The sequence below is a fragment of the Actinoplanes sp. NPDC048967 genome (assembly GCF_040649415.1).
Taxonomy (GTDB): domain Bacteria; phylum Actinomycetota; class Actinomycetes; order Mycobacteriales; family Micromonosporaceae; genus Actinoplanes.
The window spans coordinates 1225638-1281770 of record NZ_JBEZFL010000001.1 but is presented as its reverse complement, the minus strand read 5'-3'; the positions used below and the strand labels follow the sequence as shown (position 1 = coordinate 1281770).

General features: G+C 72.6%; 52 protein-coding genes and 1 pseudogene (2 of these 53 running past the window's edge). 24 read left to right on the top strand and 29 right to left on the bottom strand.

Features of this window, described 5'->3' with window-relative positions; all coding sequences use genetic code 11:
• The 13 genes from AB0C12_RS05935 to AB0C12_RS05875 form a co-directional block, all read right to left on the bottom strand.
• On the bottom strand, positions 1–960 hold the 5' portion of the coding sequence (locus tag AB0C12_RS05935; RefSeq protein WP_360544612.1) for a VgrG-related protein. Its footprint begins 783 nt before the window's first position; only the first 960 of its 1743 coding nucleotides appear in the window; it begins with the start codon at positions 958–960; its stop codon lies beyond the left edge, outside the window.
• Positions 953–1723 (bottom strand): LysM peptidoglycan-binding domain-containing protein, encoded by a 771-nt coding sequence (locus tag AB0C12_RS05930; protein WP_360544610.1) that lies wholly within the window; start codon positions 1721–1723, stop codon positions 953–955. Before AB0C12_RS05930 ends, AB0C12_RS05935 begins: the two co-directional genes overlap by 8 nt.
• Positions 1724–1734: 11 nt before the next feature.
• Complete coding sequence (locus AB0C12_RS05925; RefSeq protein WP_360544608.1) at positions 1735–2172, bottom strand: phage tail protein; 438 nt, start codon at positions 2170–2172, stop codon at positions 1735–1737.
• A 25-nt stretch (positions 2173–2197) separates the two neighbouring features.
• Positions 2198–2632: a hypothetical protein gene (locus AB0C12_RS05920; RefSeq protein ID WP_360544606.1), complete on the bottom strand. Its 435-nt coding sequence runs from the start codon at positions 2630–2632 to the stop codon at positions 2198–2200.
• A gap of 2112 nt (positions 2633–4744) precedes the next feature.
• Positions 4745–4954: a DUF6760 family protein gene (locus AB0C12_RS05915; RefSeq protein ID WP_360544604.1), complete on the bottom strand. Its 210-nt coding sequence runs from the start codon at positions 4952–4954 to the stop codon at positions 4745–4747.
• Entirely contained in the window at positions 4900–5340 is a 441-nt protein-coding gene (locus AB0C12_RS05910) for a hypothetical protein (RefSeq protein WP_360544602.1), read from the bottom strand. Before AB0C12_RS05910 ends, AB0C12_RS05915 begins: the two co-directional genes overlap by 55 nt.
• A gap of 2 nt (positions 5341–5342) precedes the next feature.
• Positions 5343–5780, bottom strand: coding sequence for a phage tail protein (locus AB0C12_RS05905; protein ID WP_360544600.1), 438 nt, complete (start codon positions 5778–5780; stop codon positions 5343–5345).
• Positions 5781–5812: 32 nt separating this feature from the next.
• The gene (locus tag AB0C12_RS05900) at positions 5813–7363 is read right to left on the bottom strand and encodes a phage tail sheath family protein (RefSeq protein WP_360544598.1); all 1551 of its coding nucleotides are present in this window, start codon (positions 7361–7363) and stop codon (positions 5813–5815) included.
• 111 nt (positions 7364–7474) lie between these two features.
• Positions 7475–9439, bottom strand: a complete 1965-nt coding sequence (locus tag AB0C12_RS05895; RefSeq protein ID WP_360544597.1) for a hypothetical protein — start codon at positions 9437–9439, stop codon at positions 7475–7477.
• 112 nt (positions 9440–9551) lie between these two features.
• The gene (locus tag AB0C12_RS05890; protein ID WP_360544595.1) at positions 9552–10241 is read right to left on the bottom strand and encodes a DUF4157 domain-containing protein; all 690 of its coding nucleotides are present in this window, start codon (positions 10239–10241) and stop codon (positions 9552–9554) included.
• A gap of 90 nt (positions 10242–10331) precedes the next feature.
• Positions 10332–12323, bottom strand: coding sequence for an ATP-binding protein (locus tag AB0C12_RS05885; protein ID WP_360544593.1), 1992 nt, complete (start codon positions 12321–12323; stop codon positions 10332–10334).
• On the bottom strand, positions 12320–12979 hold the full coding sequence (locus AB0C12_RS05880; protein ID WP_360544591.1) for a DUF4255 domain-containing protein: 660 nt from the start codon (positions 12977–12979) through the stop codon (positions 12320–12322). The genes AB0C12_RS05885 and AB0C12_RS05880 overlap by 4 nt, the downstream gene beginning before the upstream one ends.
• A gap of 12 nt (positions 12980–12991) precedes the next feature.
• Positions 12992–13615: a response regulator transcription factor gene (locus tag AB0C12_RS05875; protein WP_360544589.1), complete on the bottom strand. Its 624-nt coding sequence runs from the start codon at positions 13613–13615 to the stop codon at positions 12992–12994.
• A 224-nt stretch (positions 13616–13839) separates the two neighbouring features.
• On the opposite strand from AB0C12_RS05875, the gene AB0C12_RS05870 reads away from it, so the two are divergent.
• The 3 genes from AB0C12_RS05870 (at position 13840) to AB0C12_RS05860 (ending at position 17730) form a co-directional block, all read left to right on the top strand.
• Positions 13840–15636, top strand: a complete 1797-nt coding sequence (locus tag AB0C12_RS05870; protein WP_360544587.1) for a dynamin family protein — start codon at positions 13840–13842, stop codon at positions 15634–15636.
• Positions 15633–17120, top strand: a complete 1488-nt coding sequence (locus AB0C12_RS05865; protein WP_360544585.1) for a dynamin family protein — start codon at positions 15633–15635, stop codon at positions 17118–17120. The genes AB0C12_RS05870 and AB0C12_RS05865 overlap by 4 nt, the downstream gene beginning before the upstream one ends.
• Positions 17121–17220: 100 nt before the next feature.
• Positions 17221–17730, top strand: coding sequence for a hypothetical protein (locus tag AB0C12_RS05860; RefSeq protein WP_360544583.1), 510 nt, complete (start codon positions 17221–17223; stop codon positions 17728–17730).
• A 26-nt stretch (positions 17731–17756) separates the two neighbouring features.
• Here the strand turns inward: AB0C12_RS05860 and AB0C12_RS05855 are convergent, their stop codons facing one another.
• The 3 genes from AB0C12_RS05855 to AB0C12_RS05845 form a co-directional block, all read right to left on the bottom strand.
• Positions 17757–20315, bottom strand: a complete 2559-nt coding sequence (locus tag AB0C12_RS05855) for a hsp70 family protein (RefSeq protein WP_360544581.1) — start codon at positions 20313–20315, stop codon at positions 17757–17759.
• 114 nt (positions 20316–20429) lie between these two features.
• A complete protein-coding gene (locus tag AB0C12_RS05850; RefSeq protein WP_360544580.1) occupies positions 20430–21494 on the bottom strand; it encodes a hypothetical protein in 1065 nt (354 codons plus the stop codon).
• 4 nt (positions 21495–21498) lie between these two features.
• The gene (locus AB0C12_RS05845; protein ID WP_360544578.1) at positions 21499–22965 is read right to left on the bottom strand and encodes an NlpC/P60 family protein; all 1467 of its coding nucleotides are present in this window, start codon (positions 22963–22965) and stop codon (positions 21499–21501) included.
• 245 nt (positions 22966–23210) lie between these two features.
• Between AB0C12_RS05845 and AB0C12_RS05840 the strand changes: the two genes are divergently transcribed.
• The 6 genes from AB0C12_RS05840 to AB0C12_RS05815 all read left to right on the top strand — a co-directional run bounded on the left by AB0C12_RS05840 (position 23211) and on the right by AB0C12_RS05815 (position 29676).
• Positions 23211–24020, top strand: coding sequence for an SAM-dependent methyltransferase (locus tag AB0C12_RS05840; RefSeq protein ID WP_360544576.1), 810 nt, complete (start codon positions 23211–23213; stop codon positions 24018–24020).
• Between the two features lie 5 nt (positions 24021–24025).
• Complete coding sequence (locus AB0C12_RS05835) at positions 24026–26128, top strand: EAL domain-containing protein (protein WP_360544574.1); 2103 nt, start codon at positions 24026–24028, stop codon at positions 26126–26128.
• Between the two features lie 222 nt (positions 26129–26350).
• On the top strand, positions 26351–27535 hold the full coding sequence (locus tag AB0C12_RS05830) for a DUF4157 domain-containing protein (protein ID WP_360544572.1): 1185 nt from the start codon (positions 26351–26353) through the stop codon (positions 27533–27535).
• Positions 27532–27801 carry a hypothetical protein gene (locus tag AB0C12_RS05825; RefSeq protein ID WP_360544570.1) on the top strand — a complete coding sequence of 90 codons (270 nt, stop codon included), beginning with the start codon at positions 27532–27534 and terminating at the stop codon, positions 27799–27801. Before AB0C12_RS05830 ends, AB0C12_RS05825 begins: the two co-directional genes overlap by 4 nt.
• A gap of 55 nt (positions 27802–27856) precedes the next feature.
• On the top strand, positions 27857–28570 hold the full coding sequence (locus AB0C12_RS05820; protein WP_360544568.1) for a hypothetical protein: 714 nt from the start codon (positions 27857–27859) through the stop codon (positions 28568–28570).
• 56 nt (positions 28571–28626) lie between these two features.
• Positions 28627–29676 (top strand): M14 family zinc carboxypeptidase, encoded by a 1050-nt coding sequence (locus tag AB0C12_RS05815; RefSeq protein ID WP_360544566.1) that lies wholly within the window; start codon positions 28627–28629, stop codon positions 29674–29676.
• A gap of 196 nt (positions 29677–29872) precedes the next feature.
• On the opposite strand, the gene AB0C12_RS05810 is transcribed toward AB0C12_RS05815, so the two are convergent.
• Positions 29873–30322 (bottom strand): MaoC family dehydratase, encoded by a 450-nt coding sequence (locus tag AB0C12_RS05810; RefSeq protein ID WP_360544564.1) that lies wholly within the window; start codon positions 30320–30322, stop codon positions 29873–29875.
• Between the two features lie 687 nt (positions 30323–31009).
• Here AB0C12_RS05810 and AB0C12_RS05805 point away from each other — a divergent pair.
• The 12 genes from AB0C12_RS05805 (at position 31010) to AB0C12_RS05750 (ending at position 44128) form a co-directional block, all read left to right on the top strand.
• Positions 31010–33151, top strand: coding sequence for a hypothetical protein (locus tag AB0C12_RS05805; RefSeq protein ID WP_360544562.1), 2142 nt, complete (start codon positions 31010–31012; stop codon positions 33149–33151).
• A 27-nt stretch (positions 33152–33178) separates the two neighbouring features.
• A complete protein-coding gene (gene pelF / locus AB0C12_RS05800) occupies positions 33179–34741 on the top strand; it encodes a GT4 family glycosyltransferase PelF (RefSeq protein ID WP_360544560.1) in 1563 nt (520 codons plus the stop codon).
• Positions 34738–36261, top strand: a complete 1524-nt coding sequence (locus AB0C12_RS05795; RefSeq protein ID WP_360544558.1) for a hypothetical protein — start codon at positions 34738–34740, stop codon at positions 36259–36261. Before pelF ends, AB0C12_RS05795 begins: the two co-directional genes overlap by 4 nt.
• Before the next feature lie 28 nt (positions 36262–36289).
• Positions 36290–37015, top strand: a complete 726-nt coding sequence (locus AB0C12_RS05790) for a sugar phosphate nucleotidyltransferase (protein ID WP_360544556.1) — start codon at positions 36290–36292, stop codon at positions 37013–37015.
• A complete protein-coding gene (locus AB0C12_RS05785; protein ID WP_360544554.1) occupies positions 37012–37911 on the top strand; it encodes an NAD(P)-dependent oxidoreductase in 900 nt (299 codons plus the stop codon). Before AB0C12_RS05790 ends, AB0C12_RS05785 begins: the two co-directional genes overlap by 4 nt.
• A complete protein-coding gene (locus AB0C12_RS05780) occupies positions 37908–38951 on the top strand; it encodes an endo alpha-1,4 polygalactosaminidase (protein WP_360544552.1) in 1044 nt (347 codons plus the stop codon). Before AB0C12_RS05785 ends, AB0C12_RS05780 begins: the two co-directional genes overlap by 4 nt.
• 23 nt (positions 38952–38974) lie before the next feature.
• Entirely contained in the window at positions 38975–40294 is a 1320-nt protein-coding gene (locus AB0C12_RS05775; protein ID WP_360544550.1) for a nucleotide sugar dehydrogenase, read from the top strand.
• Positions 40291–41259, top strand: coding sequence for an NAD-dependent epimerase/dehydratase family protein (locus tag AB0C12_RS05770; protein ID WP_360544548.1), 969 nt, complete (start codon positions 40291–40293; stop codon positions 41257–41259). The genes AB0C12_RS05775 and AB0C12_RS05770 overlap by 4 nt, the downstream gene beginning before the upstream one ends.
• Complete coding sequence (locus tag AB0C12_RS05765; protein ID WP_360544546.1) at positions 41256–41951, top strand: hypothetical protein; 696 nt, start codon at positions 41256–41258, stop codon at positions 41949–41951. Before AB0C12_RS05770 ends, AB0C12_RS05765 begins: the two co-directional genes overlap by 4 nt.
• Before the next feature lie 84 nt (positions 41952–42035).
• The gene (locus AB0C12_RS05760; RefSeq protein ID WP_360544544.1) at positions 42036–42437 is read left to right on the top strand and encodes a hypothetical protein; all 402 of its coding nucleotides are present in this window, start codon (positions 42036–42038) and stop codon (positions 42435–42437) included.
• Between the two features lie 60 nt (positions 42438–42497).
• Entirely contained in the window at positions 42498–43745 is a 1248-nt protein-coding gene (locus tag AB0C12_RS05755; protein WP_360544542.1) for a hypothetical protein, read from the top strand.
• Positions 43742–44128 (top strand): hypothetical protein, encoded by a 387-nt coding sequence (locus AB0C12_RS05750; protein WP_360544540.1) that lies wholly within the window; start codon positions 43742–43744, stop codon positions 44126–44128. The genes AB0C12_RS05755 and AB0C12_RS05750 overlap by 4 nt, the downstream gene beginning before the upstream one ends.
• 7 nt (positions 44129–44135) lie before the next feature.
• Here the strand turns inward: AB0C12_RS05750 and AB0C12_RS05745 are convergent, their stop codons facing one another.
• From AB0C12_RS05745 to AB0C12_RS05725, 5 genes are all read right to left on the bottom strand, one after another.
• Entirely contained in the window at positions 44136–45380 is a 1245-nt protein-coding gene (locus tag AB0C12_RS05745) for a hypothetical protein (protein WP_360544538.1), read from the bottom strand.
• Entirely contained in the window at positions 45377–45742 is a 366-nt protein-coding gene (locus AB0C12_RS05740; protein ID WP_360544536.1) for a hypothetical protein, read from the bottom strand. The genes AB0C12_RS05745 and AB0C12_RS05740 overlap by 4 nt, the downstream gene beginning before the upstream one ends.
• Complete coding sequence (locus tag AB0C12_RS05735) at positions 45739–46503, bottom strand: hypothetical protein (protein WP_360544534.1); 765 nt, start codon at positions 46501–46503, stop codon at positions 45739–45741. Before AB0C12_RS05735 ends, AB0C12_RS05740 begins: the two co-directional genes overlap by 4 nt.
• Before the next feature lie 125 nt (positions 46504–46628).
• Positions 46629–47837: a hypothetical protein gene (locus AB0C12_RS05730; protein ID WP_360544532.1), complete on the bottom strand. Its 1209-nt coding sequence runs from the start codon at positions 47835–47837 to the stop codon at positions 46629–46631.
• On the bottom strand, positions 47834–48151 hold the full coding sequence (locus AB0C12_RS05725; RefSeq protein ID WP_360544530.1) for a chorismate mutase: 318 nt from the start codon (positions 48149–48151) through the stop codon (positions 47834–47836). Before AB0C12_RS05725 ends, AB0C12_RS05730 begins: the two co-directional genes overlap by 4 nt.
• Positions 48152–48952: 801 nt before the next feature.
• On the opposite strand from AB0C12_RS05725, the gene AB0C12_RS05720 reads away from it, so the two are divergent.
• Positions 48953–49306: a hypothetical protein gene (locus tag AB0C12_RS05720; protein ID WP_360544528.1), complete on the top strand. Its 354-nt coding sequence runs from the start codon at positions 48953–48955 to the stop codon at positions 49304–49306.
• Here AB0C12_RS05720 and AB0C12_RS05715 read toward each other — a convergent pair.
• Entirely contained in the window at positions 49272–49949 is a 678-nt protein-coding gene (locus tag AB0C12_RS05715) for a hypothetical protein (RefSeq protein WP_360544526.1), read from the bottom strand. The two genes, AB0C12_RS05720 and AB0C12_RS05715, sit on opposite strands and share 35 nt — an antisense overlap.
• A gap of 61 nt (positions 49950–50010) precedes the next feature.
• On the opposite strand from AB0C12_RS05715, the gene AB0C12_RS05710 reads away from it, so the two are divergent.
• Complete coding sequence (locus AB0C12_RS05710) at positions 50011–50886, top strand: transglutaminase-like domain-containing protein (protein WP_360544524.1); 876 nt, start codon at positions 50011–50013, stop codon at positions 50884–50886.
• On the opposite strand, the gene AB0C12_RS05705 is transcribed toward AB0C12_RS05710, so the two are convergent.
• The 4 genes and pseudogenes from AB0C12_RS05705 to AB0C12_RS05690 form a co-directional block, all read right to left on the bottom strand.
• Positions 50883–51446, bottom strand: coding sequence for a DUF5709 domain-containing protein (locus AB0C12_RS05705; RefSeq protein WP_360544522.1), 564 nt, complete (start codon positions 51444–51446; stop codon positions 50883–50885). The two genes, AB0C12_RS05710 and AB0C12_RS05705, sit on opposite strands and share 4 nt — an antisense overlap.
• A gap of 181 nt (positions 51447–51627) precedes the next feature.
• Positions 51628–52083, bottom strand: a pseudogene (locus tag AB0C12_RS05700) (PP2C family protein-serine/threonine phosphatase); the annotation flags it as partial.
• 550 nt (positions 52084–52633) lie between these two features.
• The gene (locus tag AB0C12_RS05695) at positions 52634–53533 is read right to left on the bottom strand and encodes an SDR family oxidoreductase (RefSeq protein WP_360544520.1); all 900 of its coding nucleotides are present in this window, start codon (positions 53531–53533) and stop codon (positions 52634–52636) included.
• Between the two features lie 53 nt (positions 53534–53586).
• Positions 53587–53838 (bottom strand): hypothetical protein, encoded by a 252-nt coding sequence (locus AB0C12_RS05690; protein WP_360544518.1) that lies wholly within the window; start codon positions 53836–53838, stop codon positions 53587–53589.
• A gap of 148 nt (positions 53839–53986) precedes the next feature.
• On the opposite strand from AB0C12_RS05690, the gene AB0C12_RS05685 reads away from it, so the two are divergent.
• Entirely contained in the window at positions 53987–54997 is a 1011-nt protein-coding gene (locus AB0C12_RS05685) for an SDR family oxidoreductase (protein WP_360544516.1), read from the top strand.
• Positions 54998–55002: 5 nt separating this feature from the next.
• On the opposite strand, the gene AB0C12_RS05680 is transcribed toward AB0C12_RS05685, so the two are convergent.
• Both AB0C12_RS05680 and AB0C12_RS05675 read right to left on the bottom strand, forming a co-directional pair.
• Entirely contained in the window at positions 55003–55470 is a 468-nt protein-coding gene (locus AB0C12_RS05680) for a hypothetical protein (protein ID WP_360544514.1), read from the bottom strand.
• A 94-nt stretch (positions 55471–55564) separates the two neighbouring features.
• Positions 55565–56133, bottom strand: the 3' portion of a protein-coding gene (locus AB0C12_RS05675) for an alpha/beta fold hydrolase (RefSeq protein WP_360544513.1). Its footprint extends 550 nt past the window's final position; only the last 569 of its 1119 coding nucleotides appear in the window; its start codon lies off the right edge, out of view — the gene reads right to left on this strand; the stop codon is at positions 55565–55567.

Genomic DNA, 56133 nt, shown 5'->3' with positions numbered 1-56133 from the left:
CGTACCGGCGCGCAGCCTCGGGTTGCCCTTGGCCACACCGTCCAGCTCGGCGCAGGCACCACCGACCTGATCGGCGAGGGCCTGCGCGGCCGCCTTCACCTCACCATGATTGTGGTAAGCCGCACCTGAGGCCAGCAGCGGCGGGCTGCCGAAGGTCCGCGCCATCGCCACCGGGTCCAGGCCCGCCACCTCCGTACCCGGGACGCGGGGAACGGCGGTCGCGGTGAGCTCCTGCTTCTGATCGGCGTTCCACCCTCGCGCCTCCACCTCGGGCACCTGCTCGGCCGCGCTCAGGCAGGCCCGCAACGACACGAGGTTCCGGTTCACCTCAAGCACCAGTGGATCCCGGGTGGCGGCCACGGTGGTCGGCGGCGCCCCGGTGGGCGGATCCGGTACGCGGAAGTCCAGCGTGCTGTCGACGACGGTGAGCCGGGCCCCGACCAGGTAGGCCAGCCGGCTCAGGAACTCCCAGTCGCTGACGTTGTCCTGACTCAGCTGGGCGTCGGACTGCCCGCCGGCCCCGGAACCGGCCTCGATCCGGCCGGCCTTGAGACCGGCCCGGTCGGTGACCTTGCGGACCACGTCCGGGATGGTCATGTTCGGGTACGCCGCCACTCGCCGGCCCCGGAACAGCCGATGCGCCCGGTCCAGCGCGCGCACCTCGGTGAACGTCCCGCCCGGGTCGATGTCGACCTCCAGGGCGGTCACCTCACCGATCATGAGCGGCTGCGGCGGCCCCGGCTCGGCGGTCTGCACCTTCACCGTCAGCACCGAACCGATCTTGACCTTGGCCTTGGCCAGAACGAGCTGCTCCGGGTCCCGGAACCGCAGTACGCAGAGATCCGGCAGGTGCACGCTGTCGTCCACGTAGGCCTGGGTGAGCAGCGACATCACGTCGGCCGCCAGGGCGGAACCGTCGAGCTCGACGATCAGCGTGTTGGCGAAGCTCTCGTTAGCCATGGCTGAACCCCTCGGCCACCAGCTCGTCCAGGGCGGGCAGCAGGAGCCGGGTGCCAGCGCGGAGCCGCATCGGGTCGTCGATCCCGTTGGCCTCGGCGACGGCCCGCCACAGGTTCGGGTCGCCGTACGCGTGGAACGCCACCGACGGCAGGGTGTCGCCGGCCACCACCACGTGCCCGTCCCGGGCCGCCAGCGCACCGGAGGTCGGGTTCTGACCGCCCCGCTCACCGGAAATCTCCTCCAGCGTCACGGTGCACACCGCCCGTACCGGATTGCCGCTCGGGGTGAAGAGCGTGTACTTCGCGGTGACGCTGCTGACGAAGCCCGGGAAGCCGGTCATCCCGCCCCAGCGGAAGATGACCCACGGCGGCGACGCCTTCTTCGCCTGCCGGCTCTTGTCCGTCGGCACGCAGCAGGCGAAGAGCTGATCGACGATCTTCGGCACCCGGTCGTCCATGGTGTCGGTGGCGTCGAAGAACATCTCCAGGGTCAGCTTGCTCGGATCGGAGCCGGTGAACTGGACCGGCCCGCTCTTCGGCGCGCTGCGCTGGTTCTCCCGCGACCACTTGGCGTTCTTGGTCAGGCTCAGCTCCTTCGGATTGAACTGGAAGTCGATCCGGCCGAGCCGTACCCCGCTGGGCGCGGCGGTGCTGCCGTCCGAGGGCGGCTCCCGCAGCTCGAGGTACGCATGCTGCAGGTTGGCCGGCGCCCCGGTCGCCGACGGTGCGGCGCCGGCGGCGGTGAACGTCACGGGAGAGGTCATCGCGGCCCGCCTCAGGCCCCGGCGCCGGGCGCCAGGAAGCCGTGGTGGGCCAGCTCGAGGGTCTCGGTGGCCACCTTCGGCGAGTCGGCGCTCAACTGCGGCCCGGTCCACCGCACCGGAATCACCCCGGTCAGCGCCCACCGGGCGATGACCGTGCCCTCCTGGGTACGCGCCTCGATGGTCGCGGTCCGGCGCTTGACGCCAGTGGTCATCTCGGTGAAGTACCGCAGAATCCCGGCGCTGGCACTGGTCACCGGCCGGGACAGCTTGACGTTCGAGTACTTCATCCGGGTCGGCAGCTGCCAGACGACGCCGTTGCTGCCGCCCTCCTCCCGCTGCTCCATGACGACCTCACAGCCCAGACCGTCACAACTGTTGAAGGAGCCGAGGTTGTCGTCGTCGATGCTGACGACAAAGCAGACGGCCACCGCCTCATCGTTGTCGGTCATGGTGGCACTCCCTCTCTCGGACGCCTCAGCGCCGCAGGTCGGTGATCAGGCCGCGACGGTCCCGGTCCTTGCGCAGCTCGGCCCGGAGCCGCCGGTAGAGCGGGTCGAACAGAGTTTTGAGCAGCTCTTCCGGCGAGGGCGGGGCGGGTGGCGGCTGCGGGGGTGGGGTGGCGGTTATCGGTGGGCCCTCGGCCGGGAGCGGGACCTCGGTCGACGCGGCGGCTGCCGGCTCGGCGGTCGCCTGGATCACCTGTACGGCCCGTTGGACGGTCTCCGGGGTCGGAAGCGGCGGCGAGTCGTCAGGCCACGAGACGATCGTCGGCATCCCGGGGGAGGTGACGGGACGGGGTGGGGTGAGCTGGGTTGTCGCTCGGCCGGGTCGTGAGGCGGTCGGCATGGCGATGGCGGTGGTGCGTTGCGCGGAGACGAGCGGGGGGTGGTCGGGGAGCAGGCTGGCCATCGGGGGTGGTTCTTCGATCGCCCGGGCGAGGGGGAGCACGGGTTGCGGCTGTGACGGGGTCGGCTCGTTGTGGGGACCGGGCGTTGCGTGCTCGGTGTCCGGGAGGCGAGTCGTCGGGGCCGAGTCTCGGGTTGAGGTCAGCATCTCCAGGGTGTCCTGAGCTTCAGCTCCGGCGGTCGGCCGGGTCCCGATCCGTTGCAGGGTCGAGGATGTGGTGAGGGGCGGACCGATGGCGCGGGTAGGCCCGGCCGGTCGATCGGGCAGCGTGGGGCGTGGGGGCGCCGGGAGTACGATCGGCGCGCCGAGGCCCAGCCGGCGCGGGGGCGGTGCGTCGCCGAGCGTGGTGCGCTGGGTTGTGGCCGGCGGCTCTCGTCCTGGGGTGAGCGACCTCATGGAGACGTCAACCTCACGCTGGACAGCTGAAGGTAAGGGCAGATCCACCGGTTGCGGAGATCCATGATGGGTGGTTGGCGGCTGGTCGATGGGGTGATGGATCGGCGCGGAGGGTCCGACGTTGTGCTCGACAGGCGGCTGGGTGAGGGACCGGACCGGCAGCGGTGGAGCTGCGGCGAGCTGGATCGCCTGCGGTGGGTCGGTGAAAGGCTGGATCGCTTGCGGTAGGTCGGTGGAGGCCTGGACCGTTTGCGGTGGGTCGGTGGTGGGCTGGATCGCTTGCGGTGGGTCGGTGGAGGGTTGGATCGCTTGCGGTGGGTCGGTGGAGGGTTGGACCTTTCGCGGTGGCTCGGTGGAGAGCTTGACCGTGTGCGGTGGCGGGGTGAGGTGCTGGACCGGTAGCGGAGGTTCGCTGGAGGCCAGTGGCGGCGGCTCGGCGCTCTGCTTGGACCTGGGGAGCGGGTCGGATGCTTTCGTTTCTACCGGCGGCGGCTCGAAGGCACGTTGAGCGACTGGTAGCGGTGGTGAGCCTGCTTGGTCTGGCGGCGGCAGAAGAGCCGCATTGCGGCTCACCTCAGGTTCCGGTGAAGGCTGGCTTGGCGGCACATCCACCGCGCGGCGGTCCGGCGGCAGCTGGTCCACCGCGCGCTGGGCGGGAGATGTCGGACTCGCCGCAGGCTGACGCGGTTGGGGCGGGTCTACTGCATGCTGGGCCTGCGGTACCGGGCCGGCTGCGTGCCTGGCCGGCGGCACCGGGCCTACCGCCCGCTGTGCCTGCGCCGCCGGGTTGACCGCCCGCTGCGCCTGCAGTGTCGGGCCAGCTGCGTGCTGGGTCGGTGGTAGCGGGTCGACCGCGCGTTGGGCTTCCAACGCTGGGCCAGCTGCGTGCTGGGTCGGTGGTAGCGGGTCGACCGCGCGCTGGGCCTCCGACGCCGGGCCAGCCGCGCGCCGGGCGGGCGGCAGTTGACCTATTGCATGCTCGGCGGGCGACTTCGGGTTGGCGTCAGGCTGATGTGGCGGGGGCGAGCCCATCGCGCGCTGGACGTGGGGCATCAGGTCCGTTGCCGGCTCGATCAGCGGGAGCGGGTCTGCCGCGCGTTCGGTCGGCGACTCCGGGCTTGCGGAGAGGTGAATCGGCGCCGACGGGTTCACTACCCGCTGCATCTGCAGCACCGAGATCGCCGCACGCGGAGCCGGCGGACTCTCTGTGGGTGAGGTCTGCCTGTTCATGGAAGGGTGAACTGCAGCTGCCGACGGATTCGTCACCTGCGGAACCAGGACCGGCGACCCCGCACCGGGCGTATCGGTCGCAGCAACCGCATCCCGCGCGGGTGTGTCGTCCCCGATATTCATCGTGGCTTCATCCACTGTGGCCGGACGCTTGGCCGTCCACCGCTGGACGAATGCACTCAACCGCCCGCCACCACTTGACGGTCGCTCCGGTTCCGCCGCCACCGGCGGCGCCGGCGTCATCGGGACCGCCTCGACCACTCCGGACGGCTCCTCGGGCGTGACCACATGACCCAGCGGCGCCAGGAATCCGGGGCTCTGCCACGACGCCAGCTCTCCGGCGAACCGGCCCGGCGGGTCGATCAGCGGATGCTCCCCGATGACCCGCTGCACCGGCGGTAGATCCGCCCACTCCCGCCGCCTCGCCACGACCGGAGGCGGTACGGTCGCCTCGCGCTCGGCGGTCCGCCGCCACGGCCACATCTGCGCTCACCGTCCCTCGCTGATCCGCGTGTTGAGCTTGGCTATCTCGCCGACGAAGCGGCGGCGTTCGGCGTGTTCCAGGTCGAGGATGTCGTCCAGCGGCCAGTGGAAGTGGTACGCGACGTACGCGACCTCCTCGTAGAGGCGGCCGGCCGCGTACGTCAGGATTCCCCCAGGCGCCCACCGGCCAGGTCTATCGCGAAGCGGTGGCCGCATTCCGGGCAGGCGACCGCCGCCCGGGTGTGGCCCTCGCTGTTGATCCGCCGGTAGAGGTCCTGCAGGAAGGCCAGGTCGCCGGCGAAGAGCTGTTCCATGATGCCCGCGTGCACGTCGGTGATCGGGCCGATCCGGGTGACGACCCGGGCCAGCAGCACCACGGTCAGGTACGCCGGGTTCTCCCGTACGCGGTCGTCGCGCAGCGGGACCAGTTCGTCGCGGGCGGTGGCCAGGCGCATCGAGCCTGACCGATGCACCGTTCCTGATCCGTCGACGTAGCCGCGGGGCAGCTCGAAGGCGAACTCGGTGCGCAGCGGCTCCGGGCGCGCCTCCTGCTGCTCGGGCCGGGACTCGGGCTGTTCGACCGTGGCGATCGTGCGCCGCATGGCTACTCGACTTCCATGCGCTCGTACGTGATGACGATCTTCTCCGTGAGCACGCTGGTGTCGCCCGCCTTGAGGGCGCCGATCTCCAGGCTCTTCGGCCACGCGTTGGTCAGCTTGTAGCGTTTGATCGCCGTGCCCTCGTAGTCGTACACGATGATCGCGCCGCCTTTGCGGGCGTCGGCCATCTTGCCGAACTGGGCCGCCTGGACCCATTTCTCGAAGCTGTTGTCACCGGTCAGGCCGCGGGTCAGTGTCACCTCGCCCGCCTTGGGCCGGCCCGGCAGCTTCTTGATGACGTACTTGCCGTCGCTGGTGTTCTGCTTGAGCTCGATGACGTCCTGCTCCATCTTGAGGCCGCTGACCTCGTTGATCTGCTTGATGACGACGCCGTCCACCTCGAGGCCGAACGCGTGGCCTACCGCTTTGTCGAGTTCGTCCATGGCTGGGTCTCCTCCTCCGACGAGAGTGACGACTACTCGCTGACCAGGCTGTTGCCGCCGGACATCTGGGCCAGGCGGAAGATGACGAACTCGGCCGGCTTCACCGGGGCGACGCCGATCTCGCAGATGACCTGGCCGGCGTCGATGCTCTCGGCGGGATTGGTCTCCCGGTCGCACTTGACGAAGAACGCCTCGGTCGGGGTCAGGCCGAACAGTGCGCCGCTGTTCCACTGCAGCACCAGGAAGGCGCTGATGGTGCGGCGTACCTTGGCCCACAGCGCGTCGTCGTTGGGCTCGAACACGACCCACTGGGTGCCGTTGAGGATCGACTCCTCCAGGAAGTTGAAGAGCCGCCGCACGTTGAGGTAGCGCCATTCCGGGTCACTGGAGAGGGTGCGGGCACCCCAGACCCGTACGCCGCGGCCCGGGAACGCGCGGATGCAGTTGACCCCGTTCGGGTTCAGCAGCTCCTGCTCGCCGCGGGTCAGGTGCGTCTCCAGGGCGATGGCGCCGCGGATGACCTCGTTCGCCGGCGCCTTGTGCACGCCGCGGGTGGCGTCGTTACGGGCCCACACCCCGGCCACGTGCCCGCTCGGCGGGACGAAGACGTTGGTGCCGGTGGCCGGGTCGAAGACCTTGACCCATGGGTAGTACAGGGCGCCGTAGGCGGTGTCGTAGCCGGCCAGATCGGTGCGCCACTCCCGCATCTGCTGCGCGGACAGCGACGGCGGCGGGTCGAGGATCGCCATCCGGTCGCCCATCTGCTCGCAGTGGGCGATCATGGCGAGTTGGACCGCCTTGACCGACTCCAGGTCGACGATGCCGCGGTGGTACGCCCCCATCAGGTCGGGCGCCGACACCATGGTGATCTCGTCGATGGCCTCCAGGCCGCCGACCCCGGTGCGTTCACTGGCGTCGCCGACGTAGTCCTCCGTACCCATCTGGCGGGGCGTCGCCGGTGCCGCGGGCGCCTCCCGCAGCGCAACCGTGCCCCGCGGCGGCGTGGTCACGCTGTCCGCGGCCGCGGACGGCTCCTCCAGCGTGATGAGCTTCGACCGCTCACGGACGGCGGTCACGACGTTCTCCTTGCCGCGCTTGACCGTGACGCCGTCGTACGTCTCCACGACCCGCCCGCCGCGCTTGACCACCAGGTTGAAACGGTCCTCGGCGGGCGGCTGACCCTCGGCGGGCGGCGGCGGATCGGTCACCTCGACGGAGATCTCGGCCGGCGAGCGGCCCGAGCGGGTCTCCTTGGCGACCACCCGGTACGGCCCGAGCATCGCCTGCGGCACGTCGGACTTGCCGTTGCCCTGGTCGCGGGCGCCGCCGAGCCGGACCACATAACAGTTGCCACCGCCGTTGAGGAAGTAGCCGTACACGGCGTGGGCCAGGTAGCAGCCTTCGACGAAGTCGCCGAACTGCTCGGTGAACTGGCTCCAGTTGGAAACCAGGGTCGGCGAGTTGAACGGGCCTTGCGACGCGAACCCGATGAAGCCGGCGACGGCCGTGCCGACCCCTTCGATCGGCCGCGAGCCGGAGCTGACCTCCTCGACGTACACGCCGGGGGACAGGTAGGTGGGCATGGCGCCTCCAGGTCTGGGCTGGTTCTCTCGATGGTTTCGCCGAATCCGGGGCCGCGGCATGGCCGTCGGGCCGCCCGTGAGTGCACATGCGGTGCCCGTTGGGGCAGGCGGTCAGCACACGACCTGAAGGTGGAACGGGGCGTCGGCGAGCGTGGGGACTCCCGTGCCGGGGTCGAGCTTGCGGGTGTGGATCTGCACGCTGGTCGGGCGTGATCCGCTCGCCGCGTAGACCACTCCGCCGAGGTCGGCCGGGCTGCCGTCGGCGTCGCCGAGCGAGGCCGCGTAGGAGCACTTCGACACGTCGCGGTTGAAGTTGACCTCCCACACACCTGGCTCACCTCGGCCTACCTCGTCGACCTCGGAGTCCCGCACCGTCCGGCCGTCGGCGTCGACGATGACGAAGAGCCCCGAGCACCGCGTCTGCAGGTGGAACGGCAGGTCGACGCCGGCGCCGTTGCCGCCGCGGGTGCCGACCAGGATGGCGGCCTCGTCCTGCTGCCCGGTGCCGACGTTGATGAGTCCGGCCGGCGGCTCCTGGGCGCCGGCCCCGCCGATCGTGGCGACGAACGAGCAGCGGCGGATGCTGCGGTCGAAGCGGAGCTCGTACTGCCCGTCGGCGGTGCGCCGGACCCGCGGGCCGTCGGTGCCGCGGACCACCCGGTCGCCGGCGACCACCGCGGTGTCGCCGACGGAACAGCGAATCTGCAGGTGGAACGGGTGGGCGGCGGCCGCGCCGTCGATGTTGCGGGTCTGCACAAGCACGCTGTTGCGATTGCTCCCGCTCGCGGTGAAGACCAGACCGCTTTCCGGTACGGGCTGACCACCGGACGCCGCCACAGTGCCCAGGAAGACGCAGTCGTCGACAGCCCGGTCGAAAGTGACCTCGAACCGCCCGGTGCCCAGCGGCGTGACGGTCGTGGCGCCTTTGGTGGACACCAGCGCGCCGGTGCCGTCGACGACAGCCCACGGTGTGTCGTTCTTCTTCGCCGGCGCCGAGGTGGCCGGCTGTGACTTCGGCTGCGCAGGCTCGGATCCACCGCCCGGCGGGACCTGAGGTGCACTGGCCTTGCCCGGGGTGGCGGGCACCGAAACGCCGGGTGGAGGCGCCGAGGCTTCTCCACCCGCGAGGTCGTCAGGGGCGAAGGGGTCGGTCGCCAGGATGAACGCTGCGGCGGCGATGCCCAGCGCCAGCAGCCCGGTGGCCACCTTGGGGATCCAGCCGGCGATCAGCGGCACGACCTCCCGGGTGCCGTCGAGCCGTACCGGGGTTACCGGCGGCCGTGGCGTTCCGATCACCTGGAACGGCAGGCCGGCCGGCCGGCCGAAGAAGCGCCACGGCGGCCGGACCGACATGTCGATGCTCTGCGAACCCGGAGGCACCGGCAGCTCACCGGCGGGCAGCGAGAACTTGATCCGCCCGGCCGGGTCCGTCGCCTTGAGCTGCACGGGCTCGACGACGTTGCCCTCGTTGGTGAGCTGGATCCGGTGGCTGGTCTGCCACCGGCCGGAGGTCGTCTGCGGGGTCAGCGTGGCCGTCAGGGCCCGGAACTCGGCGACGTCCAGCACGCCGGTCGCGTGCACCTGCAACCCGCGGTGCAGGATCGACGCGGCCCGGACGGTGAACGGGGCCCGGCCCGCTGCGGTGCTCGCCTGCCGCGGTGGCGACCAGCGGATCACGGCCTCGGCGCGGGCATCGGGGTAGACCGCGAGCACCGCCGGCTCGATCTCGGCCCAGCCGGCCGTCGGGCCGAGGACCGTGATGGCGAACTGCTCGACCTGACCGCCGCCGTTGTGCACCGACACTGTGGTGCTGGCCGTCTCGCCGGGCACGACGGCCAGGGTCGCGTCGGTCAGCGTCATGCTGGCGGCCACGTCGCTGTGGCCGTCGACGCTCGCTCCCCAGCGGGTGGCGTCACCCTGCCGGGGCAGCGGCCGGGCCGGTTCCGGGCGCGGTGGCCGGGCCGGCGGTCCGGCGTTCGGGTCGGTCCAGGCCAGGAAGGCCCCGCAGTCGCGGTTGGTGCAGAAGCGCGAGCCGTCCGGGTTCCGGTGCCCGCACTGAGCGCAGATGATTGCCATGGTCAACTCCCGCCACGCAGTTCACGGACCACGCTGTCCCGGGCGGGACCGGCCCGGCAGGGCGGACCATGCCCTCGGGCAGGCAGTCGACGGTGCCCCATCGGGCAACGGGCTACGGCGCCTGGTCCTCCTGCTCCTCCTCCGCACGCTGGACGAAGGTCTGCGCCGGCCCTTCCTCCTCTTCCGGCGGCGCCTCGTCGCGCTGGACGGTCGCCGTGCCGGCCGGGGTGTCCGAGATGCGCTGGGCCGTGGGCGCTGCGGGCTGGGCCATGGCCCGTTCCGCGTTGGCCACCGCCGCGCGTTCGAAGCGGTCGGACGGGTCGCTCACCCGTACGCCTGTGCCCGTGTCGGTGCCGTCCACCGGTCCGCTGCGCTGCTGCACCACGTGGGTCAGCTCGTGCGCGAGCATGAGGCGGCCGTCGGCCGACGAGGGGTCGTAGCGGTCGCGCTGGAACACCACACTCGAGCCGACCGTGTACGCCTGGGCGTTCATGGCCCGCGCCGAGTCGTGCGCCGCCTGGTCGGTGTGCACCCGCACGTCACCGAAGTCGGCGCCGAGCCGGCCCTCCATGTCGGCGCGGGTGTCGGCGTCCAGCGGGCTGCCCCCACCGGATCCGACGACCGCGCCGACGCCGGCGTTGCCCACGGTCCGTTGCAGATCCAGCAGCCCGCCGGTCCCCAGCGCCTCGGTACGGCCGGCCGCCGCGGCTCGGTAGGTCAGATCCTCGTGGCCCGGGCCCACCCGGTCGCCCCGGGGCCGCAGGCCGGCATCGGTGTCGCTCTCGTGGTCGTGCGCGCGCATGACCGCCCCCTTCCGGACAGCTCCAGGGTCGCGGTGCCGGCCCGGGCCGGGAAGCATCGCGGGCACCGCCGTGAGTGCAGAACTGCTGCCCTATCGGGCATGCGTGAGGTACGGCCCGAACTCCCGTTCCAGGCAGAGCCGGCCCAGTTTGCGGTACTCACTGGCCACGGCCGCGACGACGTCGGCCATGGTCACCGTCCGCTCGCCGTCGGCCGCCCGGTAGGCCGCGGTGACCGCCGCCGACCGGATGTGGCCGCCGGACAGCTCGAAGGCCGCCGCGAGGAAGCCGAGGTCGACGTCCCGGTCGCGTGGCAGGAGCCGGCCCAGACAGCGGTCCCAGAGTGTACGGCGCAGCGCCTCGTCCGGCGTGGGGAAGTCCACCACGGTGTCGAGCCGGCGGGTGAACGCCTCGTCCAGGTTGGCCCGCAGGTTGGTGGCGAGGATGGCCAGCCCGTCGAAGGTCTCCATCCGCTGCAACAGGTACGCGCTCTCGATGTTGGCGTACCGGTCGTGGGCGTCGCGCACCTCGGAGCGTTTGCCGAAGATGGCGTCCGCCTCGTCGAACAGCAGCACCCCGTTGACCCCGGCGGCCTCGGCGAAGATCCGTTCGAGGTTCTTCTCGGTCTCGCCGACGTACTTGTCCACCACGGTGGCCAGGTTGACCGTGTAGAGGTCGAGACCGAGCTCGGCCGCGATCACCTCGGCCGACATGGTCTTGCCGGTGCCGGAGTCCCCGGCGAACAGCCCGGTGATGCCGCGTCCCCGGCCGCCGCCCGGCCGCATCCGCCAGTCGTCGAGCACCAGGTGCCGGTGCCGGGCCCGCGCCGCGAACTCCCGCAGCTGCCCGAGTACGGCCGGCGGGAGTACCAGGTCGGGCCAGTCGACGCCGGGCTGGATCCGGCGGGCGAGTCGTTCCAGTCCGGCCGCGTTCTGGCTGCGCGCGCCGCGGCGCAGGTGGGCGGCGCTGATCGTGCCACCGTCGGAGAGCGCGTCCAGCGCCGCGGCGTCGGCGGCCCGGCGCACCTGCACGGGGTCCAGGACGAAGTGGGCGGTGACCGCAGCCGCGTCGGTGGTCACCGCGGGCCGGCCGGCAAGGGCGGCCTGCCACAGCGCAGCGCGTTGTCCGGCAGCCATCGGTACGGCGTCGAGCAGCAGGGCGGGCCGCCGGCTCCACGACGGGTCCCAGCCGGCCGCGCCGAACAGCACGACCGAGGGCACCTCGGCGAGCGCGTCCAGCCAGGCGCCCGGCCCGTCCGCGCCTACCGGGCCGAGCACCAGGCCGGCGCCGGTCAGCACCGCCTCGCGGACCAGCGCGCGGGCCAGCTCGGCCCGCTCGGTGGCGGCGGCGAAGCGGGTGGCGTCCACTCCCAGCGCGGGCCGGTCGAGCAGGGTCAGGCCGGCCAGCCCGGTGGCCAGCCCGCCGGCGCCGGGCTGCTCCCGCAGGTAGAGCAGCTCGGCTCCGGCGCCGAGCGCCCGGGCCAGGCGGTCGGCGCCGGGCGGGACCGGCATGCCGGTGAGGTCCGGCCGGGCGAGGATCTCCGCCAGCGCCGGGTCGGGCCGGTCGTCGCCGAGCAGATGGGCCACCACCCGATCCGGTACGCGCAACGTGCGGGACAGCAACGGCCGGTCCGGCCGCTCCACAGTGACCAGGCAGCACCGGACCAGCGGGGCCGCGGCGTCCAGCCGGGCCCGCCCGCCCGCGGAGGCCTCGGCGACACCGCACAGTCGTAGCGCCAGGCTCACGGTCGCGCGCCGCCGCGTCACGTCGTCGTTGAGGTAGCCGTAGAACTGCTCGAAGCGCCCGTCGACATCCGGCGCGAGGGCGACCAGCAGGAGTTCCTCGTCCAGTGGCGTGAGCCGGGCGGCCCGCGCCAGCGCTCCGAGCCGGGAGCCGCCGGTGGGCGCGGCAAACGGCGTACGCCGCTCGTCCAGCAGTGCCGCGATCGCCTCGTCGGAGAGGTAGAGCCCGCGGAACGGGTCGTCCGGGTTCGGATCGAGCGCCCGCCGGTCGGCGACCGCGGTCCGGATCCGCCCCTCCAGCGCGGCCAGCCCGTCCAGGACGGCCGCCAGCGGGCTCGTCACGTCCGGGGCTCCGCGACGCGGCGGATGCTCACCCGGGACGGCCCGGCCGGCGCCCCGGCGGCGTCCACGTGGTGCGCCACCGCCGCGTCGTCGCCGACGGTGATGCGCATGCCCTCGGTCGCGGGTGGCCCGGCCGGGAAGCGGCGGCCGGCGTCGACCGGTGCGCAGACCACGACGTCCAGCGACGGCTTCAGCTCCCCGCCGAGTGCGGTCCACACGTCGGCGAAGGCCCGGTCCTCCGGCGGTGGCAGCGCGATCGTCATCGGCACCGGCAGCCCGAGTGCGGCGAGCGACCCGGTCAGCAGGTCCGCCGGCATGGCCTCGTTGGCCAGGATGTTCAGCAACAGCTCCGACAGCAGCCGGTGCTCGTCCTCGGGCCGCTGGGTCCACGCGGTGATCAGGTAGGACAGCTTGATGTGCCGGGGCGGTACGTGCCGGGCCGCCACGGTGCCGTCACTGGCGTACTCGTTGAGCAGTCCGCGCTGCCGCCGGCGCAGATCCTCGCGGATGTCGTACAGGTAGAGGTTGACCGTCGGCGCGTTGCGCCGCGCCGCCCAGTCCTTGGTCGGCGCCTCGAAAGCGATCTCCACGTCGGTGCCGTGCAGCGCCTGTTCCTTGACCAGACGCCGCAGCGCCTCGTCGACCTCGTGAATCACCGCGGACGCCCGTCAGATCAGGCCGTTGCGCAACGCGTACGCCACGGCGTGCGACCGGTTGCGCAGCTGCAGCCGGCTGGTCACCTCGTGCAGCACGTTCTTGATCGTGCGCTCCGAGTAGGACAGCGAGACGGCGATCTCCGAGGTGTCCAGTCCGTCGGCGACCAGCTTGAGGACCTTGACCTCGCGGTCGGACAGGCCGGAGAAGGTCAGGCCGCGCGGGCCGAGCACCTGCTGCTGGAGCTGGCCGACCTGGGCGAGCAGCCGCCCGAGCAGGTCCGGCGGAACCGAGCCCTCACCGGCCGCCGCCGACCGGATCACTGTCACCAGGCGGTCGGCGGTCGCGTCGGCCCGGCGGACGAACCCGGCCACGCCGACCTCCATGAGCGCCACCAGGTCGCCGTCGTCGATCTGGCCGGCCACCACGATCAGCCGGTTGATGCCGGCGCACCGCATCGTGCGCAGGGCCCGCATCGACTCGTCGGCGATCTTGTCGGTGACCACCACGCCGACCTCGGCCCGGTCGCGTTCCCCGTCGTCGAGCACCAGCACCTCGGGCCGCGGCCGCAGCTGGCTGGCCAGCCCGGCCCGGCAGATCGGGTCGCCGGCATCCAGGTAGACCGGTATCCGTGTCATCTCCGCCTCCAAGGTCGACACCGCCGCGGGACAGCCGGACCAGGATGTCGGGCGCGACTCCGCGTGCAGTAAACGTGCACTCAACGTCAGTCAGAGCTGCCCGAAAGGCCGGAACGGCGGTGCCTGATCGGCCGACCCCGCGGGCCGTGAGCCCGGCCGCGGGTTTACAACCCGCCGCGCGGTGACCGACAGTTTCCCCGAAGGCATCACCGAGGGAGGCCGGCGTGACACAGAGCGCAGCGGTGGCGCGCTCGCTGGCCGACCTCGGCGAGGTGCGCCGGATGGCCGAGCAGGCGCACCGCAGCGATCTGGTGGCCCGGCTCGACCAGCTCAGCGCCCGGCTGACCGGCGCCGACGTGCCGATCGCGGTGGTCGGCGAGTTCAAGCAGGGCAAGAGCACCCTGATCAACGCGCTGCTGCGGACCGACGTGTGCCCGGTCGACGCCGACGTGGTCACCGCGGTGCCGACCATCGTCCGGTACGGGACGCCACCCTCGGCTGCGGCGTTCGTGGGCGCCGAGGGAGAGAGCCCGTCGCGGGTGGCGGTGCCCTTCGACCGGTTGCGGGAGGTCGTCGCCGGCGGCCACAACGGTCAGCCCGTCCGTACCGTGGAGGTCCGCCTCGACCGCCGGCTGCTGCGCGGCGGGATGACCTTCGTCGACACCCCCGGCGTCGGCGGCCTGGACTCGGCCCACGGCAATCTGACCCTCGGCGTGCTGCCGCTGGCCCGGGCGGCGCTGTTCGTCACCGACGCCGCGCAGGAGCTCACCGAGCCGGAGCTCGACTTCCTGCGGCGTACCGTGCAGGGCTGCCCCGCGGTCGTGTGCGTCATGACCAAGACCGACCTGCACCGGCAGTGGCGCCGGATCGCCGACCTCAACCGCGCCCACCTGGCTCGGGCCGGCCTTCCGCTGCGCCTCGTCGCCGTCTCGTCGTTCCTGCGGCTGCATGCCGGCCGCAGCGGCGACGACGCCCTGAACGACGAGTCCGGCTTCCCCGCCCTGCTGGAGATCCTCGCCCGGGAGGTCCTCGCCGGCGCCGAGACCGCCACCGTGGCCGCGACCCGGCGCGACGTCGCGTTCGTCCTCGGCCAGCTGCGCGACCAGGTCGCCGTCGAACGCACGGCCGTGCACCACCCGGAGGCGTCCGCGGAGATCGCCGACCGGCTGGCCGAGAAGGTCCGCCGCAGCGCGCGCCTGGCCGGCCCCGCGGCTTCCTGGCAGACCGCGCTCAACGACGGCATCCAGGACCTCGGCACTCAGGTCGACCAGGACCTGCGGGAACGGCTGCGGTCCATGCAGCGGCGCGGCGAGGCGCTGCTCGAGCTGGGCGACCCCAAGGACACCTGGCCCGACTTCGAGGCCTGGGCGGCCAAGGAGGCCACCGCGGTCGCCGTCGACAACCTGTACGCGCTGGTCGCCCGGGCCGACGAGCTCGCCCGTGACGTCGCCGAGCACTTCGACCACGAGTACGGCGCCCTCGACCTGGACCTGCCCGCCCTGGCCGGCGCCCTGTCCACGGTCGACGGCCCGCGGATGCGCGAGGACCGGACGGCCGGCCGGTGGCTGGGCATGTTCACCGCGGCCCGGCTCGCCGTCGGCGGGGTGGTCGTCGCGCACGCGGTCGGCACGCTGCTGGAGATGGCGTTCCTCGGCCCGGTCGGCGCGGTCGCCGGCCTCGTGGTCGGCCACCGGCTGTTCAAGATCGAGCGCGGTCGCCAGGTCGAGCAGCGCCAGCAGCTGGCCCGCCAGGAGCTGCGCCGCTACGTCGACGAGGTCGGCTTCGTGGTCGGCAACGACTCCCGCGACGCCGTCCGCCGGGCGCAGCGCTATCTGCGCGACGAGTTCGCGTCCCGGGCCCTGGCCGCGCAGCGGTCGTCGGCCCAGGCCCTGGCGGCGGTCCGGGAGGCCGGGGAGCTGCCCGCGGCGGAACGCGCCGGCCGGGCCCGGGAGCTGGACGGTCAGGCCCGCGCCCTCGACCGGGTGGGCGAGGGCCTGGCCCGCAGCGGCGGCCGGCCATGACGCGGCAGCTGCTGGAACGGGTCCGGGAGCTGCTCCTGTTGGCCGGCCGGGACATCGACGAGCCGGCGGCCCGCGCGGTGGTCGGCGCGGCGCTGCGCCGGCTGGACGAGCCGCTGCGGGTGGCCATCGCCGGCAAGGTCAAGGCGGGCAAGTCGACGCTGCTCAACGCGATGGTGGGGGAGGAGCTGGCGCCCACCGACGCCGGGGAGTGCACCAAGATCGTCACCTGGTACCGGGACGGGCCGGCGTACCGGGTGGTCGTGCACCTCACCGGCGGGCCGGCGGAGCAGCGGCCGTTCCGGCGGCAGTCCGGGGCGATCCGGGTGGACCTGGGGCATCCGGCCGAACGGGTGGACCGGCTGGACGTCGAGGTGCCCAGCCGGCGGCTGCGTGAACACACGCTGATCGACACCCCTGGCCTGGCGTCCATCTCGGCCGAGGTGTCGGTCCGGACGCTGGCCCACCTCGGCGCCGACGACGAGCACCGGGCCCAGGCCGACGCGGTCGTCTACCTGCTGCGCCACATGCACAGCACCGACATCCGCTTCCTGGAGGCGTTCCGCGGCGACGACCTCGCCCGGGGCTCACCGATCAACGCGGTCGGGGTGCTGTCCCGGGCCGATGAGGTCGGCGGCTGCCGGCTGGACGCGATGACCACGGCCGCTACCGTCGCGGCCCGCTACCAGGCGGACGAACGGCTGCGCCGGCTCTGCCCGATCGTCGTACCGGTGGCCGGCCTGCTCGGCGCGGCCGGCGCCACCCTGCGCGAGGAGGATTTCCGGACGCTGCAGCTGCTCGCCGGCGTACCCGGCCCGGACCTGGTCGCGATGCTGCTGACCGCCGACCGGTTCGTCGCGCCCCGGGCGGACGTTACGGCCACCGGGCCGGCCCGCGAGCAGGTCCTGGACCGGCTGGGCCTGTTCGGCGTACGGCTCGGCGTCCAGCTGATCCGCGAGGGTGCGGTGAGCAGCGCCGACGGGCTGGCCCGCGAGCTCACCGTGCGCAGCGGCCTGGACCGGTTGCAGGCCATCCTGGCCGCGCAGTTCCTCGGGCGGCGCGAGGTGCTCAAGGCCCGCTCCGCGCTGACCACCCTGGACGACCTGCTGCGCGGGCATCGCTACGACGCGGCCGGTGACCTGGCCGCCCGAGCCGAGGAGATCCGGGCCGGCGCCCACGAGTTCGTGGAGATCCGGCTGCTGCACCTGCTGAGCTCCGGCCGGCTGCCGGGGACCCCGGACCGGCTGGACGAGATGCGAAGGTTGCTGGGCGGCGGCGGGGCGGAGCCGGCGATTAGGCTCGGCCAACCGCCGGACGCGCCGGCCGACCTGCTGCTGGCTGAGGCCGGTGCGGCTCTGCGGCGCTGGCGGCGGATCGCCGAGCATCCGCTGTCCGTGCACGAGATGCGGGCCGCGGCCCGGGCCACCGTCCGGACCTGCGAAGGAATTCTGACCGGCCTGCGAGCACCCCGGCCGGGCCAGGTGTAGTGCCCATGACCGTTGTTGAGTACGGCGTGGCGGCTTGGAATGTGAGAAGACCTCCGGCGAGGTGGGAGTTGCGACGCTTCCACCGAGACCGGAGGTCTTCATGGCCCACCGTAACGCCCGGCTGACCCTGCATGGCAGACGCCTGCTCATTGGGTGGCGCACTGAGGGCGACGCCGGTCTGATCGATCGGCCCAGCACCGCGCATCGGCTACCGGGTAAAACACCGCCGGATGTTGAGGCGTGGATCTGCGCCCTGCGTACCGCGCTCAAACAAGGCCCACGACGGCTGGCCGCGCTGCTGGACGTGCCCGCCTCGACCATCCACGCCGTGCTGACCCGCCACCGGCTGCACCGGCCGGCCTGGCTGGACCGGCCCACCGGCCAGCTGATCCGCCGTTACGAACGCGACCGGCCCGGCGAACTCCTGCACGTCGACGTCAACAAGATCGGCCGGATCCGAGACGGCGGCGGCTGGCGCGCACACGGCCAAGACCGCGCCGACGCGCTCCCCGGCTGGCTCCACACCTACAACTACCATCGAGCCCACACCGCGCTCGGAGGCCAGCCACCCATCACCCGCGTCAACAACGGTCCTGACACCTACAGCTAGGGGGCCGGGCCGGGCCGGGGCGCGGGTCAGCCGCCGTCGCCGGGGTCGTCGGGTGCTGTGGGCGGTGTCGTGGGTTCCGCTGGGGGCCGCGTCGTGGGTGGCCTGGTGGTGGGTGGAGGGGTCGTCCTCGGCGGCCGGCTCGTCCGCGTCGGCTTCTTCGTCGGGGTGGGGGTCCGGCGCCCCGGCTCGGTCCGGGCCGGCGTGGGGACCCGCTGCGGCGTACGGGTCGGCGTCGGCACTGTCGCCACCGGCCGCGACGGCGCCACCGACGGCACGGCGGCTCCGGGCGGCGCGACCCGGAACGCGTACAGGAGCTTGCCGGCCGTGCCGAGGTAGAGCACCCCGTCGGCCAGCAGCGGCGGTGCGGGCTCACCCTTCAGGTCGTACGTCCACAGCCGACGCCCGGTCGCCGCGTCCAGCGCGTAGAGCCGTCCCGTGGACGCCGCGACGTAACTCACCCCGGCCGCCACCACCGGGGAGCCGAACTCCTCACCGGCCGCCCCGGGGAACCGCCAGCGCTCGTCCCCGGTCGCCGCGTCGATCGCGTAGACGATCCCGTCCTGGCCGCCGACGTGGACCAGGGCACCGGCGGCGGTGGGCGTCGACACCACCGGCGCGCCGGTCGCGAAGATCCAGTCGGTCTCACCGGTACGCGCGTCGACGGCGTGCACCCGCTTGTCGTCACTGCCCACGAAGACCCGGCCGCCGGCCAGGACGGGCGCGGACGACGGTTTCAGCTCGGCGCTCCACCGCAGGTCACCGCTGTCGTCGCCGAACGCGTACAGGGATCCGTCGCCGCTGCTCGCCACGACCAGCCCGGCGGCGACGGCGGGCGGCCGGGAGACCGCGTTGCCGGTCTGGAACCGCCACTGCGGGATGCGGTCGGCGGCCCGGATCTTGCGGACCGAGCCACCCGACGTGCCGAAGTAGACGGCGTCCCCGGCGGCGCTGGGCGGGCCCGGGTCGCGGGTGCCGGTGCTGATCCGGGCCCGCTGTTCACCGTCGGCGGCGTTCACGGCGTAGAGGTGCTGGTCGTCGCCGGGCACGTACAGGGTGTCGCCGGCCAGCTGCGGTGCCGCGACAATTGCGGCCGGCGCGGTGAACGGCCGCGCCCAGGCCGGTCGGCCGTCGGCGCGCCGGAGCGCCTGGATCGTCCGGCCGGTGGTGACGAACACCCGCTGGGTGTCGGCCGTGGCGGCCGTGCCGACCGGGCCCGGCAGCGTCGCCGCGAAGAGCTGGACCGGGCCGGCCGGCGCCGACGGGGGCGGACCCGGCGGCGGGGTGACGTCGGCATCGGCCTCGGGCCACCACAGCAGGGCCGCGACGACCGCGGCGGCTGTCACGCCACCGGCGCCCGCCGCGAGCCCGCCGCGCCGGGTCGTGAGGGTGGCCCCGGTCCGGCCGGCGGCCTTGCGCAGCGAGTCCCGCCACCGTCCGCGGCGCTTGACCGGGGCGGCGACCACCACCGGAATAGACGCGGTCCCCACCGCGGGCGCCGGGGCGGGCGCGGGTGCTGCGGCCGGCACGGGAGCCGGGCCGGTGGTCAGTGCGGCCCCGAGCGCCACGCTGTGCTCCGGATGCGCGTCCAGCACCAGCGGTCGGTCGAACGCCGCGGCCAGCAGCTGTCCCACCAGCGGAGTGCGGGTGGCGCCGCCGGCCATCAGGATGCACCGCAGATCCTGCGGCGCGACACCGGCCGAACGCAACGCCCGGCGCATCGCCGCCACCGTCTGCTCCAGCGGCGGGCCGATCCGGGCCTCGAACTCCGAGCGGTTCAGCCGGACCCGCTGGTGCAGCCCCGGCAGCGCCACCTGCACGCTGGTCTCGGTGTCCGCGGACAGGTTCTCCTTGGCCCGTACGCAGTCGCGGCGCAGCCGGGCCAGCCCCACCACCACGTCGTCATCAAGATCGAGCTCTGCGAACGGACCGCCGAGGATGGTCGTCACGTGATCGAGCACGGCCTCGTCGAAGTCGCCGCCGCCCAGGTGCTCGATGCCCTCCGGCTCGCCCAGCAGCTCGAAGCCGGCGGCACCGCGGCGCAGCACCGCGGCGTCGAACGTGCCGCCGCCCAGGTCGTAGACGGCCAGCGTCTCGCCCGTCCCGAGCTGCTCGGCCGCCGCGTACTGCCGGGCCGCCGCCTCCGGCTCGGTGCGGAACGCCACGTCGTCCAGCTCGGCGAGGTGCGCGGCCTGGCTCAGGAAGTCCCGCTTGAACCGCGTCCAGTTGGCCGGGTGGGCGACGGTGATGCTGCTCGGCCGCTGTTGCCGCTGCTGGGTCACGGTGTCGACGACGTGCCGGAGCAGCCGGGCGGTCAGCATGTGGGCCGAGTACGGCGACCCGGCCACCATGATCGGCACCGGGTCGCCCATCCGGCGCTTGAACTCGCGCACCAGCCGGTCCGGTTCGGCGTCCCCGCGCCAGTCGGCGGCGTCGCCGATCAGCAGCTCGCCGTCGGCCTTGACGAACACCACCGACGGGATCTCCGGCCGCCGGGTGCCCAGCTGGACGATCTCCAGACGTTCCCCCACCCGCACCGCGGCAGCGGTGCAGGTGGTTCCGAGGTCGACACCCAGGCCGTACTCCACGAGGTCCTCCCGAAGCGTGCTCTTGACGGTAGGGCGGTCGACGAGCGGCCGAAGACGACCGGACGTGCGGCCTTACGGGCAGTCCGCTGCCCGATCGGGCACGTCGACGGCAGCTCAGCGGACGACCTCGCACTGCGGTGTCACCCCTCGGTAGCGGGCGCAAAAGGCGTCGGCCTCCTCGGCGGAGCCGAAACCGTCGCGCAGCACCACCCAGAAGCCGTTGGTCCCGTCGGCGATCTCGTCGGACGTCCTGCTGTCAACCAGCCGCACCGGCAACCCGACCGCGGTGAGCTGGGTCAGGGTCGCCTCGGCCGCGGTCCGGTCGGTGGGGGCGAGCTGGGGGCGGGAGTCGACCATCACGTACGGCCGGCGTACCGCGCCCGCGGGCGGGGCGGCGCTGCTGGTCGCCGGGGCGGCCCGGCGGTCGAGGAACGGAAGCCGGCCGGGGGCGAGCCAGGCGGTCAGCGCGCCGGCGCCCACCAGCACGGTCAGGACGGCCAGGACCACTGCGACACCGGTACGGGCCGGAGCCGCGCCGTCCGCCCGTACGGTCAGCACCTGCCGGCCGTCACCACTGCCGGAGAGGTCACGGCCCGCCACCGTGACCCCGTAGATCCTGGGCCGCCCGGCCAGGCGCCGCCGCGGACGGGTGGTGACCCGGGCGGTCGCGGTGCCGCCCGGGCTGAGTTCCACGACGGCCGGCTCCACCGTGGCCCGGCCGGCGTCCGGCTCCAGCCGCGCCGCCAGCCCGAGACTGACCGCCTTTGTGCCGCGGTTCTGCAGCCAGAGCGCGTACCGGCCGACCGCCGCCGTGCCCACCTCGGCGCCCAGCGTTGCGGTGAGGTCGTCGCGGCCGGTCAACCGCACGAGCCCGGTCGCCGAACCCACCCGGGCGTCGTCGACGGCGTCGGTCGCCCGCACGGTGAACGGCAGCAGGGCGGCGTCGGTCGCGGTGCCGGCCCGCGGGTCGAACACCACGTCGACGGTGGTGTGCGCGCCCGGTGCCAGGTCGGCGGTCGCCGGTTCGACCAGCGCCCAGTCGCCGACCCGGCCCCGCGCGACCGACAACCGCAGGCTGACCGGCGTACCGGAAGGGTTGTGCAGCTCGGCCGGCACCGTCGTGCGCGTGCCGGGAACGAGGTCGGCCGGCACGTGCGGGAGCACGATCTCGACGTGCATCTGCTCAGCTGCCCGGGAAGTCGTACGGATCGGCGTCGAGCGGGCCGCTCGCGCCGCGAACGTCCGCGGGGCCGAGCCGGCCCGGCGGGCCGAGCGGATCGTGCGGGCCGAACGGGCCGCCGGGCGGGTCGGCCGCCGGATCCGGGCCGCTCTGCAGCTCCAGTTGGTCGGCGATGCCGTCGTTGTCGCTGTCGGCCCGGGTGGGATCGAGCCCGCTGATCTGTTCCAGCCGGTTGTCGAGGCCGTCCCGGTCGTCGTCGCGCCAGTCGGCCGCGAAACTGCCGTCGAGGTGACCGTCGCGGTCGGTGTCCGGCGAGTTCGGGTCGAGCCCGCTGGGGATCTCGAACGCGTCCGAGAGCCCGTCGGCGTCGCTGTCCGCGAGCAGCGGGTTGGTGCGGATCACCACGGCCTCGTAACCGTCGGGCAGGTTGTCGTGGTCGGTGTCCCGGTTCGCGGGGTCGAAGCCGGCCTGCTGCTCGTAGGCGTCGCTGAGGCCGTCCGCGTCGGTGTCCGGGCCGCCGAGCAGGGGTGGCGGCTCGATCGGCGGCAGAGTGACCGGGGGCGGGACGGTGGCCTCGCCGTCGGAGATGCCGGGGATGACCGCGGCGTACTGGAAGCGGTCGCCGGAGGTGAACTGGCCGACCCCGTCGCGCGAGTTGCGGGCCTCCACGGTGGCGCCGTCACCGAGGCTGATCGCGACGTGCGCGCCCGGGGTGCGGCCGTCGCCCAGGCGCGGCTCGCGGTCGAAGGAGAACAGCAGGGCTCCGGGGATGTCCTTGGCCTCCTCGACCGGCACCAGCACCCCGAGCTTCTTCAGGTGCAGGTACTGCTGGGTGGCGCCGTCGGGCAGGGTCACCCCGGCCTGGCTCGCGGCCCACTGGGTGAGCTCGGAACAGTCGAAGGTCTCCGGGTCGGCGTCCTCGAGGTCGGCCTCCGCGCCGAAGACGTACCGGTCACCGATCTGGTTGCGGGCGACCTCGAGGAAACGGTCGAGGGCCGCGTTGTCGCCGGTGGCCCCCTGGGCGAACGCCGCGGCACCGCCACCACCTGCGCCGCCGCCGGGCGCGAGCGGATGCCCGTACCCCGGGGTGCCGGTCCAGACGCCCAGGCCCGGCCGCTGGCCGGCCGCGACGGCAGCCTCCTGGGCCTCGTCCCGGTACTGCAGGTAGCGGGCGGAGGAATTGCCGTGGGTGACCGTCCACGGCGAGACGTCGGCCCCGCCGCCGGACACCTCGAAGGCGGCCCGGGCGTTGTGGACCGGGTCGTAGAGGTCGTACCGGCGGGCCAGGTCCGGGTGCGCCGCCGCGTTGATCTGCCACAGCCCCCGGGAGTCCTCCCCGGTCGAGTTGTGCGCGCCGGTGTTGCCCCGCGACTCGGCCAGGGCGATCGCGGTCATGGTGGCGGCCGCGTCGGGAGAGAACCCGGCGCTCAGCGCGAACCCGTAGATCTGCTCGGCCGAGTACGTCCGCATGGGGTCCCTCCTTCGCCGGGAAGAGGTCGCCGGCCGCGATCCCGCCACGATAGGAACGGCCGGGGTGCCGGTGGCGGGCGGAACAGGCACGGCCCGGGGTGCCGATCGCTGCCCCATCGGGCAGCGCGCCGCCGGCCAGGTTCACCCCTTCGTCCGATATTGACCCACCGCTTTGCCGAGGGCCGGGAGCGGTGCCACGGGCCATTGTGGAGATCGACCGCGCGCCGCGACAGGGAGGCTCCACCGTGACCGGACCGTCCGACCGGGTTCCAGCCGGCATCGACGTCGATCGGCCCAGCGCCGCGCGGGTCTACGACTATTTCCTCGGCGGGGCGCACAACTTCGCGGTCGACCGGGCGCTGGCCCAGCAGATCGCCGCGATGACACCGAACATCGGCGAGACCATGCGGTCCAACCGGGTCTTCCTGCGCCGGGCCGTGCGCTACCTGGTCGAGCAGGGCGTACGCCAGTTCCTCGACATCGGCTCGGGCATCCCGACGGCCGGCAACGTGCACGAGATCGCCCTGGCCGCCGCCCCGGACGCGGCCGTGGTCTACGTCGACATCGACCCGGTCGCGGTCGAGCACAGCCGGGCGATCCTGCGGGAGGTGGACCGAGCCGGCGTGATCTGCGCGGACGTCCGCGACGTCGACCGGGTGCTCGGCGAGGCCGGCCGGCTCGGGCTGCTCGACTTCAGGGCACCGGTCGCCGTGCTGCTGGCCGGTGTGCTGCACTTCGTGCCGGACAGCGACGAGCCGGCCGCGGCCGTGGCGGCGCTGCGGGACGCGATGGTCCCCGGCAGCTACCTGCTCGTGTCGCACGCCACGGCCGACGGGCAGCCGCGCGAGGTGGTGGAGGCGCAACGACTCTCCAGCCGTACCGCGACCGAGATCGTGCTGCGCACGCAGGCGCAGATCGCCGCCTACTTCGACGGGTTCTCCCTGGTCGATCCTGGTCTGGTGTTCATACCGCTGTGGCGGCCGGATCCCGGTGATCCGGCCGGCGAGCACCCTGAGCAGGTCGGTGCCTACGCCGGCGTCGGCCGAAAAGACTGACCGGGATGGGCTCGCAGGGCGGGCTGACGGACTTCGCGGCGTGCTGGCGCCGGCTGGTGGCCCACGAGGGCTTCGTGCCGATGGACCTCGGCGGACTGGACGCCCTGCTGGGCAGCCTGACCGATCGGCTCGCCGAGGCGGCGCGGGCCGGTTCGTGCAACCCCGAGGCGGTCGGCGCGATCGGCTCCGCGCTGGTCGAGGCGCATCTGACCGAACCGGCCGTGCTCGCCGCCACTGTCTCCCTGATCGGCACCCACCTGGCCGCGGCCACCGGAGCCGGACCGGACCGGATCGTGGAGATCCAGGCCGCCGTGGCCGCCGGCTACGCGACGGCGATCCGCGACGCCACCATGGCCGAGCAGGAGCTGCTCGGCCGGTCGGTGCTCAGCGCGCACGCCTCCGCCGAGCGCGCGCTGCGCTCCAGCGAGGCCCGGCTGCGGGCGGTCTTCCACGGCGCGGCGATCGGCATCGGCGTGAGCACCATGGACGGCCGGATCGTCCAGGTCAACCAGGCGTTCGCCGACCTGCTCGGCTACACCACCGAGGAGCTGTGCAGTCTGCTGGTGCCGCAGCTGAACCACCCCGAGGACCCGCCCGAGATGTGGAAGATGTACGAGGCGCTGATCGGCGGCGAGCATGATCACGTACGGATGGAGAAGGCCTACTACCGCAAGGACCGCGCGGTCGTCTGGACCGATCTGACGGTGTCCCTGATCCGCGACGAGGCCGGTGCCCCGGAGTTCACCATCGCCATGGTCCAGGACATCACCGACCGCCGCCGGCTCAAGCACCGGCTGGAGCATCAGGCCACCCACGACCCGCTGACCGGCCTGCCGAACCGCACGATGGTCGGCGAGCAGCTCCAGCGGATCTTCGACACCGGCGACCCGGACGCCCGGGTCGGGCTGTGCTACCTGGACCTGGACGGCTTCAAACGGGTCAACGACACCCTGGGCCACCAGGTCGGCGACGAACTGCTGGTGGCGGTGGCCCAGCGGCTGCGCGCGTGCGCGGCGGACTTCCGCCAGCTCGCCGGCCGGATGAGCGGCGACGAGTTCGTGCTGCTGATCGAGAACTCGAGCGGCCCGGCGGAGCTGACCGGGCTGGCCGAGCGGACCCTGGCCGTGCTGGCCGAGCCGTACCAGCTGGGCCAGCACCGGATGCGGGTGTCGGCCAGCATCGGCGTGGTGGAGAGCAACGTCCACGCCACCAGCCCGGCCGAGCTGATGAAGGCCGCCGACCTCACCCTGTACGTGGCCAAGTCCGAGGGCCGCAGCCGCTTCGTGATGTACGACGCCGACCGCAACGCCCGCCAGGCGGCCCGGTACGCGCTGGCCGCGGCGCTGCCCGACGCCCTCGACCGCGGCGAGTTCACCCTGGTCTACCAGCCCCTGGTGAGCCTGGCCGACCAGCGCCTGATCGGCGTCGAGGCGCTGCTGCGCTGGCAGCATCCCCAGCTCGGCGAGCTGGCCCCGGACTCGTTCATCACCCTGGCCGAGGAGACGGGCGTCATCGTGCCGCTGGGCCGCTGGGTCCTCGAGCAGGCGTGCGGCCAGGCGGCCGACTGGGCCCGGCGCTTCCCCGGGGTACGGATCTCGGTCAGCGTCAACATCACGGTCTCACAGGCCCACGAGCCGACGCTGCCGGCGGAGGTGGAGAGCATCCTCACGCGTACCGGCCTGGACCCGTCACTGCTGGTCCTGGAACTGACCGAGAGCGCGATCATGGACACCAACGGCCCGCTGCAGGCGCTGGCCAGCCTGGCCGAGCGCGGCATCCGCATCGCCATCGACGACTTCGGCACGGGATACTCGAACTTCGCGTACCTGCGCCGGCTGCCGGTGCACACGCTGAAACTGGCCGGCCCGTTCGTCGACGGCCTGCGCGACCCGGCGGGCGGCGACTCGGTGGACGAACGCATCGTGGAGACGATCATCCGGCTGGCCCACACGATCGGCATCAGCGTGACGGCCGAAGCGGTCGAGACCCGGCTGCAGGCGGACCGGCTGCGGGCGCTGGGCTGCGACACGGGCCAGGGCTGGCTGTTCGCCCGCCCGATGCTCCCGGCCGGCGTGGCCGACCTGCTGCGCGAGGAACCCGTCAACTGAACACGGCGTGGTGACGATGCCCGGGCTGGGTGAAAGTCCGGGCGGCGACATCGGCCATGTCCCCGGATCGATCGTGGACACCGCGACGTCGGGGAACTGCCGGCTGACGATGTCAACCCGATCGAGCTGGTTGGTCGCCGGTGGCGAGGTCGGTGCCGGTCGGTGTTGTCACCGACTACTCTGGCGCAGCTCCCGGGGGAAGGGCAGTCATGCCGAGGACCGATGGCCGATAACCCGCTGATCGCGGCGCCGTCGGCGCGGGAGACGAGTCCGTGGGCGGGCGTCTGGATCGCCGAGGACATCGAGCAGATCATCTCCGGCGTGCAGAACGGCTCCTGGATCGACGGCACGCTCGGCGTGGTCGGGGCCGGACTGGACGGGCTGGCCCTGGTGTCGGATCCGGTGGGGGCGCTGCTGCAGTACGGCATCGCCTGGCTGATCGAGCATGTGAAGCCGCTGTCCGAGGCACTGGACTGGCTGGCGGGTGATCCGGCCCAGATCGCGGCACACGCGCAGACCTGGCGCAACATGGCCGCCGAGCTCCGGGAGCAGTCCGACCAGCTGGTGCGGTCGGTGCGCTGGGACGTCAGCGAATGGACCGGCCGGGCCGGGGAGGCGTACCGGCGTCACGCGGAGCGACGGGCACACACTTTGCTGACGCTCAGCCGGGCTGCTGAGGGCACCGCCTTGATCACCGAAGGTGCCGGCATGGTGATCGGCACAGTGCGGCTCATGGTGCGGGACGCGATCGCGACGGTCGTCTCGCGACTGATCGTCTACGCCGGTGAGCTGATCGCCACCGCGGGGGTGGCGACACCGTTGGTCGCGGAGCAGGTCACGACGCTGTGCGCTGCGTGGGCCGCCAAGATCGCCCGGTGGTTGAAGAGCCTGATCAGCAGCCTCCGCGAACTCGGCGAGGCGATGCGCCGACTGGGGGACCGGATCATCGAGCTCAGGCGGGGCGCCACCGACGCTCCCGCCACGCCCCACGCAGGAGGACCGCCGTTCTTCAGCAAGAGCCCGGTGCGTACCAACCGGGATGTCCTGGACAACGGCCCGGGCACCCCGATGACCTCGGAGAACGTCCAGTCGATCGCGCAACGGATGGGCATCGACCTCGATGAGGTCGACGTCGTGATCATCTCCGATCCGGAGGAGATCCGGTACCTCGACCACATGGATGCCGGCGCCTACACGCCTTCCGAACTCAACGGCACCCAGATCCGGCTCGGGCCGGCCAGCTTCACCGACGAGGAAGCTCTGGCGGCTACCATCGCCCACGAGCACACCCACATCCAGCAACAGCGCGACGGCGAGCACCTGAGCCGGCCGCTGCGCGAGCTGGAGGACGAGGCATACGCGAGCGAAGGACCGGCGTTGGAGCGTTTGCGGAACGGTCAGCCATGACGGCGACGGAGTTCCAGATCAATGAGGTGTTCGACATCGCCGCCCGCGGCGGGCTCGTCGTTGTCGGAGACTCCCGACCAGGCGAGTTCCTCGGTCTGCCCACCCTCTACGACGCCGGCACCGGGCACCCCATCCATGTCCTGGGCGTCGACCATCCGACGCCACGCACCCGGCGCACCGGCGAGACGATCCTCGTCGTGGACCGCGCCGACGCCGCATATGCGGAGGTCGGACGGCTGTGGAGGACGACGCCCGGCGGCTCCTGAGCGTGACGGCGTATGTCGATGGATCTTGGTGGTGCGGGCCATCTAGGCTGCCCGCATGCATAACGGGGACCTTCATCGATTCACCTGGCGCCGGCAAGCCATCGCCGGCCTCCTCACCCTTTCCGTCGCCGGCCTCACCGCCGCCTGCAAGACGCCCACCGCCGCCGAGCCGGCCTCGGTCGCCGGCGCCGGAACGGCCGCCTCCAGTGCGCCCGCCGTCAAGTACTTCGGCCCGGACTCCTTCGGCAAGCTCACCATCACCATGTCCGAGAAGGACGCGCTGGCCACCGGGGAGCTGCAGACCGAGCCCGTTTCCACCGTGCTCGGCAAGAACGTGTACTCGTTCGTCGGCGGCCCGAAGCCTGATCCCAAGCGGATGGCCGCTGACGAGAAGCTCGAGAAGGCCGTCGAGAAGGCCGACGCGGGCACCGACACTTCCGCGGCCGGTTCGGCCAAGGCCGCCAAGGCGTACGCCGATTCCACGCAGCGCATCGTCGAGCGGCTGGAGGCGTACCTCGGTGCCGGGGGTGCCTCCTTCCGGGACGGCGAGCTCAGCTCCATCGCCGCGCCGAAGGATGCTGTCACGGAGGCCGGGATCAAGCGGGGTTCGTCGGTGGCCGAGCTGAAGGCGGCCTATGCCGGCAAGGGGCTCAAGAGCACTTCCAAGACCGCGTACGAGCTGCCGGTCGAAGGCCACGCCGGCTGGACCGTCCTCTTCGAGCTCAAGGGCGACACGGTGCAGTACATGTCGATCGGCAAGGCCGGCTGATCCGACGGTACGGTGGAGCGACGCTCATCGATCAATGTCGATCAGGGGGAACCCGGATGAAGTCGCTCACCGCCGCCGTGACCGCGGTCCTGCTCAGCACCACCCTGTTCGCCGCTCCCGCCCGGGCCGGCACCTCCGCGCCGGCCGCACCGGCCGGTGTGGCGGAGGTGCCCACCCGGCTCATCCCGGCCCGGCCCAGCCCGGACGAGGTGCGCCGCTCCCTCGCGCGCGTCGCCCGCGACAGTGCCGGCCGGGTCCGGCTCGGCGTCATCGGCCGCAGCAACGAGGGCCGGGCGCTGCGCCTGGCCAGCGTCGGGCACGGCCCCACCCGGCTGCTCTACGTCACCCAGCAGCACGGCGACGAGCCGTTGGGTACGCCGGCCGCCGTACGCCTTTTGTGGTCTCTGGGGGTGCCCCGCACGGCCTGGCACCGGTGGCTGCTCAGCCGGGTCACGATCGACGTCGTGGTGCAGGCCAACCCCGACGGTGCGGTACGCAACCAGCGCTACAACCATGACCCGGCCGCCACCGGTGACTACACCGAGCCGGGCGTCGGGTACGACATCAACCGCTTCCACAACCCGCTCACGCCCATCGGGGACAACCCGGTGCCCGAGTCGCGCGCGATCCTGCGGTGGTGGCAGGCCACCCGGCCGCAGGTCGTGATCGACTACCACATGCAGGGCCGCTACCTGCAGCCCGACGGCCGGGAGACCACCGCGTCGATCCTGTGGCCGACCAGCCCGCTGGCCCCGGCTCCGGCGGTCACCGCGGCGCGTCGGCTCGCGGTGGTCAACAACTTCGCGATGACCCGGGTGGCCGGGGCCAACGTGACGCGCTATCCCGGTGGCGACTACGAGGGCATCGCGCGCAACGCGTACGGGATCCTGGGTAGTGCGTCGCTGCTCGTCGAGCTGTCCGATCTGCCCGCCGAGCAGGTGGAGTCCCAGATCCGCACCGCGTTCGTGTCGATGCTCGCCACCGTGCAGGCGGCGGCGGACGGATCGCTGCGGCGGGCCGACCCGGCGCGGGCGGACGCGATCCCGGACCGCGGTCCCTCCCTGCCGGGCGTCCTGTCCCCGCTGGCGCGCGTGGACGCCGCCTGACCCGGCCGGAGATCCCACCGGCCGCCGCGCGAGCCACCGCGCCGGCCTGACTGCGGTGCTGGTCAGGCCGGCCACGGCGCTGGCTTGATCGCGGCGCAGGTCAGGCCACGGGGCCGGCCGGCCTGACCACGTCGACCGGCCTCACCGCGGCGGCCGGTCGGCTGGTCGGGCCGCGCGGGCCGGTGGCCGGCGGGACTCAGTGGTAGAACGCCAGGACCTGGTCGGCGACGCAGGCCGGCTTGGTCTGCCCCTCGACCTCCGCCGTGATCCGGACGGTCGCCAGCGCCGACCCGGCCGTCCGCCGCGAGGTGAGCAACGTCGCGGTGCCGCGCAGCCGCGATCCGGCCGGCACCGGCGCGCGGAAGCGGACCCGGTCGAAGCCCACGTTGATCGCCCGGGTGACGCCGCGGACCTGGACGATCTCCGTGATGAACGCCGTGCACAGCGACAGGGTCAGCGCCCCGTGCGCGACCGTGCCGCCGAACGGGCCTTCCTTCGCGGCCCGTTCCGGATCGACGTGGATCCACTGATGATCGCCGGTGAGGTCGGCGAACGTGTCGATCCGGGCCTGGTCGATCAGCTGCCAGCCGGAGGTACCGAGCTCGTCGCGGGTGAGCAGGTCGTCGATGCTGTCGAAGGCGGTCATCCGCTCAGTGTGACCGGTACGCCCCCGCACGCGCAGGCCGCACGCGGCCGTCGCGGATCCTCCGCCTTTCCGTAATGCGCACCTGAAACGCCGGGTCGCGGTAGTTACCGGACCGTAAACGTAACGGGAATGCATTCTGGGGCACTCGTGAACGGCCGGGTCCCCGTTTCGGCGTGCTGATTCCGTGGGGCGCGGGCGGAGAGGTTCGTCAATGGTCGCCGCGCCGTCGTGTGACCGGAAAAGCCTGTCCCAACGGTGGATACGGCCATGGTCCGATCGACCTCGAAACCCGTGAATTTTCGATGTCCGGGCACCCCTAGTTGATCATCTCAGGCGTGAAACCGGGCGGCTGACCATGATCCACTGCGGCCCGTGACGCTTCCGCTACGTGTCTGGTTTATTACGCCTTCATTAAGATCACTTAAGGGAATCCCCATGTCAGTCGATGCTTAACAGTTCAGTCAGCAATGTAGACGGACGTGAAAACAGCGATCGGAAATTGACGGTGCTAGCACTCCTAGGTGGACGGGTCAACGGCTGAACCGGGTCAGCCACGGGACATCGAATGTCCCGCCGATCGTTGCTACCGTCCATCGTGGCTTCATCGTGGGCCACCTCCGGGATCGCTCTGTGTCAATTTCCTTAACGGCACCTGTGCTGATCCTTCCCTGCTCTGGAGGTCTTTGGATGGTCCCCACTCGTCCCGCGCGCCGTCGATCGACGCGCATCGCCCTCGTCGCGACGGCTGTCGTGACAGTGCTGCTCGGCGCCTCGAGCCCGGCCGCCGCCCAGGCGACCGGCGCGCTCGGCAAGCCCGCCGTTCAACCACCCGACGTGCCCGGTCTGGCCCAGGTCGCCCGGCCCACCGAGGCGCGCCCCGCCCCGCTGCCCAAGCGCGCCGGCAGCGTCAAGGTCGTCAAGCCGGCCAAGCCGGCCCGGGCCGCCGCCGCGGCGGCCGGTCTCAACGACCAGGTCGCCCTGCGCGCGCTGGTCATCGGCACCGACGCCAACGACTTCGGCGTCGCCACCTGGAAGACCACATTGGACCGCGTCGGCGCTTCCTACGACGTGCTCTACGACGCCACCACGCCGCTCACCACCAGCACCCTCGTGCGCCCCGACGGCGTCGGCCGCTACAACGCGATTCTGCTCACCAACAGCATGCAGGTGTACGAGTCCAACGGCAGTTACCTCAGCGGCCTCGACCCCGCGGAGTGGAACATCCTCTGGGCCTACGAGCGCAACTTCGGGGTCCGCCAGGCCGCCCTCTACACCAGCTACGGCACCTGGCCCGAGAACTACTGCCTCACCTCCAACGGGGAGACGGGCGTCGGCAGCACCCCGATCAACCTGTCGCTCACCGCGACCGGCGCGGGTGTCTTCGACTACCTGAAGAGCACCGCCCAGATCCCGCTGGTGCAGTCGTACGTCTACCGCACCTCGATCACCCCGGGCTGCGGTGCCGAGGCCACCATCACCAACGGCTCAGACGTGCTCGGCGTGCGCACCACCTCCACCGACGGCCGCGAGCGGCTCGCGCTGACGTTCACCTCGAACCAGTACCTGACCCACTCCGACCTGCTGGTCTACGGCATGCTGCGGTGGGCCAGCAAGGGCATGTTCCTCGGTGAGCAGCGCCACCACCTCAACGTCGACATCGACGACTGGTTCAACACCTCGGACCACTACTACCCGGACGGCCACGTCGAGTACACGCCGGGCTTCCAGGTCACCGGGCACGACACCGTCAACCTCGACAACCAGCAGACCGCGTTGCGTGCCGCGCACCCGCAGGCCGCCGATTTCAAGCTCAACATCGCGTTCAACGGCGCCGACATCGACCCGTTCGCCGGCAACGCGTGCAGCCCCAACGGCGGCATCGCCGAGCTGACCGCGACCACCAAGTGCCTCAAGGACAAGTTCCGCTGGGTCAACCACACCCTGAACCACCCGGAGCTGAACAACACCAGCTACGCCACCTCGTACGCGGAGATCAACGACAACCGGGCGGCGGGCAACGCCATCGGCCTGAGCTCCCCCGACAGCGTGCTCAAGACGCCGGAGTATTCGGGCCTGGGCGTCTACAACCCCAACCCGGACGACGACACCAGCCCGCCGGTCGACCACGGCCTCACCGGCTCCAACCCGGAGCTGCTGCGGGCGGCCAAGGACCTCAACGTCAAGTACCTGCACGGCAACATGTCGTTCGCCAGCCACGTGCCGGCCAACCTCAACGCCGCCAAGGTGCACCCGCTGGAGCCGAGCATCTCGGTGGTGCCGGACTGGCCGACGAACATCGCCTACTTCGTCACCACCCCGCAGGAGGAGACCGCGTTCTACAACTCCTTCTACGGTCCGAACGGGCGCTTCCCGTACTGGCCCACGAACCTGACCTACGAGCAGATCATCGACTACGAGGCCGGCGTGGCCCTCGGGCACGTGTCGTCCGGCGCGATCTACTCGCACACCTTCCACATCGGCAACGTCCGGGACTACGGCGCCGGCAAGACGCTGCTCACGGACTGGATCGACGCCGTGATGACCAAGTACGAGGGGTTCTACTCCGTACCGCTGCTCAACCAGGACTGGCCGGCGCTGGCGGCGTACACCTCGACCCGGACCGCGCACTTCGCGCAGCTCGGCGCCGGCGTGGACCCCGTCTACGACCGGTCCACCGGCACCATCACGGTCACCTCGCCGGCCGCCGGCACCGTGCAGATCAGCGGCGCCCAGGGCACCGGGGCCAGCACGTACGGCACCGATGTGACGACGACGCTCGCCCTCGCGGCGAACACCGCCGTCACGGTCACCGCAGTCCCGCACCTGTGACGAGCAGGACCTGGTAGAGGGGGGCCGGTGAAGATCGCGCTGGTGTCGGAGGGCACCTACCCGTACGCGATGGGTGGCGTCAGCGTGTGGTGCGAGCAGCTCATCAAGGGCATGCCCGACTACCGCTGGGATGTCGTCGCGCTCACCGTCGACGGCACCGAGCAGTCCGTCTTCCCGGCCCCCACCAACCTCGGCCAGGTCCACTCGATCCCGCTGTGGGGTGCGCGGCCGCCCGGCCGCCGCTCCCGGCGGGGTCCGGGCCGCCGGCCCGGAGCCACCTTCACCGAGTCGTACGAGGTGTTCCTGCGGGCGCTGGTGACCCCGCTGGAGGCCACCCGTTCCGAGCAGAGCGCCGTCAGCCGCAGCATGTTCCTGCTCGCCCTGCGCGGCATGTTCGAGTACGCCAGCGACGGCGGCGACCTGAGCGGGGCACTGCTGTCCAACGAAGCCCTGACGATGATGCTCGACGCGTGGCGCGACCTGCGCGTCGACGAGATCGGGCCGGCGCCCACGGTGGCCGACGCCGTGGAGGCGGCCTGGCTCGTCGAGCACATGCTGCGCCCGCTGAGTGCCACCCCGGTCGAGGCCGACATCGTGCACTCCTCGATGAACGGGCTGGCCACGCTGGTCGGCATGACCGCGAAGTGGAAGCACGGCACCCCGCTGGTCATGTCCGAGCACGGCATCTACCTGCGCGAGCGCTACATCGCCCACCTGCACGACGACGCGTCGCATCCGGTACGGGTGCTGGTGCTCAGCTTCTTCCGGCAGCTGGCCGGCGCCGCGTACCTGATCACCGACGTGCTGGCCCCGCACTCCATGTACAACCGGCGCTGGCAGCTGCACAACGGCGCCGACCCGGAACGCATGTGGACCATGTACAACGGCGTCGAGCCGGAGGAGTTCCCGGCCGCCACCAGCGAGCCCGAGCTGCCGACGATCTCGTACATGGGCCGGGTCGACCCGCTCAAGGACCTGCACACGCTGATCCGGGCGTTCGCGCTGGTCCGGGCCGAGATCCCGGAGGCCCGGCTGCGCATCTTCGGCGGCACCCCGGCGGTCAACCGGATCTATCACGAGAGCTGCGAGCGGCTCATCGCCGAGCTCGGCCTCACCGGCGCCGCGGTGCTGGAGGGCCGGGTCGGCAATGCCGTCGACGCGTACCACGCGGGCAGCATCGTCGCGCTGACCAGCATCTCCGAGGGCTTCCCGTACACGGTGGTGGAGGCCATGGCGTGCGGGCGCCCGACCGTGTGCACCAACGTCGGCGGGGTCGCCGAAGCGGTGGGCGACACCGGCTTCGTCGTCCCGCCCCGCGACTACGCGGCCGTGGCCGAGGCGTGCGTCAAACTGTTGCGCGACAACGAGATGCGCCGCCGGCTCGGCATCATGGCCCGGGCCCGGGTGCTCGAGCACTTCACCCTGCGGCGCTCGCTGGAGATGTACCGCAACGTCTACGAGGGGCTGGCCGCGCCGCTCAAGGCGTCCCCGCCGCCGCGGCATCTGCGCGGTCAGGCCCAGGGCCGGGTGGCCGTCCCGACGCAGCGCGCCGCCGAGGAGCAGCTGCAGCTGGACGGTGAGTCCCGGTGAGTCTGGACAGCGAGCTCGATCCGAACCGGCAACGGCTCGGCTCGATCATGGCGGCCGCGGCGAAGAACCGCGCCGCCGGGCCGGGCGAGCACACCGTGCTGCTGCCCAAGATCTCCACGGATCCCCTGGACGACCTGGTGGAACGGGTACGCCCCCAGCTCGGTCAGGCGGTCGACTCGCTGCACGTGGCCGCCGCCCTCGAAGCCGACGGGCTCACCGACCGCGGCGCCCGCGTCGAGTACGGCTACCACGACGTCTTCGCCCTGGCCGGCGAGGTGTTCCGCCGCCTCGGCCCGCAGCTGCCCAAGCCCCGTGAAGCGACCGCCCGCGACCCCAGGGCGTGGCGGGAGAGCCTGCGCCTGATCGCCCACGGCCCGCTGTACGTGCTGCCGAGCACCGCGTTCCCGGCGGTGCTGGCGATCGTCGGGCGGCGGTCGCTGGTGCTGGGCCTGGTCCTGGCCAGCACGCTGGGCTGGGTGTGGGCCGGTGCCGCCGCGCACGGGGCGTACCGGATGCTCGGTCTCGGCCGGCCCCGCTCCGCCGCCCGGATCCTCACCGTGGCCGCCGGGTCCGCGCCGGTTGCCGGCGCCCTCGCCGGCGCCGCCCTGGTCCGGTTCACCGGCGGCGGCCCCGCGCTGATCGCCATGATCACCTGTCAGGTGGCCTACCAGCTCACCAGCACCGTGCTGGTCTTCTACCGCCGGGAACGGTGGCTGGCCCTGGCCATGACGCCGGCGTTCCTGGTCGGCGCGGCCTACCTGGTCCTGGGGCCGGGGCTCAAGCTCTGGTCGGTCGGCGTGGCGGCCGGGTGCGTGCTGGGCGGCTTCCTGATCGCGATGCTGCTCGCCGTGCATCACGGCCGGGTGCCGGCCGTGCGGGAGCCCTCGCTGCGGGTCGCGCTGCGACCGGAGGTGCCGGCCCTGATCGGGGTGAGCGCGTACGGGCTGTGCTCGGCGGCGCTGCTGCTGCACGCCGAGGCACCGTATCTGCTGGGCCGGCTCGACATCGCCATCGCCGCCGCGCCACTGATCCTGACCATGGGCGTGGTCGAGTGGCGGGCCGAACGGTTCCGGCCGCAGGCGGTCGCCCTCGTCCGGCGGGTCGAGCGGCCCCGGCAGTTCGTCCGCGGCGTGTGGCTGCTGCTGGCCCGGGAGGTCGCGATCTGCCTGCTCGCACCCGCGCTCCCGGCGGCGGCGATGCTGGCAGTGCTGTTCTGGACGGGCCTGTTGTCCAGCGCGGGGGTTGTCATGACAGCGGCCCACGTCGCGCTCGGCGGCGCGTACCTGCTGGCCTTTCTGCTCGCCGGGCGCGAGCGCTTCGGCTGGCTGTGCGCCGCGATGCTCGCCGCGATCACCGTCCACGTCGGCCTGGGCGCCCTGCTCGGCGCCGCGCCGCTGCTGGGCCGCCCCGGCTCCGCGCTCGTGGACACCTCGCTCTACCTGGGCAGCGTGCTGCTGCTCCAGGCGCTCTTCGTGCTCGGCCTGGCCCCGATCCTCGGCCAGGCCCGGCACTACCGGTAGTACCGACACGTGGGGAGGTAGGTCAGCGATGCACGCAGTGATCCTCGCCGGCGGCAAAGGCGTCCGGCTGCGGCCGTACACGACGGCGTTGCCCAAGCCGCTGATGCCGATCGGTGACAACCATTCGATCCTGCAGATCGTGCTGGATCAGCTCGCGTCGTCCGGCTTCACGTCCGTGACGCTGGCGATCAACCATCTCGGCCCGCTGATCAGGGCGTTCGTCGGGGACGGGGCGCGCTGGGGACTGCGCATCGACTACGTCGAGGAGAACGTGCCGCTGTCCACCATCGGGCCGCTGTTCGGCATCAAGCACACGCTGCCCGAGCACTTCCTGGTGATGAACGGCGACATCCTGACCGACCTCGACTACGCCGCGCTGCTCACCGAGCACATGCTCGGCGGCAGCTCGCTGACGGTGGCCACCGCCGCGCAGACCCACAAGATCGATTTCGGGGTGCTGGACGTGGAGGAGGGCCGCATCGTCGGCTTCCGGGAGAAGCCGGTGCTCAGCTATCCGGTGAGCATGGGCGTCTACGGCATGTCCCGCAAGGCGCTCACGCCGTACCCTCCGGGTCTGCCGTTCGGCTTCGACCAGCTGGTGCTCGACCTGCTGGACCGCGGTGACCACCCGGCCACCTACGCCTTCGACGGCTTCTGGCTCGACATCGGCCGGCCCGAGGACTACGACGAGGCCAACCGCACCTGCGACACCCTGCTGCCGATCCTGCTCCCGCGCTCCAAGGAACCCGTATGAGTCAGCGGGTCGTCCTGTTCGGCGCCTCCGGGTTCATCGGCGGGCACGTGCGCGCCGCGCTCGAGGCCGACCCGGGCGTCAGCGCGGTCATCTGCCCCGGCCGCCGCGACCACGACCTGATCGACGGCGACCATCGCGGGCTGGTCCGGGTCATCCTCGACGCCGCACCCACCGCGATCGTGAGCTGCGTGGGCCGCCTCGGCGGCACCGACTCCGAGCTCGTCCGGGGCAACACCCTGGTCGCGACCAAACTGCTGGAGGCGGTCGCCGCGGCCCGGCCCGGCGTGCGGCTGGTCCGGCTCGGCTCCGCCGGGGAGTACGGCGTGGTCGCGCACGGGCACGCCGTCACCGAGGACGAGCCGGTGCAGCCGGTGGCCGCGTACGGCGTCAGCCACCTCGCCGGGACCCGGCTGTTCCAGCTCGCCGGGGAGAACGGCCTGGTCGACGCCGTGTCGCTGCGCGTCTTCAACCCGATCGGCCCCGGTATGTCGGCCGAGAACATGCTCGGTCGCGCCGCCGACCGGCTCCGAGCGGCGCTGGTCACCGGGGCGAGCGAGATCACCATGGGGCCGCTGTCGGCGTACCGGGACTTCGTCGACGTCCGCGACCTCGCCGCGATGGTCCTGGCCGTGCTGCGCCCGCCGCAGCTGCGGCACCGGATCTTCAACGTGGGCAGCGGCCACGCCGTCCGCGCGCGGGACGCCGTGCGGCTGCTGGCCGAGACGGCCGGTTATCGCGGTGAGATCCGCGAGCAGGGCGCCGGGCCGCAGCGGTCGGCGGCGGTGGACTGGATCCAGGCGGACGTGCGCCGGGCCCGCGAGGAGCTGGGCTGGGCGCCGGGCCGTGACCTGGCCACTTCGATCAAGGACATCTGGGCGGCGGGTGAGGCCGGATGACCCGCCGGCGGCGCGGGATCGTGCTCGCGGCCGTGATCGTGGTGGCGGCGCTGGCGGTGAGCGGCATCCTGGTGACCCGTACCGGGACAGACCGTGCACCGACCGCCGCCGGCTCCCCGGCACCCGCCGGCTCCGCGCCGCCGCGTTCCTCGCCGCCGGTCTCCGCGCCGGCCTCCGCCCCCGCGGCCTCCGTGGCACCCCTGCCCCTGCCGTCGAAGTCCGGGCCGGGGCGGATCTCCAGCTGGGCCTACCAGCTCCAGGGGTACGCCGGGGGACGGCTCGACCACATCGCCGCCGGGCCCTACCAGCTCGCCGTGGTCGACCTGGCCCGCGACGCGCACGCCGACTACTTCCGGGCCGACGAGATCCGCGCGGTCAAGCGGGCCGGCAAGCGGGTGCTCGCCTACTTCGAGATCGGCAGCATCGAGGACTTCCGGCCGGAGTATCCGGCGCTGCGCCGCGACGCCGCCGACCTGATCGCCAACGAGTGGACGGACTGGCCGGGCGAGCACTTCGTCCGCTACTGGGACGAACGCTGGTGGGACCGGGTCGTCCGGGGCCGGGTCGACCAGGCCCTGCGGGCCGGCTTCGACGGGGTCTACCTCGACACCCCGCTGGCCTACGAGCAGATCGACCCCGGCTACGCCCAGGGCCGCGACCGGGCGGCGCTGGGCCGCGAGATGGCCGCGCTCATCGCGCGGATCAGCGCGTACGCCAAAGCCCGGCACCCGGGCTTCCTGATCGTCCCGCAGAACTCGCCGGAGCTGCGCCGCCACCCCGGCTACACGGCGGCGATCGACGGCATCGCGATGGAGGAGCTGTTCTTCCTCGCCACCGACGAGCCGTGCACGCAGGACTGGTGCGCGGAGAACCTCGCCGACACCCGGGCGCTGCGCGACGCGGGCAAGTTCGTGCTCAGCGTCGACTACGCCACCCGGCCCGCCGACATCCGCTCGGCGTGCGGCCGGTACCGCACCGAACGTTTCGCCGGCACGGTCACCGTGCTCGAACTCGACCGGCTCACCCCACCCTGCTCCTGAACCTGCATCGGAAGGAATGGCACATGCCGCCCACAACCATCGGCGTCGTCGGCCTCGGCTACGTCGGGCTGACCCTCACCGCCGCCCTGGCGGACAAGGGCTTCGTCGTGCACGGCTCGGACGTGTCGCCCGGCGTGCTGGAGACGCTGTCGCACGGCCGGTCGCACATCTTCGAGCCGGGCGTCGAGGAGGTGTTCGCCGAGCACATCAACACCCGCATCCACGTCGGCACCGAACTGCCGCCGGACACCGTCGAGGTGGCCGTGATCAGCGTGTCGACGCCGGTCGACGACAACACCCGCCGGCCCAACCTGGCCAACCTGGCCGCCGCCGCCCGCAGCGTCGCGGCCCGCTGCCGCCCCGGCACGCTGGTCGTGGTCCGCAGCACCGTGCCGGTCGGCACCAGCCGCCGGGTCGTCCTGCCCGAGCTGCGCGCGGCCTGGGGTGACGACGTCAAGCTGGTGATGGCTCCCGAACGCACCATCCAGGGCCAGGCGCTGCGCGAGCTCGTCGAGCTGCCCCAGGTCATCGGCGGGCTCGACGAGGCCAGCCGGCAAGCCGGCGTCGAGTTCTTCAGCGGCCTGGCCCGGACCATCGTGGAGGTCTCCGACCTGGAGACCGCCGAGCTGGTCAAGCTGTCCAACAACTGCCACACCGACCTGATCTACTCGTTCGGCAACGAGATCGCGCTGATCGCCGAGCGGCACGGGCTGGACCCGCTGGAGGTCATCCGGGCGGCCAACGCGGACTATCCGCGCCCGGACCTGTCCAAGCCCGGGTACGTCGGCGGCGGGTGCCTCTCCAAGGACCCGTACATCATGATCGACAGTGCCGGCGGCCGGGAGCCGTTCCTGGTCGGACGGGCCCGCGAGCTCAACGAGTTCATGCCGGTGCACGTGGCCGAGACCGTGGTGCGGATGCTCCAGGAGACCCGCGGCGAGACCCGCGGGACGCGGCTGGCCGTGCTCGGCTGGGCGTACAAGGGCTGGCCGCCCACCGACGACATGCGCGGCACCCCGATCGCCGCGATGATGCCGGCCTTCTCCGCCGCCGGGATCACCGTCACCGGCCATGACCCGATGGTCACCGACGACGTCATCCGCCAGTACGGCGGCGAGCCGGTCAGCCTGGACAAGGCGTTCGCCGACGCGGACGCGGTGCTGGTCATCAACGACCACCCGGACTACCGGGCGATCCGGATCCCGGACATCCTCGGTGAGGCCCGGCCGGCCTTCATCTACGACTCGTGGCGGGTCCTGGACGCCGACGCGGTCACCGCGGCCGGCATCCGCTACGCCGGCCTGGGCTACCTGCCCCGCTTCAACTCGGCGGTGGCCTCATGAGGGCGCTGTTGCTGGGCGGGGCCGGGTTCATCGGGCTGCATCTCGCGCGCCGGCTCGTCGCCGAGGGCCACGAGGTCACCATCGTCGACGACTTCTCCCGCGGCCGGGAGGACCGGGACCTGAACGAGTTGCGCGCTGCTCCCGCCGTACACGTGATCTCCGGTGATCTGACCGATCCGGCCACCTTCGCCGGGCTGCCGCCCGGCTGGGACCAGATCTACCTGCTCGCGGCCGTCGTCGGCGTCCGCAACGTGGAGGCCGACCCGGCCCGCGTGGTCCGCGTCAACACGCTGTCGGCCATGCACCTGCTCGACTGGGTCGCGCCGGGGGAGCGGGTCTTCTTCGCCTCCACCAGCGAGGTCTACGCCGGTGGCGTCGACGCCGGCGTCGTCGCGGTGCCGACCCCGGAGGACATCCCGGTGATGATCTCCGACATCACGGCACCCCGCTTCGCGTACGCGGTCAGCAAGCTGCTCGGCGAGGCGGCGTTCCTGCACACCGCCCGGGCCAAGGGCTTCGACGCGGTGGTGGGCCGCTTCCACAACGTGTACGGCCCGCGGATGGGCGCCGACCACGTGATCCCGGAGATGTCGCTGCGGGCGATGCGCGGCGAGGACCCGTTCAAGGTGCCGGGGGCCGACCAGTTCCGCGCCTTCTGCCACGTCGACGACGCGGTCGAGGCGATGCTGCGGTTGATGGCGGCGCCGGCGGCGGCCGGGCAGATCGTGCACATCGGCAACGACCGCGACGAGACCAACATCGGCGACCTGGCCAAACTGGTGCTGCGGCTGGCCGGGGTGAGCCCGGCGATCGAGCCACTGGCCGCGCCGGCGGGCTCGGTGCCCCGCCGCTGCCCCGACCTGACCCGGCTGCGCGAGCTGACCGGCTACGAACCGGCGGTGCCGCTGGAGGAAGGCGTCCGGAGCACCTACACCTGGTACCGCGAGAACGGATGGCCGTCATGACGGAGAGACCACCGATCTGCTTCTACTACGGCGACAAGCACCTCGACGAGCTGGCCACGTACCCGCGGGTGGTGCTCCAGCCGGAGTTCTACACCCCGCAGGAACTGGCCCAGCTGGCCGACAAGGGCGTGCAGACCCTGGGCTATCTGTCGCTGTCGGAGGACCAGGGCCCGCCGGCACCGTGGCAACGCCAGGAACGCAACCCCGACTGGGGTGGCGCGTTCGTCGAGGTGGGCCACCCGCTGTGGGTGGAACACGTGGTCGGCCAGGCCAAGGACGCCATGGCCGCCGGGTTCGCGGGCCTGTTCATGGACACCCTGAACGTGGAGCTGACCTACCCGGAGGACGTACCGCACCTGCTGACTCTGGTGGCGGCGATCCGTACCGAGGCCAAGCCGGGCTACCTGCTGGCCAACCGGGGCTTCGGCATGCTGCCGCAACTCGGGGAGCTGGTCGACGGGGTGGTCTTCGAGTCGTTCTCGGCCCGCTGGACGGACGAGGGCTACGCGCCCTGGCCGGCGGACGTGCTGGAGTTCCACGCCCAGATCGCCGAGCAACTGCTCCAGCTCGAAGTGGACCTGTACGCGCTGGACTACGCCGACTCACCGGGTCTGACGGACTTCGCGATGCGCCGGGCCCGGCAGTTCGGTATGCAGTGCGTGGTGAGCGACCGGGCCCTGTCCCGGGTCTGAAAAGCAGGGGGCCCGGCTTGCCGGCCGGGCCCCGCCTGCCGTTCCGCGCCGAAAAGTGTCAGAGGGTGACGGCATCATCGGGGTATGGCTGAACCCGCCACCCCGTTGCCGCGTCCACGCCTGGAGTTGTCGCTGGTGGAGGCTCGCACGCGCTTCGTGCAGCTCGCCCGGCTCGCCGGCCTGACCAACCAGACCACCGTCGTGACCGAGGACGGCCGCCCGCTGGCGGCGATCGTGCCGATGGGCGCGGCCCGTCCTGCCGCCGTTCCCGGCGCCGACCGGCCCAACCCCGCCGCCGCCGGCTGGATCCGGCGGATCGACAAGCTGCGGGCGGAGTTCCGGCGGCAGCATGTGGGGCTGGAGCAGGCGCTGGAGGAGGCGTGGCAGGAGCTCGACCGGCTGAGCCCGCCGGGCACCGACCAGCGGGTCGACGGGCTGCGCACGGCCCACGCCGACCTCCGCCGCCGCCCGGATCCGACCGGGTGACCCCGGGAGCACCTTGACCAATCCACTGATCGCCTCGACCACGCCGGCCGGGCCGTCACCATGGGCCGGCTCTGGATAGCCGAGGACATCGAGCAGATCGTCCACGGCGTCCAGCACGGCAGCTGGATCGACGGCGCGCTGGGCGGCATCAGCGCGGGCCTGGACGCCCTGGCGTTCATGTCGGACCCGGTCGGCGGGCTGCTGCAGTACGGCATCGCGTGGCTGATCGAGCACGTGAAGCCGCTGTCCGAGGCGCTCGACTGGCTCGCCGGCGATCCGGCCCGGATCGCCGCCCACGCGCAGACCTGGCGCAACGTGGCGGCCGGTCTGCGCGGGGACGCGGAGGAGGCCGGGAGGCTCGTCCACTGGGACCTGTCCGAGTGGAGCGGGAGGGCTGCGGAGGCCTATCAGGCTCATGCGGATCGGCGGGTGCGGTCGCTGGTGGCGCTGGGCCGGGCCGCCGACGGCATGGCCCTGATCACCGAGGGCGCGGGCCTGCTGATCGGCACCGTCCGGGTCATGGTCAGGGACGCGGTGGCCACGGTCGTCTCGCGGCTCATGGTCTATGCGGGTGAGCTCGTCGGGAGTCTGGGGCTGACCACTCCGCTGGTCGTGGAGCAGGTCACTACGCTGTGCGCTTCGTGGGCGGCGCGGATCGCCCGCTGGCTGAAGTCTTTGATCGCCGGCCTGCGCAGGCTCGGCGACGCGATGCGCCGGCTCGGTGGAGCCGTCAGCGAGCTCCGTGAGGCCCGGACCGGCCGCGGCACGGACCCGATGGGCAGCCGGGCCGACTGGCGTGATCCGGCGAACCATCCGCAGCCGCCGGCACGCACGCCGGACAGCCGGCTGCCGGCTGGTGATCCGGTTGATCACGGTGCTGACAGCACAGCGATCGGATACGACGACCGGACCATGCGGAACTTCGACGCCGTGCGGCCCGAGCCGGGCTATCACGATGTCGTGGTGCACGGCGAGCGCAACGGTCTGTTCCGACCGGGTCTGATCGGTGCGGACGGACTAGGACATCCGGCCAATTACCCTCACCCGAACCAGATCGCGGACGCCGTCCGCGGCAATCCGAACTACGACGGCGGACCGGTGCGGCTGGTGTCCTGCCACACCGGGGCAGTTGATCGAGGAGCCGGTGTGCCACCAGCGGGTCAGCAGATCGCGGATGCTCTCGGGGTGCCGGTCAAGGCGCCGACGGACGCGGTCGGTGTCCCGCGTCGCGGCCCGCTCGGTCAGGAGCCGGCGATCCGCGGCGGAGGCACCTGGGAGACGTTCTATCCAGAAGGTTGGCACCGATGAGAACTGCCGGCATGGTCGCCGAGCTGGGCCCAGTGCGATCGGCGGACGAGCAGGAGAGCATCCTCGCGAGCGTCCGGGCCGAGCCGCTGCCGGACCTCGACCAGGTCGTGGCCTATCTGCGGGCCGGTCACGTGCTCATCGACTTCATGGACGTGCAGGACGACGTCTTCGACCACTCCCGCCAGGTCCTGGGCGGTCCGACGGTCCTGACCGACGGCGACTGGCTGTGGCGTGAGGACCTCGCGTACTACGCCGGCCGGCACAACGTCGCCCTGCCCGCCGACTTCCTCGCCCTGATCCGCCGGCGGGACTACGCCGTCCCGGAGGTGGACGAGCCCACCCTCGAAAGGTGCACCGAGTTCGCCGACCGCTTGATGTTCTGAGGCCGGGTCAGCGGACGAAGAGCAGGAACAACCCCGCCCACGTGTAGCCGATCATCAGCAGCACCACCGGCAGTTCGTCGGCCAGCGTCGCCAGCGGCGGGCGTTCCGGGGCCGCCGTCAGCGCCATGTCGTGGGCCACCACCACGCCCAGCACGTGGCCGGTCAGGATCAGAGTGATCTGCGCTGCGGCGATCACGCCCGGCGTCGGCGCCACGTTCCACTCCACGCCCTCGGCCACACCCCACTGCTGCACCATCAGCAGCACCCCTCGCGGCGCCTCGACCAGCAGCAACGACAGGTAGTGGGCCAGGGTGTAGCCGACCGCGATCGGGATCAGTGAGGCGGTCATGTCCAGCGGGCGCGACAACAGGCGGACGCTCACCAGCACGATCGCGCACAGCAGGATCAGCCCGGCAGTCCCGTACAGGATCGGGTTGCCCGCCTTTTGCACGAAGGCCGCCCAGGCCGGCGAGCCCGACGCGCTGTCGAAGATCGTCGAGCCCCACCACACCGCCAGGAACGCGGCCAGGCCCGGCCCCGGCGGTGTGTGGGCCACGCCGGCCAGCGGGTTGCGGTGGCGCAGTGGGCTCAGGCGGCCGGCCAGCTCCGAGTAGACCTCGAAGCAGTCGCCCCGGGCGAACCACTCCTCCCCGCGCACCGCCGCGCACGCCAGCTGCACCAGCCCGTACCCCAGCAGCCAGCCACCCACCACGACCGGGTCGCCCCGGTGTGGCGCCACCAGTTCGAGCCAGACGAACGCCAGCAGGGCGATCGCCGCGGGCCATCGGCCCGCCGTCCGGGCCGGGGTGAGTGGCTGGGCCGGGGTGAGTGGCTGGGCCGGGGTGAGTGGTTGGGCCGGGGTGCGTGGCCGCAGGCCGGCGGCCGGCAGCCGCAGCAACCGGAACAGCGTGCGCAACGGGTTGACCTGCCGCCAGACCGGCCCGAACACGACGCTGACCGGCACCAGCCCCACCCACAGCCACACGAACAGCGCGTGCGCGGCCGGGTTGGCCGGCCCCCGCGGACCGAGGAACGCGTCGCCGATGATGAACAGGGTCAGCCCGAGCACCGGCAGCCGGGCCCGGTCCAGCCGCATGGCGCGTTCAGCCGACGGGACGAGGCGGGGGCGTTTCCACCAGACCGCCACGACCAGGAACGAGACCACCACCGTGGCCGCGCCCGCCTGCAGGACCAGGTCGAGCGGCAGGGGCAGGTCCTGCGACTGGCCGACCCCGTGGGCGAGGACCGTCACCGCACTTCGAGCTGCACCAGCAGCGTCTCGGGATGTGCCTCGACGTCGAACAGGCCGCTGCGGTCCGCCACGAAACTCACGCAACCCGCGCTTCCCGGCTTGGCCTCGGTCGTCAGGTCGTACCCGTGGACGTGCACCTCCGCGTCCGCGTCGGCCTCCACCCGCAGCAGCACCGCGCTGCCCAGCGGCACCTTGACCCGGTGCGGCGCCGGCTCCGCCCGGCCATCCTGGACCGCCACGGTCACCACGACACCGTCGGGCGCGGCCGAGGCACAACCAGTCGTGGCCGGTTGGCTGGCGGGGCTGCTGCTGCAGCCCGCCAGCAGCGCGATCGCCAGTGCGACGGCAAGCCGGCGTCTCACGCGCGCTCCCCGGTGAGAGACCGCTGTGCGAGGGTACGCAGCACCGAAGCGCCCGCCACCGCCACGCCCACCCCGGCGCCCAGCGTCACCACCACCAGCAGCCGCTCGACGACCGCCGGGCCCGCGAACGGCAGCACCGCCCGATGCAGCGAAGTCACGTCGGGCAGCACGAACACCGCGGTCAGCGCCGCACCGGCACAGACCGCGAGCACCCCGGCGGGCCGGCCCCGCAGCACCGCCACCGTTCCGCCCACGATCAGCGGCCAGTTCAGCAGGTTGATCCCGCACGCGCTGAGGAAAGTGCCCAGCAGCGGCGCCGACTCGACAGCCATGGTCGAACCGGCGACATGAACCACGGACGCGGCCATGGCGGCGAGCCCGGCCGCGGCCAGCGCCAGGTCGGGGCGGCGCAGGCGACGCGCGACCAGGGGTACGGCCACAGCCGTCACCAGCACAGCCGCCCACCACGGCGCGGGTGCCGGGGGTTGTTCACCGACGAGTTCCCCGGTGACTGTCACGGGCGTACCCCCGGCGTCCAGGACCAGCGACCAGGCTTGCGTGCTTCCCGCGCTGACCTCGCGCCCGTCCGGGCTGCTCCTGGTGTCGATCCAGGTCAGGTCCCGCCCGGGCGCGACCACCACCGGGGTCGCCGAACCGCCACCACCGGGCACGGTGACAGGGGACGCCGTGCCGTTGCGCAGCCGCAGCCGGGCGCCGTCCTCGATCGCGGTGACCACCAGGCCGGGAAGGGCAGGTGTCACGGCAACGACCCGGCTGCGGGCGTCGGTGGCGGTCAGCCCTCCGGCGTGAGCCGCGGCCGGTGACGCTGTGGTCAGCAGAAGTCCGCTCGAAACCAGAAGCAGGAAACCGAAGGAGCGCACGAGCCTCACGACGCCGGCACACCGGTCCTGGACTCGTCGTCGGCCGGGGCGCCGGCTGTCGCAGTGGTTTGTGCGCCTGCGGCTTTCCCGGCGGCCGTCGGGATGCCGGCGTCGGCGGGCGATTCAGCCGACGCTGCGGCGGGTGACTCGGCTGATGCTTGGGCCGGCGAGCCGGTCACGTATCCGGCCCGCGCGGGAGCCGGCTGCACCCGGCGGGCGATCAGCGCGGTCAGCCCGCCGGTGATCGCGACGAGCGTCAGCAGCCCACTGACCATGTGCACATTCCACCCGACCCCGACCGTCTGAGCCGCCACGACCAGCACCGTGCCCCACACGATCAGCGGCGCCACCACGCCGGCCGCGAACCAGCGGGCGTCCGCCGACCACCGCACCACCCGCCCGGCCAGCCGCAGCACCAGCTCGGCCCCGGCCGCGGCGCCGGCGACCGTCAGGGCCAGCCACCAGCCCGCGTCGGACGAGAACATCAGGTGCATCAGTACCGCCGGCACCGCCACCAGCACGGTCGGCACGCCGATCGGCAGCCGCCAGCGCCGGCCCATGATCAGGATCGGCAGGAACAGCAGCACCGTGCTGAACAGGTACCCGTGCATCACCTGCGCGTCGAACGAGAAGATCCGGACCGTGCCGTCGCCGGGCTCGCCGTAGTACATGGTGCCCAGCGCGGACGCGTGCAGCGAGTAGATGTGCAGCGGCAGCACCGACAGCAGCGCCGACATGGTGGCCAGGGTGCCGTCCGCCACCGACAGGCCGCGGCCCGGCTGGCCGGCCAGCATCAGGGCCGGGCCGGCGGCGACCAGGGCCATGCCCAGGATGATCAACTCATGGCTCGGGCTGACGAAGATCTCCAGGCCCTGCTCGATGCCGAAGACGTTGTGCCACAGCGTGTCGACCCCGCCGCCGACCAGCAGCAACGCCATGCCGGCGATCGGGATCCGCAGGGCGTTGGGCAGGGCCAGGACCGTGCTGTACGTCGGGATCACCGGCAGCCGGGGCCGCATGAGCCACACCAACGTCAACCCGGAAACGGCGATGCCGGAGTAGAGAACCCCGTGCCACGGCGTCCAGAACGTCTCCAGCTCGGGCGTGGTCGCATGCGCGTACGCGTCGAGCTGCAACCCGCTGACCAGCCACGCGCTCGCGACCAGCAGCACCCACCGCTCGCGCGCACTGAAAGACTCCACGGGCTTCGTCATTGGTTCACTCCCTTGTCCGACGAGCGGGCCGTGACCCGGTGGTGCTCGGTGAGCTCCATGTCGATGAAGGCCTGGATCATCGCCCGGTAGATCCGCTCGACGACGTCCGGATCGGCCCCGGCGGCGGTGGCCCGCGCCCGGGCCAGGTCGACAACCTGCTCGACACGCCCGGGTGCCTGCACGGCGCGCGTATCCCGCTTGAGGGGGGCGGCCTGCCGCACGAGACCCTCGCGTCGGGCGAGCAGCCGCACCAGGTCGGCGTCCACGGCGTCGATCGCCGCCCTGATCTCGTCCAGTGACGTCGCATCGACCATGTCGGACATCCTCCCACGACCACGGACCCGACAGGGGGCACCGGGGTGGGGCGGGGCCGCGGGGTCGGCAGGGTTTGCGGTGTGGCAAGGCCGAGGGTCGGCAGGGCTGACGGGTGGCACAGCTGAGGGCCGGCAGAGGTGAGGGATGGCAGGGCTGAGGGGTGGCAAGGCTGAGGGGTGGGCAGAGCCGCGGGTGACCAGGGCCGCGGGGCCGGCGGTGCCGCGGGGTCGGCAGCGCACCGGATAGGCCGGGCCGCAGGGTCGGCAGTGCTCTGGGATGGGCGGAGCCGCTGGGTGGGCAATGCCCCGGGTAGGCAGGGCCGAGGGCGAGCAGGCCCGATAGCCATACAGGCCAAGGGGCGGCAGGGCCGCGAGGTGGAAACGGCCGTGAGGTGGAAAGCGCCGCCAGGTGGAAACGGCCGCAAGGGTCGAGGGCGGCGAGGTGGAAGGGCCGCGAGGTGGAAGGGCCGCGAGGTGGAAGGGCCGCGAGGTGGAAGGGCGGCGAGGTCGAAGGGCCGCGAGGTGGAAGGGGCCGCGCGGTGGAAGGGGCCGCGCGGTGGAAGGGCCGCGAGGTGTAAACGGCCGTCAGGTGGAAAGCGCCGCGAGGTGGAAACGACCGCGAGGGGAGAGGGCCGCGAGGGGAGAGGGCCGCGAGGGGAGAGGGCCGCGAGGGGAGAGGGCCGCGAGGGGAGAGGGCCGCGAGGCAGGCAGGGTCGGGGATCGGCAGAGCCCGGGACGGGCAGGGCCGCCCGGAGCGGCGCGGCCTGAGGTCGCTGGCGGGCCGTTCGTACCATGCCGCGGATGGATCACGACCAGGCTCGATCGAAGCCGCTGGCCGGCCTGTGGGCCTGCGTCGTCGGCGGCCTGCTCCTGGCCGCGCTCCTCCTCTACCTCGACCCGGTCAGCACGCAGCAGGACTGCCCCAACTACGGCGGTAACGGCAACGCCAGCGCCTACCCGAGCCCCGTCTGGGACCTCCTCTTCCCCCTCTTGACGCTGCTCTGGGTGGCCTGCGTCATCGCCGAGCAGTGTCTGGCCGAGACCTGGCAGGGCCGCTCCCGCCTTGAAGGTGCCGTTCGGGCCTGCGTGGCCGTCTTCGTGTCGATGTCCACGGCGTTCGTCACGGTGGTGTCGTTCGCGGTTGTCTGTCGATGAGGCGCACGCGCTCCACCAGCCCTCGCCGGGCACTGACCGCGCGCTGCAGCGCCAGCGGCGGCACCCGGATCTCGTACCCTTCCCACCGCACGACCTCCAGCCGCCCGGCCGCCACCGGCCCGAAGTCGGTGATCTCCGGCTGGTCGGCGCCCGGCCCGACCCCGCCGACCCACTCCACCCGCGCTCCGAGCATCGCCCGTCCGAACCACCGGCAGAACCAGTCGACCCGGGCGACCGGCTCGATCAGCCCGTCCAGCAGCAGGTCACCGACCCGCCGGGCGTCCGCGTCGGCCACGACCAGGTCGAGGTCGACCGGCGAGATCGGCAGGCCGCGGACGGCCAGGGCCGCGCTCCCGGTCAGCCACCAGTCCACCCCCGCTCCGCCGAGCCGCCGGCAGACCTCGTCGAGGGCCTCCCGCCACGGCACCGGCTCCGACCCGGCGATCTGGCGCAGAGCCGGCTCGATCAGCCGCTGGAAGTTCACCCAGGCCTCGTCCAGGTGGGCCACCGCAAAGGGGAAACTCCGGCTCCAGTGACCGTCAGCCGCGGTGAAGCCGGCCTTTCGCACGGCCGGCAGCAGCTCGTCGGGGACGTCGAGGAGCCGGAACTCGGTGTCGTGTCGTCGGTAGCGCACGAGGGACATCCGACCACGGTGGTACGACAAGAATGCTTGACCCGGCCCCAGGGGCGGACGGTTCGGTGGGGTGATCGCAACACGGGAGGAGACGGTGATGGTCACCGAATGGGTGGAGCCGGGCGTCATGACGGCTGCCGGCAAGTATGCGGGCCTGCTCGACGGGCTTCCGGCCGACGCGGCCGGGATCGCCCGGGTCGTGCAGGGCCTGCTGATCCATGAGTTCTGGGCCGACGCGTACGGCGTGACGCTGGCCGAGCCGGACCGTGACCGGGTCAACCTGCGACGGGTCGAGCAGGTCCTCGACGCCGTCAGCGCGCGTGACGATCGGCCGCTGGACGTGCCGCGCGCGCCGGAGCAGCGGATCGCCACCAACTGCCGGGGGTTCTCGGTCATGGCTGTCGCCCTGTTCCGGGCGCGGGGGGTGCCGGCCCGGGCGCGGTGCGGCTTCGGGGCCTATTTCAAGCCCGGCTGGTTCGAGGACCACTGGGTGGCCGAGTATCTCGACGGCGGCCGGTGGAAGCTGCTCGACGCGCAGATCGACGAGTTGCAACGTGAGCACCTCGGGCTGGGCTTCGACCTGACCGATGTGCCGCGGGACCAGTTCGTGATCGCCGGGGCGGCCTGGACGCGGACCCGGGCCGGTCAGGCCGATCCGGACCGGTTCGGGCTGACCGCGATCAACGAGGCCGGGGCCTGGTGGATCGCGGCCAACCTGATGCGGGACGCCGCCGCTCTGGACAACGTGGAGTTGCTGCCGTGGGACCTGTGGGGCGCGATGCCGGAGCCTGAGGACACGGTCGACGTGGCGCTGTTCGACGAGCTGGCCGCTGCGACCGCCGGGCCGTCCATGGCGGAGGTCCGGCGGCTGCTGGCCGATGACCGGTTGCGGGTGCCGGCCGAGGTGTTCAACGTCCAGCACGGACGCAAGGAGGCCCTGGTCTAGCGGTAGCCGGGCGCCTCGGTCTCGTGCACGGCCAGCTCCTCGGCGCTGGCCCCGCCGCCGGCCGCACCCGCGTCGTACGCCACGTTGTCCGGCTCGGCGTCGTAGCCGTAGCCCTCGTCCGGCTCCACCAGCCGGCCCACCGGCTCCGGCGAGGTGCCGTCGAGCTGACCGTGGTCGTACAGCGAGACGGGAGAAGTCGGGTCGGAGGTCGGGCTTTGGCCGTACACGTCGGCGTCCAGCCGCGCCTGGGCCGCGCCCTGCTCGTCGATCGCCTCGTCGGCCAGCGGGCCGGGGGACTCCAGCGGCTCCTCCGGCTGGAGGTCCGGCTGCTCCTGGGCGAGACGGTCGTCCAGCGACTCACCGGCGCGCTGTTCCTCCGCGGTGGTGCCGTACCGGTCGACCGCCATCGGGTGGTCGGCGGGCAGCGCCGCCGGGTCCGGGCCGTCGGCCCCCCGGCCGGTCTCGACGTCGTCGTAGGCGGTCGAGTCGTCGTCCGCGGTGCCGGGCAGGCCCTCGGCCTCGGGGTCGGACACCGGGGTGGGGTAGTCGTTGTCTCGCATGCGAGGTGCGTACCCGTTCGGCGGCCGGCCATGCATCCGGGTCAGGAGGCCGGGGGCCGAGCGGCGCGCGGGCCGGTGCCATGACCGGCTCGGCGTCGGCGTGCGGTGGCGCCGGGTTCAGCCACTGCGCGATCAGGATGGTGGCGTCGTCCTGGAGGTGACCGTGCTGGTGGTCGAGGATGGCGTGGACCAGCCGGCGGGTGGTCTCCGGCAGCGGCACCTCCTCGGCGGCGGCCCGGCAGGCGAAGCTCACCAGCCGGTCGAGGCCGAACTCCTCGCCGGCGGGGGAGCGCGCCTCGGTGATGCCGTCGGTGTGCAGCAGCACCAGGTCGCCCGGGACCAGCTGTTCCTCGGCGACCAGCGGCGGCCGTTGATCACCGAGGACGACCGGCAGGGCGGTGGGGGTGGGCAGCACCTTGACCACCCGGCCGCGGCGCAGCACCAGCCCGCTCGGGTGACCCGCGGAGATCGTCCGCAGCCGGCCGGTGCGCTGGTCCAGCTCCGCGAGCGCGGCGGTGATCAGGCCGGACCGGTCGTGGTCGCGGATCGCGGCGTCGATGTGGTGGTACGTGGCGATCAGGTCGAGATCCAGGCGACGGGCATTGCGGTACGCCGCCAGGGCCGGCGACGCCGGCATCACCGACCGCATCCCGCCGGCCGAGCCGTGCCCGGTGGCGTCGAAGAGCGCCAGGTGCGGTGTCGCCGTTGACCGCGTAGTCGAAGACATCCCCGCCGACGTCGTAGCAGGGTTCCAGCATCCCGCTGATCATCACGTGCCCGGTGGAGAACGACAGCGGCGGCAGCTGGCCGCGCACCGGTTCCGCGGCCGGCTGCATCGGCTTACGAGGGCGTAGCTTCTCGATCTCGTCGCTGTACTGGGCGCGGGTGATCAGCAGCTCGGCGAGCAGCGAGGCCAGGGTCATGCAGTCGTCGATCGCCCGGTCGTCCAGCGGCGTGTCGGCGGTGACCTCGAGCACGCCGAGGCGCTCGACCCCGTCGAGGATCGGCACCGACAGCCCCGTTCCGTCATCGCCGGCGGGGCAGGGGACCGATCTCATGAACGCCCGCAGCTCGCGCTGCTGGTGATCGACGACGTAGATCACCACCGCGGTCGCGCCGACCTGTGGCGCGACGCGCATGGCCATTTCCGGCAGGTCCTGCGGGCGGGCGTGATGGGCCCGCGCGACTCAGTTCAGTGGCTTACCGCCGGTCACCGCCAGCACCTCACCGGTGATGTAGCTGGACTCCTGCGAGGCGAAGAACACGTACGCCGGGGCCAGCTCGGCCGGCTGCCCGGCCCGGCCCAGCGGGGTGTCCTGGCCGAACGACTCGACCTTCTCGGCCGGCATGGTCGCCGGGATCAGCGGGGTCCAGATCGGCCCCGGCGCCACGGCGTTGACCCGGATGCCCTGCTCGGCCAGGCCCTCGGCGAGCGCCCGGGTGAACGCCACGATCCCGGCCTTGGTGGTGGCGTAGTCCAGCAGCTCGGGGGAGGACTGGTACGCCTGGATCGACGCGGTGTTGATGATCGTGGAGCCCGGCCGCAGGTGCGGGACGGCCGCCTTGCTCAGCCAGAACATCGCGTACAGGTTGGTCTTCATCACCCGGTCGAACTGCTCCGTGGTGATGTCGGTGATCCCGCCGGGCTGGGCCATCTGGTACGCCGCGTTGTTGACCAGGATGTCCAGCCCGCCGAGCTCACCGACCGCCTGCTCGACGAGCGCGGTGCAGTGCTGCTCGTCGCGGATGTCGCCCGCCACGGTGACCGCCTTGCGGCCCGCCTTCTCGACGAGCTGGGCGGTCCGGCGGGCGTCCTCCTCCTCGTCCGGCAGGTACGCGATGAGCACGTCGGCGCCTTCGCGAGCGAACGCGATGGCGACCGCGCGCCCGATCCCGGAGTCGCCCCCGGTGATGATCGCGCGCTTGCCGGTGAGCCGTCCGCTGCCCCGGTAGCTGTCCTCGCCGTGATCGGGCTCGTCGTCCATCTGCCGGGTGACGCCGGGGTGCGGGATCTGCTCGCTGTCCTGCTGCTCGGGACCCTTGAACTGCTGCTGCGGGTCCTGCCGGCCGTACTGGTCCTCGGGCACGGTGTCATCCTTTCGACGAAGCGGATGACCGCGGTTTCCCCCGGATTCAGCGACTATGCGCGGGTCCCGGAACTGCCGACCGACTGCCGGACCACCCGGCGCGCCCAGCGCATCCGCTCGGCCGCCAGGTCGGGGTGCTCGCCGAACTCGTACGCCATCCGGGCCGAACAACCGCGCGGCCCGTCCTGCCGCAGCAGATCCGTGACCGTCCGGTCGACGGTCGCGGTGTCCTTGACGTCCGCTGCCTGCAGATCCGAGGCGAACAGCGCTTCGGCGCGCGTGACGTCGTCAGCGGACTCCTGCATCTCCTTCACCTCCCTTCACAACCTGTGGTTCAACTGTGCCCCGGCGCCGGCCAATCCCCGCACGGCGGTGAGAGCCGACACAGCCCGTCGGGCGTAGCGGGGCCCACACCGGGTAGGTCGCAGGGATCACCGTCCGGGAGGTAGCACGATGTCGAAGCCCCTGTCCGAGCAGGTCGTCGTGATCGTCGGCGCGTCCAGCGGCATCGGCCGCGCCGGCGCGCTGGCCTTCGCGGCCCGCGGCGCCACGGTCGTCTGCGCCGCCCGCGGCGCGCAGGCCCTGGACACTGTGGTCGGAGAGATCCGGCAGGCGGGCGGCAGGGCCGTCGCTGTCCCGACCGACATCGCGGATCCGGCGGCGGTCCGCTCGCTGGCCGGGGTCGCCGAGCAGCAGTACGGCCGGATCGACACCTGGGTCAACGTGGCCGCGGTGGGGGTGTGGGGCCGGGTCGAGGACATCACCGACGCCGAGTTCGACCGGGTGCTGCGGGTCAACTTCCTGGGTCACGTGCACGGGGTGCACGCCGCGCTGCCGGCGTTGCGGCGCGCGGGCGGCGGCACGATCATCGGCGTCTCGTCGGCCGAGGGCGTGCGGGCCGTGCCGCTGCAGGCCCCGTACGCGGCCAGCAAGTTCGCCCTGCGCGCGCTCTACGACTGCCTGCGCTCGGAGCTGGCTCAGGACGGCGAGCCGATCACGGTGACCACGGTCCTGCCGGCGTCGGTCGACACGCCGTTCTTCGAGCACGCCCGCAGCAAGCTGGGCGTCATGGTCAAGCCGCCACCGCCGGTGTACGCGCCCGAGGTCGTGGCCGACACGATCGTCTACGCCGCGGCCCATCCCCGGCGCGAGATCCCGGTCGGGGGCGCCGCGGCCGCGCTGATGCTGGGCCAGCGGCTGTCGCCCGCGCTGACCGATGCGATTCTGTCGATCCGCCGTTTCGGGGTCTCGTCGCAGCGCACCGACCGCCCGGACAACGGCGTGGACAACCTCGACGCCGCGATCGACGGTCCGGGGCAGGTGCACGGCAGCCACCCGGGAGTCGTGTTGCGGCGCAGCCCGTTCACCCGGCTGCTCGGCCGGCGCCCGCGGCCCGGTGATCTCGCGACGGCCCTGGTGCGCCTGCTGCACCGTTCCCCGGGGCGGGACGGTGCGCCGGCCTGACGTGGTCATAACCTCGGATGCGCCTCCTCGATCGTCGGTGCGTTCAGGTAGAGCAGCAGGGCCTGCTGGTCGCCCGGGTCGAGGTCGGCGAAACGGGCGTAGGCGATCCGCCGCGACCGTGCCGTCTCGGCGGCGAGCAGCGCCGTGATGGCCGCCCAGGAGAGCGTCACCAGGTGGAACAGCCGGCTCTCCTGCAACGGGGGCAGCCGGCTCAGCTCACCGAGCGCGGTCACGGCGGCGTCCTCGCTGCGGGCGCGCAACGCCAGCTCGAAGACCGCCCGGGCCCGGTACGGGGTGCAGCCCCAGGCCAGAGCCTTGAGCTGGGTCACGGACATGCCGTGCACCCACAGTTCCGCGGCGCGCGGCGAGGCCGGTGGGCTGCTCAGCGCCCGGCCGTGCAGGTAGCGACGCATCTTGAGCGCGCCGGCGCGGGTCGCGAACGACCGGGCCGGCGGCCTGACGGAGTAGTTCATGGACCGTGCCTCACTGTGTCGGGGATGGAGTGACGGCACCCCACGCGGGGGGCGGGCGCGTGGGACGCCGTCACCTCTTACCGGCTCGCCGTGCTCAGGCGAGCTTCGTCGCGATCCAGTCGGCGACCTGGCCGGTCGTCGCGAAGACCGCGCCGTCATGGTTGGCGCCGCTGACGGGGACGAAGTCCACGGTCGCCGTGTGGTACGCGCGGAGCTGCTCGACCAGCACGTCGGCGGTGAGGAAGTAGGGGACCGCCTCGTCGTCGGTGCCCTGCACGAGCAGCACCGGTGCGGTGGGGGCCGACTGCGCCGGGTTGACGTAGGAGGAGAGCTTGGCGAGCACCGGGTCGGGCAGGGTGCCGCCGGTCAGCAGCTGCTCCGGCGTCAGCTCGTCGTAGGCGTCCAGGATCGGGTAGAGGCAGTCGGTCTGCAGGACGCTCGCGCGCTGCTGGGCCGGCGGGGCGAGCACCGAGTTCGGGTTGAAGGAGGGGTCCACCGCGCTGAGGCCGTACAGGGCCATGACCAGGTAGCCCTGGCCGGGTGTGCCGGGGACCAGCGGGGCGAAGATGTCGGCGTTGGAGACCGGGGCGATGGCGGCCACGCCCTTGAGGACCAGGGGACCGTCGTAGCTCGGGGCGAGCTGGCCGGCGAAGAGCGCGCCCT

Bases quoted from the DNA above. Each gene is read 5' to 3' on its own strand.
- AB0C12_RS05930 (WP_360544610.1), bottom strand. From the start codon at position 1,723: ATGACCTCTCCCGTGACGTTCACCGCCGCCGGCGCCGCACCGTCGGCG.
- AB0C12_RS05925 (WP_360544608.1), bottom strand. From the start codon at position 2,172: ATGACCGACAACGATGAGGCGGTGGCCGTCTGCTTTGTCGTCAGCATC.
- AB0C12_RS05920 (WP_360544606.1), bottom strand. From the start codon at position 2,632: ATGGCCAGCCTGCTCCCCGACCACCCCCCGCTCGTCTCCGCGCAACGC.
- AB0C12_RS05915 (WP_360544604.1), bottom strand. From the start codon at position 4,954: ATGCGGCCACCGCTTCGCGATAGACCTGGCCGGTGGGCGCCTGGGGGA.
- AB0C12_RS05910 (WP_360544602.1), bottom strand. From the start codon at position 5,340: ATGCGGCGCACGATCGCCACGGTCGAACAGCCCGAGTCCCGGCCCGAG.
- AB0C12_RS05905 (WP_360544600.1), bottom strand. From the start codon at position 5,780: ATGGACGAACTCGACAAAGCGGTAGGCCACGCGTTCGGCCTCGAGGTG.
- AB0C12_RS05900 (WP_360544598.1), bottom strand. From the start codon at position 7,363: ATGCCCACCTACCTGTCCCCCGGCGTGTACGTCGAGGAGGTCAGCTCC.
- AB0C12_RS05895 (WP_360544597.1), bottom strand. From the start codon at position 9,439: ATGGCAATCATCTGCGCTCAGTGCGGGCACCGGAACCCGGACGGCTCG.
- AB0C12_RS05890 (WP_360544595.1), bottom strand. From the start codon at position 10,241: ATGCGCGCGCACGACCACGAGAGCGACACCGATGCCGGCCTGCGGCCC.
- AB0C12_RS05875 (WP_360544589.1), bottom strand. From the start codon at position 13,615: ATGACACGGATACCGGTCTACCTGGATGCCGGCGACCCGATCTGCCGG.
- AB0C12_RS05865 (WP_360544585.1), top strand. From the start codon at position 15,633: ATGACGCGGCAGCTGCTGGAACGGGTCCGGGAGCTGCTCCTGTTGGCC.
- AB0C12_RS05860 (WP_360544583.1), top strand. From the start codon at position 17,221: ATGGCCCACCGTAACGCCCGGCTGACCCTGCATGGCAGACGCCTGCTC.
- AB0C12_RS05850 (WP_360544580.1), bottom strand. From the start codon at position 21,494: ATGCACGTCGAGATCGTGCTCCCGCACGTGCCGGCCGACCTCGTTCCC.
- AB0C12_RS05845 (WP_360544578.1), bottom strand. From the start codon at position 22,965: ATGCGGACGTACTCGGCCGAGCAGATCTACGGGTTCGCGCTGAGCGCC.
- AB0C12_RS05835 (WP_360544574.1), top strand. From the start codon at position 24,026: ATGGGCTCGCAGGGCGGGCTGACGGACTTCGCGGCGTGCTGGCGCCGG.
- AB0C12_RS05830 (WP_360544572.1), top strand. From the start codon at position 26,351: ATGGCCGATAACCCGCTGATCGCGGCGCCGTCGGCGCGGGAGACGAGT.
- AB0C12_RS05825 (WP_360544570.1), top strand. From the start codon at position 27,532: ATGACGGCGACGGAGTTCCAGATCAATGAGGTGTTCGACATCGCCGCC.
- AB0C12_RS05820 (WP_360544568.1), top strand. From the start codon at position 27,857: ATGCATAACGGGGACCTTCATCGATTCACCTGGCGCCGGCAAGCCATC.
- AB0C12_RS05815 (WP_360544566.1), top strand. From the start codon at position 28,627: ATGAAGTCGCTCACCGCCGCCGTGACCGCGGTCCTGCTCAGCACCACC.
- AB0C12_RS05810 (WP_360544564.1), bottom strand. From the start codon at position 30,322: ATGACCGCCTTCGACAGCATCGACGACCTGCTCACCCGCGACGAGCTC.
- AB0C12_RS05805 (WP_360544562.1), top strand. From the start codon at position 31,010: ATGGTCCCCACTCGTCCCGCGCGCCGTCGATCGACGCGCATCGCCCTC.
- AB0C12_RS05790 (WP_360544556.1), top strand. From the start codon at position 36,290: ATGCACGCAGTGATCCTCGCCGGCGGCAAAGGCGTCCGGCTGCGGCCG.
- AB0C12_RS05785 (WP_360544554.1), top strand. From the start codon at position 37,012: ATGAGTCAGCGGGTCGTCCTGTTCGGCGCCTCCGGGTTCATCGGCGGG.
- AB0C12_RS05780 (WP_360544552.1), top strand. From the start codon at position 37,908: ATGACCCGCCGGCGGCGCGGGATCGTGCTCGCGGCCGTGATCGTGGTG.
- AB0C12_RS05775 (WP_360544550.1), top strand. From the start codon at position 38,975: ATGCCGCCCACAACCATCGGCGTCGTCGGCCTCGGCTACGTCGGGCTG.
- AB0C12_RS05770 (WP_360544548.1), top strand. From the start codon at position 40,291: ATGAGGGCGCTGTTGCTGGGCGGGGCCGGGTTCATCGGGCTGCATCTC.
- AB0C12_RS05765 (WP_360544546.1), top strand. From the start codon at position 41,256: ATGACGGAGAGACCACCGATCTGCTTCTACTACGGCGACAAGCACCTC.
- AB0C12_RS05760 (WP_360544544.1), top strand. From the start codon at position 42,036: ATGGCTGAACCCGCCACCCCGTTGCCGCGTCCACGCCTGGAGTTGTCG.
- AB0C12_RS05755 (WP_360544542.1), top strand. From the start codon at position 42,498: ATGGGCCGGCTCTGGATAGCCGAGGACATCGAGCAGATCGTCCACGGC.
- AB0C12_RS05750 (WP_360544540.1), top strand. From the start codon at position 43,742: ATGAGAACTGCCGGCATGGTCGCCGAGCTGGGCCCAGTGCGATCGGCG.
- AB0C12_RS05730 (WP_360544532.1), bottom strand. From the start codon at position 47,837: ATGACGAAGCCCGTGGAGTCTTTCAGTGCGCGCGAGCGGTGGGTGCTG.
- AB0C12_RS05725 (WP_360544530.1), bottom strand. From the start codon at position 48,151: ATGGTCGATGCGACGTCACTGGACGAGATCAGGGCGGCGATCGACGCC.
- AB0C12_RS05720 (WP_360544528.1), top strand. From the start codon at position 48,953: ATGGATCACGACCAGGCTCGATCGAAGCCGCTGGCCGGCCTGTGGGCC.
- AB0C12_RS05715 (WP_360544526.1), bottom strand. From the start codon at position 49,949: ATGTCCCTCGTGCGCTACCGACGACACGACACCGAGTTCCGGCTCCTC.
- AB0C12_RS05705 (WP_360544522.1), bottom strand. From the start codon at position 51,446: ATGCGAGACAACGACTACCCCACCCCGGTGTCCGACCCCGAGGCCGAG.
- AB0C12_RS05690 (WP_360544518.1), bottom strand. From the start codon at position 53,838: ATGCAGGAGTCCGCTGACGACGTCACGCGCGCCGAAGCGCTGTTCGCC.
- AB0C12_RS05685 (WP_360544516.1), top strand. From the start codon at position 53,987: ATGTCGAAGCCCCTGTCCGAGCAGGTCGTCGTGATCGTCGGCGCGTCC.
- AB0C12_RS05680 (WP_360544514.1), bottom strand. From the start codon at position 55,470: ATGAACTACTCCGTCAGGCCGCCGGCCCGGTCGTTCGCGACCCGCGCC.